61 protein-coding genes and 2 pseudogenes (1 of these 63 cut by a window edge) are annotated in these 53,697 nt (G+C 69.0%); 31 read left to right on the forward strand and 32 right to left on the reverse strand.

Annotated elements, in window-relative coordinates; all coding sequences use genetic code 11:
- Positions 1-232: 232 nt before the first annotated feature.
- Positions 233-961: a DUF4386 domain-containing protein gene (locus tag AC0NH5_RS10665; RefSeq protein WP_474402437.1), complete on the reverse strand. Its 729-nt coding sequence runs from the start codon at positions 959-961 to the stop codon at positions 233-235.
- A 116-nt stretch (positions 962-1,077) separates the two neighbouring features.
- Here AC0NH5_RS10665 and AC0NH5_RS10670 point away from each other — a divergent pair, with 116 nt between their 5' ends.
- Entirely contained in the window at positions 1,078-1,791 is a 714-nt protein-coding gene (locus AC0NH5_RS10670) for a TetR/AcrR family transcriptional regulator (protein ID WP_474402438.1), read from the forward strand.
- 205 nt (positions 1,792-1,996) lie between these two features.
- On the opposite strand, the gene AC0NH5_RS10675 is transcribed toward AC0NH5_RS10670, so the two are convergent.
- Both AC0NH5_RS10675 and AC0NH5_RS10680 read right to left on the reverse strand, forming a co-directional pair.
- Positions 1,997-2,734 (reverse strand): hypothetical protein, encoded by a 738-nt coding sequence (locus AC0NH5_RS10675; RefSeq protein WP_474402439.1) that lies wholly within the window; start codon positions 2,732-2,734, stop codon positions 1,997-1,999.
- Between the two features lie 319 nt (positions 2,735-3,053).
- Positions 3,054-3,179 (reverse strand): annotated as a pseudogene (locus AC0NH5_RS10680) (SDR family NAD(P)-dependent oxidoreductase); the annotation flags it as partial.
- A gap of 61 nt (positions 3,180-3,240) precedes the next feature.
- Here AC0NH5_RS10680 and AC0NH5_RS10685 point away from each other — a divergent pair.
- Complete coding sequence (locus tag AC0NH5_RS10685; protein ID WP_474402440.1) at positions 3,241-3,870, forward strand: DUF998 domain-containing protein; 630 nt, start codon at positions 3,241-3,243, stop codon at positions 3,868-3,870.
- A gap of 266 nt (positions 3,871-4,136) precedes the next feature.
- Here the strand turns inward: AC0NH5_RS10685 and AC0NH5_RS10690 are convergent, their stop codons facing one another.
- A complete protein-coding gene (locus tag AC0NH5_RS10690) occupies positions 4,137-4,331 on the reverse strand; it encodes a heavy-metal-associated domain-containing protein (RefSeq protein WP_474402441.1) in 195 nt (64 codons plus the stop codon).
- 19 nt (positions 4,332-4,350) lie between these two features.
- Positions 4,351-4,569: a metal-sensitive transcriptional regulator gene (locus AC0NH5_RS10695; protein WP_474402442.1), complete on the reverse strand. Its 219-nt coding sequence runs from the start codon at positions 4,567-4,569 to the stop codon at positions 4,351-4,353.
- A 176-nt stretch (positions 4,570-4,745) separates the two neighbouring features.
- On the opposite strand from AC0NH5_RS10695, the gene AC0NH5_RS10700 reads away from it, so the two are divergent.
- A complete protein-coding gene (locus AC0NH5_RS10700) occupies positions 4,746-6,164 on the forward strand; it encodes an MFS transporter (RefSeq protein WP_474402443.1) in 1,419 nt (472 codons plus the stop codon).
- A 124-nt stretch (positions 6,165-6,288) separates the two neighbouring features.
- The gene (locus tag AC0NH5_RS10705; RefSeq protein ID WP_474402444.1) at positions 6,289-6,981 is read left to right on the forward strand and encodes a hypothetical protein; all 693 of its coding nucleotides are present in this window, start codon (positions 6,289-6,291) and stop codon (positions 6,979-6,981) included.
- Between the two features lie 135 nt (positions 6,982-7,116).
- Here the strand turns inward: AC0NH5_RS10705 and AC0NH5_RS10710 are convergent, their stop codons facing one another.
- Positions 7,117-7,455: a hypothetical protein gene (locus AC0NH5_RS10710; protein ID WP_474402445.1), complete on the reverse strand. Its 339-nt coding sequence runs from the start codon at positions 7,453-7,455 to the stop codon at positions 7,117-7,119.
- On the opposite strand from AC0NH5_RS10710, the gene AC0NH5_RS10715 reads away from it, so the two are divergent.
- Both AC0NH5_RS10715 and AC0NH5_RS10720 read left to right on the forward strand, forming a co-directional pair.
- Positions 7,454-7,621: a hypothetical protein gene (locus AC0NH5_RS10715; RefSeq protein ID WP_474402446.1), complete on the forward strand. Its 168-nt coding sequence runs from the start codon at positions 7,454-7,456 to the stop codon at positions 7,619-7,621. The genes AC0NH5_RS10710 and AC0NH5_RS10715 overlap by 2 nt on opposite strands.
- Before the next feature lie 406 nt (positions 7,622-8,027).
- Complete coding sequence (locus AC0NH5_RS10720) at positions 8,028-8,381, forward strand: DUF4389 domain-containing protein (protein ID WP_474402447.1); 354 nt, start codon at positions 8,028-8,030, stop codon at positions 8,379-8,381.
- Here the strand turns inward: AC0NH5_RS10720 and AC0NH5_RS10725 are convergent.
- Entirely contained in the window at positions 8,353-9,642 is a 1,290-nt protein-coding gene (locus tag AC0NH5_RS10725) for a DUF1996 domain-containing protein (protein ID WP_474402448.1), read from the reverse strand. The two genes, AC0NH5_RS10720 and AC0NH5_RS10725, sit on opposite strands and share 29 nt — an antisense overlap.
- A gap of 676 nt (positions 9,643-10,318) precedes the next feature.
- Between AC0NH5_RS10725 and AC0NH5_RS10730 the strand changes: the two genes are divergently transcribed.
- The 3 genes from AC0NH5_RS10730 to AC0NH5_RS10740 all read left to right on the forward strand — a co-directional run bounded on the left by AC0NH5_RS10730 (position 10,319) and on the right by AC0NH5_RS10740 (position 12,816).
- Positions 10,319-10,660, forward strand: a complete 342-nt coding sequence (locus AC0NH5_RS10730; protein ID WP_474402449.1) for a peptidase inhibitor family I36 protein — start codon at positions 10,319-10,321, stop codon at positions 10,658-10,660.
- Positions 10,661-10,986: 326 nt separating this feature from the next.
- Positions 10,987-11,823 (forward strand): alpha/beta fold hydrolase, encoded by an 837-nt coding sequence (locus AC0NH5_RS10735; RefSeq protein WP_474402450.1) that lies wholly within the window; start codon positions 10,987-10,989, stop codon positions 11,821-11,823.
- Positions 11,824-11,889: 66 nt separating this feature from the next.
- Positions 11,890-12,816 carry an NADP-dependent oxidoreductase gene (locus AC0NH5_RS10740; RefSeq protein ID WP_474402452.1) on the forward strand — a complete coding sequence of 309 codons (927 nt, stop codon included), beginning with the start codon at positions 11,890-11,892 and terminating at the stop codon, positions 12,814-12,816.
- 56 nt (positions 12,817-12,872) lie between these two features.
- Here the strand turns inward: AC0NH5_RS10740 and AC0NH5_RS10745 are convergent, their stop codons facing one another.
- Positions 12,873-13,670: a GGDEF domain-containing protein gene (locus tag AC0NH5_RS10745; RefSeq protein WP_474402453.1), complete on the reverse strand. Its 798-nt coding sequence runs from the start codon at positions 13,668-13,670 to the stop codon at positions 12,873-12,875.
- A 21-nt stretch (positions 13,671-13,691) separates the two neighbouring features.
- On the opposite strand from AC0NH5_RS10745, the gene AC0NH5_RS10750 reads away from it, so the two are divergent.
- Together AC0NH5_RS10750 and AC0NH5_RS10755 are read left to right on the forward strand one after the other, a co-directional pair.
- Positions 13,692-13,865, forward strand: coding sequence for a hypothetical protein (locus tag AC0NH5_RS10750; protein WP_474402455.1), 174 nt, complete (start codon positions 13,692-13,694; stop codon positions 13,863-13,865).
- 280 nt (positions 13,866-14,145) lie between these two features.
- Entirely contained in the window at positions 14,146-14,352 is a 207-nt protein-coding gene (locus AC0NH5_RS10755) for a DUF397 domain-containing protein (protein WP_474402456.1), read from the forward strand.
- Positions 14,353-14,384: 32 nt separating this feature from the next.
- Here the strand turns inward: AC0NH5_RS10755 and AC0NH5_RS10760 are convergent, their stop codons facing one another.
- Positions 14,385-15,206, reverse strand: coding sequence for a helix-turn-helix domain-containing protein (locus AC0NH5_RS10760; protein WP_474402457.1), 822 nt, complete (start codon positions 15,204-15,206; stop codon positions 14,385-14,387).
- Between the two features lie 314 nt (positions 15,207-15,520).
- On the opposite strand from AC0NH5_RS10760, the gene AC0NH5_RS10765 reads away from it, so the two are divergent.
- From AC0NH5_RS10765 to AC0NH5_RS10800, 8 genes are all read left to right on the forward strand, one after another.
- The gene (locus tag AC0NH5_RS10765) at positions 15,521-16,765 is read left to right on the forward strand and encodes a hypothetical protein (protein WP_474402458.1); all 1,245 of its coding nucleotides are present in this window, start codon (positions 15,521-15,523) and stop codon (positions 16,763-16,765) included.
- Positions 16,746-17,048 (forward strand): hypothetical protein, encoded by a 303-nt coding sequence (locus tag AC0NH5_RS10770; RefSeq protein ID WP_474402459.1) that lies wholly within the window; start codon positions 16,746-16,748, stop codon positions 17,046-17,048. Before AC0NH5_RS10765 ends, AC0NH5_RS10770 begins: the two co-directional genes overlap by 20 nt.
- Complete coding sequence (locus AC0NH5_RS10775) at positions 17,045-17,329, forward strand: hypothetical protein (protein WP_474402460.1); 285 nt, start codon at positions 17,045-17,047, stop codon at positions 17,327-17,329. The genes AC0NH5_RS10770 and AC0NH5_RS10775 overlap by 4 nt, the downstream gene beginning before the upstream one ends.
- Before the next feature lie 114 nt (positions 17,330-17,443).
- The gene (locus AC0NH5_RS10780; protein ID WP_474402461.1) at positions 17,444-18,538 is read left to right on the forward strand and encodes a trypsin-like serine peptidase; all 1,095 of its coding nucleotides are present in this window, start codon (positions 17,444-17,446) and stop codon (positions 18,536-18,538) included.
- 195 nt (positions 18,539-18,733) lie between these two features.
- Positions 18,734-19,744 carry a hypothetical protein gene (locus tag AC0NH5_RS10785; RefSeq protein WP_474402462.1) on the forward strand — a complete coding sequence of 337 codons (1,011 nt, stop codon included), beginning with the start codon at positions 18,734-18,736 and terminating at the stop codon, positions 19,742-19,744.
- Positions 19,745-19,961: 217 nt separating this feature from the next.
- Positions 19,962-21,572 carry a methyl-accepting chemotaxis protein gene (locus AC0NH5_RS10790; protein WP_474402463.1) on the forward strand — a complete coding sequence of 537 codons (1,611 nt, stop codon included), beginning with the start codon at positions 19,962-19,964 and terminating at the stop codon, positions 21,570-21,572.
- 105 nt (positions 21,573-21,677) lie between these two features.
- Entirely contained in the window at positions 21,678-22,184 is a 507-nt protein-coding gene (locus tag AC0NH5_RS10795; protein WP_474402464.1) for a DUF2975 domain-containing protein, read from the forward strand.
- Positions 22,184-22,432 carry a helix-turn-helix domain-containing protein gene (locus AC0NH5_RS10800; RefSeq protein ID WP_474402465.1) on the forward strand — a complete coding sequence of 83 codons (249 nt, stop codon included), beginning with the start codon at positions 22,184-22,186 and terminating at the stop codon, positions 22,430-22,432. The genes AC0NH5_RS10795 and AC0NH5_RS10800 overlap by 1 nt, the downstream gene beginning before the upstream one ends.
- 77 nt (positions 22,433-22,509) lie before the next feature.
- Here the strand turns inward: AC0NH5_RS10800 and AC0NH5_RS10805 are convergent, their stop codons facing one another.
- From AC0NH5_RS10805 to AC0NH5_RS10825, 5 genes and pseudogenes are all read right to left on the reverse strand, one after another.
- Positions 22,510-23,268: a DUF72 domain-containing protein gene (locus AC0NH5_RS10805; protein WP_474402466.1), complete on the reverse strand. Its 759-nt coding sequence runs from the start codon at positions 23,266-23,268 to the stop codon at positions 22,510-22,512.
- A 76-nt stretch (positions 23,269-23,344) separates the two neighbouring features.
- On the reverse strand, positions 23,345-25,636 hold the full coding sequence (locus AC0NH5_RS10810) for a sensor histidine kinase (protein WP_474402467.1): 2,292 nt from the start codon (positions 25,634-25,636) through the stop codon (positions 23,345-23,347).
- 270 nt (positions 25,637-25,906) lie between these two features.
- The gene (locus tag AC0NH5_RS10815) at positions 25,907-26,095 is read right to left on the reverse strand and encodes an ATP-binding protein (protein ID WP_474402468.1); all 189 of its coding nucleotides are present in this window, start codon (positions 26,093-26,095) and stop codon (positions 25,907-25,909) included.
- A 131-nt stretch (positions 26,096-26,226) separates the two neighbouring features.
- A pseudogene (locus tag AC0NH5_RS10820) lies at positions 26,227-26,301 on the reverse strand (hypothetical protein); the annotation flags it as partial.
- A gap of 238 nt (positions 26,302-26,539) precedes the next feature.
- Entirely contained in the window at positions 26,540-26,851 is a 312-nt protein-coding gene (locus tag AC0NH5_RS10825) for a hypothetical protein (RefSeq protein ID WP_474402469.1), read from the reverse strand.
- Positions 26,852-27,040: 189 nt separating this feature from the next.
- Here AC0NH5_RS10825 and AC0NH5_RS10830 point away from each other — a divergent pair, with 189 nt between their 5' ends.
- The 3 genes from AC0NH5_RS10830 to AC0NH5_RS10840 all read left to right on the forward strand — a co-directional run bounded on the left by AC0NH5_RS10830 (position 27,041) and on the right by AC0NH5_RS10840 (position 29,620).
- Positions 27,041-28,459, forward strand: coding sequence for an alpha,alpha-trehalose-phosphate synthase (UDP-forming) (locus tag AC0NH5_RS10830; RefSeq protein WP_474402471.1), 1,419 nt, complete (start codon positions 27,041-27,043; stop codon positions 28,457-28,459).
- Positions 28,460-28,497: 38 nt separating this feature from the next.
- The gene (locus tag AC0NH5_RS10835) at positions 28,498-28,695 is read left to right on the forward strand and encodes a hypothetical protein (RefSeq protein ID WP_474402472.1); all 198 of its coding nucleotides are present in this window, start codon (positions 28,498-28,500) and stop codon (positions 28,693-28,695) included.
- A 181-nt stretch (positions 28,696-28,876) separates the two neighbouring features.
- Positions 28,877-29,620 (forward strand): SDR family NAD(P)-dependent oxidoreductase, encoded by a 744-nt coding sequence (locus tag AC0NH5_RS10840; protein WP_474402473.1) that lies wholly within the window; start codon positions 28,877-28,879, stop codon positions 29,618-29,620.
- Between the two features lie 163 nt (positions 29,621-29,783).
- Here AC0NH5_RS10840 and tkt read toward each other — a convergent pair whose 3' ends face one another.
- Both tkt and AC0NH5_RS10850 read right to left on the reverse strand, forming a co-directional pair.
- A complete protein-coding gene (tkt, locus tag AC0NH5_RS10845) occupies positions 29,784-31,976 on the reverse strand; it encodes a transketolase (protein ID WP_474402474.1) in 2,193 nt (730 codons plus the stop codon).
- Between the two features lie 10 nt (positions 31,977-31,986).
- Entirely contained in the window at positions 31,987-32,331 is a 345-nt protein-coding gene (locus tag AC0NH5_RS10850) for an STAS domain-containing protein (protein ID WP_474402476.1), read from the reverse strand.
- 332 nt (positions 32,332-32,663) lie between these two features.
- Between AC0NH5_RS10850 and AC0NH5_RS10855 the strand changes: the two genes are divergently transcribed.
- Complete coding sequence (locus AC0NH5_RS10855) at positions 32,664-33,071, forward strand: RidA family protein (RefSeq protein WP_474402477.1); 408 nt, start codon at positions 32,664-32,666, stop codon at positions 33,069-33,071.
- On the opposite strand, the gene AC0NH5_RS10860 is transcribed toward AC0NH5_RS10855, so the two are convergent.
- The 3 genes from AC0NH5_RS10860 to AC0NH5_RS10870 form a co-directional block, all read right to left on the reverse strand.
- Positions 33,068-33,460 (reverse strand): winged helix-turn-helix transcriptional regulator, encoded by a 393-nt coding sequence (locus tag AC0NH5_RS10860; RefSeq protein WP_474402478.1) that lies wholly within the window; start codon positions 33,458-33,460, stop codon positions 33,068-33,070. The two genes, AC0NH5_RS10855 and AC0NH5_RS10860, sit on opposite strands and share 4 nt — an antisense overlap.
- Positions 33,461-33,819: 359 nt before the next feature.
- Positions 33,820-34,389: a DUF6434 domain-containing protein gene (locus AC0NH5_RS10865; protein WP_474402479.1), complete on the reverse strand. Its 570-nt coding sequence runs from the start codon at positions 34,387-34,389 to the stop codon at positions 33,820-33,822.
- A 277-nt stretch (positions 34,390-34,666) separates the two neighbouring features.
- Positions 34,667-35,290, reverse strand: a complete 624-nt coding sequence (locus AC0NH5_RS10870) for an anthrone oxygenase family protein (RefSeq protein ID WP_474402480.1) — start codon at positions 35,288-35,290, stop codon at positions 34,667-34,669.
- 87 nt (positions 35,291-35,377) lie between these two features.
- Between AC0NH5_RS10870 and AC0NH5_RS10875 the strand changes: the two genes are divergently transcribed.
- Positions 35,378-36,010, forward strand: a complete 633-nt coding sequence (locus AC0NH5_RS10875; RefSeq protein ID WP_474402481.1) for a TetR/AcrR family transcriptional regulator — start codon at positions 35,378-35,380, stop codon at positions 36,008-36,010.
- A gap of 69 nt (positions 36,011-36,079) precedes the next feature.
- On the opposite strand, the gene AC0NH5_RS10880 is transcribed toward AC0NH5_RS10875, so the two are convergent.
- From AC0NH5_RS10880 to AC0NH5_RS10890, 3 genes are all read right to left on the reverse strand, one after another.
- Complete coding sequence (locus tag AC0NH5_RS10880) at positions 36,080-36,562, reverse strand: phosphatase domain-containing protein (RefSeq protein WP_474402482.1); 483 nt, start codon at positions 36,560-36,562, stop codon at positions 36,080-36,082.
- A 40-nt stretch (positions 36,563-36,602) separates the two neighbouring features.
- A complete protein-coding gene (locus AC0NH5_RS10885) occupies positions 36,603-37,844 on the reverse strand; it encodes a hypothetical protein (protein ID WP_474402483.1) in 1,242 nt (413 codons plus the stop codon).
- 226 nt (positions 37,845-38,070) lie between these two features.
- Positions 38,071-39,567, reverse strand: a complete 1,497-nt coding sequence (locus AC0NH5_RS10890) for a cellulase family glycosylhydrolase (RefSeq protein ID WP_474402484.1) — start codon at positions 39,565-39,567, stop codon at positions 38,071-38,073.
- Between the two features lie 178 nt (positions 39,568-39,745).
- Here AC0NH5_RS10890 and AC0NH5_RS10895 point away from each other — a divergent pair, with 178 nt between their 5' ends.
- Positions 39,746-40,987 (forward strand): ROK family transcriptional regulator, encoded by a 1,242-nt coding sequence (locus AC0NH5_RS10895; protein WP_474402486.1) that lies wholly within the window; start codon positions 39,746-39,748, stop codon positions 40,985-40,987.
- Between the two features lie 57 nt (positions 40,988-41,044).
- On the opposite strand, the gene AC0NH5_RS10900 is transcribed toward AC0NH5_RS10895, so the two are convergent.
- On the reverse strand, positions 41,045-42,712 hold the full coding sequence (locus AC0NH5_RS10900) for a glycoside hydrolase family 99 protein (RefSeq protein WP_474402487.1): 1,668 nt from the start codon (positions 42,710-42,712) through the stop codon (positions 41,045-41,047).
- 183 nt (positions 42,713-42,895) lie between these two features.
- Entirely contained in the window at positions 42,896-43,681 is a 786-nt protein-coding gene (locus AC0NH5_RS10905; RefSeq protein WP_474402488.1) for an alpha/beta fold hydrolase, read from the reverse strand.
- A gap of 106 nt (positions 43,682-43,787) precedes the next feature.
- Between AC0NH5_RS10905 and AC0NH5_RS10910 the strand changes: the two genes are divergently transcribed.
- Together AC0NH5_RS10910 and AC0NH5_RS10915 are read left to right on the forward strand one after the other, a co-directional pair.
- Entirely contained in the window at positions 43,788-44,654 is an 867-nt protein-coding gene (locus AC0NH5_RS10910; RefSeq protein ID WP_474402489.1) for an ATP-binding protein, read from the forward strand.
- Complete coding sequence (locus AC0NH5_RS10915) at positions 44,651-45,019, forward strand: STAS domain-containing protein (protein WP_474402490.1); 369 nt, start codon at positions 44,651-44,653, stop codon at positions 45,017-45,019. Before AC0NH5_RS10910 ends, AC0NH5_RS10915 begins: the two co-directional genes overlap by 4 nt.
- 77 nt (positions 45,020-45,096) lie before the next feature.
- Here AC0NH5_RS10915 and AC0NH5_RS10920 read toward each other — a convergent pair whose 3' ends face one another.
- A complete protein-coding gene (locus tag AC0NH5_RS10920; protein ID WP_474402491.1) occupies positions 45,097-45,417 on the reverse strand; it encodes a MerR family transcriptional regulator in 321 nt (106 codons plus the stop codon).
- An 814-nt stretch (positions 45,418-46,231) separates the two neighbouring features.
- Here AC0NH5_RS10920 and AC0NH5_RS10925 point away from each other — a divergent pair.
- Positions 46,232-46,561: a cupin domain-containing protein gene (locus tag AC0NH5_RS10925; protein WP_474402492.1), complete on the forward strand. Its 330-nt coding sequence runs from the start codon at positions 46,232-46,234 to the stop codon at positions 46,559-46,561.
- A 59-nt stretch (positions 46,562-46,620) separates the two neighbouring features.
- Positions 46,621-47,148 carry a hypothetical protein gene (locus AC0NH5_RS10930; RefSeq protein WP_474402493.1) on the forward strand — a complete coding sequence of 176 codons (528 nt, stop codon included), beginning with the start codon at positions 46,621-46,623 and terminating at the stop codon, positions 47,146-47,148.
- Positions 47,149-47,160: 12 nt separating this feature from the next.
- On the opposite strand, the gene AC0NH5_RS10935 is transcribed toward AC0NH5_RS10930, so the two are convergent.
- The 5 genes from AC0NH5_RS10935 to AC0NH5_RS10955 all read right to left on the reverse strand — a co-directional run bounded on the left by AC0NH5_RS10935 (position 47,161) and on the right by AC0NH5_RS10955 (position 49,685).
- Positions 47,161-47,751 (reverse strand): hypothetical protein, encoded by a 591-nt coding sequence (locus tag AC0NH5_RS10935; RefSeq protein ID WP_474402494.1) that lies wholly within the window; start codon positions 47,749-47,751, stop codon positions 47,161-47,163.
- Positions 47,752-47,794: 43 nt separating this feature from the next.
- Entirely contained in the window at positions 47,795-48,187 is a 393-nt protein-coding gene (locus AC0NH5_RS10940; RefSeq protein ID WP_474402495.1) for a hypothetical protein, read from the reverse strand.
- Complete coding sequence (locus tag AC0NH5_RS10945; protein WP_474402496.1) at positions 48,184-48,312, reverse strand: hypothetical protein; 129 nt, start codon at positions 48,310-48,312, stop codon at positions 48,184-48,186. The genes AC0NH5_RS10940 and AC0NH5_RS10945 overlap by 4 nt, the downstream gene beginning before the upstream one ends.
- A gap of 173 nt (positions 48,313-48,485) precedes the next feature.
- Positions 48,486-48,935, reverse strand: a complete 450-nt coding sequence (locus AC0NH5_RS10950; protein ID WP_474402497.1) for a universal stress protein — start codon at positions 48,933-48,935, stop codon at positions 48,486-48,488.
- Between the two features lie 150 nt (positions 48,936-49,085).
- On the reverse strand, positions 49,086-49,685 hold the full coding sequence (locus AC0NH5_RS10955; RefSeq protein WP_474402498.1) for a hypothetical protein: 600 nt from the start codon (positions 49,683-49,685) through the stop codon (positions 49,086-49,088).
- Between the two features lie 629 nt (positions 49,686-50,314).
- Here AC0NH5_RS10955 and AC0NH5_RS10960 point away from each other — a divergent pair.
- Positions 50,315-51,316 (forward strand): Acg family FMN-binding oxidoreductase, encoded by a 1,002-nt coding sequence (locus AC0NH5_RS10960; RefSeq protein WP_474402499.1) that lies wholly within the window; start codon positions 50,315-50,317, stop codon positions 51,314-51,316.
- Between the two features lie 233 nt (positions 51,317-51,549).
- On the opposite strand, the gene AC0NH5_RS10965 is transcribed toward AC0NH5_RS10960, so the two are convergent.
- Entirely contained in the window at positions 51,550-52,578 is a 1,029-nt protein-coding gene (locus AC0NH5_RS10965) for an ATP-binding protein (RefSeq protein WP_474402500.1), read from the reverse strand.
- Positions 52,579-52,900: 322 nt separating this feature from the next.
- Here AC0NH5_RS10965 and AC0NH5_RS10970 point away from each other — a divergent pair, with 322 nt between their 5' ends.
- Positions 52,901-53,290, forward strand: coding sequence for an STAS domain-containing protein (locus AC0NH5_RS10970; protein WP_474402501.1), 390 nt, complete (start codon positions 52,901-52,903; stop codon positions 53,288-53,290).
- Between the two features lie 14 nt (positions 53,291-53,304).
- On the opposite strand, the gene AC0NH5_RS10975 is transcribed toward AC0NH5_RS10970, so the two are convergent.
- A protein-coding gene (locus AC0NH5_RS10975; RefSeq protein WP_474402502.1) for a PP2C family protein-serine/threonine phosphatase crosses the window boundary here: on the reverse strand, positions 53,305-53,697 show its 3' portion. The gene runs 864 nt beyond the window's last position; the window shows 393 of its 1,257 coding nt (coding positions 865-1,257); its start codon lies beyond the right edge, outside the window — the gene reads right to left on this strand; it ends in the stop codon at positions 53,305-53,307.

Consider the following 53,697-nt stretch of genomic DNA (forward strand, 5'->3'; position numbering starts at 1 on the left):
TACGCACAATTCGCTGTCGTAGCGGCAGTCGCCCGGTCGGTTACCGTTCCTCCTGGCGGCAGGGTGAACAGGTGAACCCTGCGATAAGGCACGCACGCATCGCATAGCCGTACGTCGAAGCCTGGGTGTGAATGAGGCGGGACTTTCGCACATCCGGCGCGGGGGCGTGAGCATTTCCGGCGGGCCGGGGTGTGGCGGGCTCACTGGTCCGGTGGGCCGAGTATTCCGATCCTCACGCAGTGGCCAGCCCGGCCCTCCGTTCAGCCGGCGTGATGTCTCGCTCGACGGCGGGGGAGGGCTTGAACCCCTTGACGATCAGGTAGAGGGCAAGACTGACTTCCCAGGCGAACACGGGGAGGGCGGCGACCGAACCGACCGTGGAGACCTGCTCGTAGAGACCGAACATCACGGCGCCCGCCGACACGCAGATGAGAGGGCCTCCGATGAGCCCCAGTGCGGCGATGAAGCGCGGCACGAGCCGGGACCGGTACATCAGGTGGGCGAGCAGCAGGCTGTTGGCTCCCAGTAGGACGTTGGGCCCGATCAGGAACGTCCAGTCGTGGATGGCGACGAGTGACTTGCCGACGGTGACGAGCGCCGTGTCGTCGGTGCCGGGGGCGCCGGCGAGGTCCTGCCGTAGCGTCACGGCCGACAGGACGCTGACGATGCCGACGAGGATCACGGTGGCTTCCAGCAGTCGGGTGCAGAGGTAGCCGAGAGCGACGCTGTGGCTCTGGTTCCGGACGATCGGGTACAGGGTGACGCCGGTGCCGACGATGGCGGCGACGAGGACGAGTTCGAAGAGACCGCCCGCCAGCACGCGGGTGTCGGCGCCGTCCCCGATGACGTAGTTCGCGTCGCCCAGTACCGGCTGGGACAGCAACAGGCCGCCTATCGCGGCGACCTCGGTGATCAGGAAGAACACTCCCGCGGCCACTGCGGTCCTTCGGGCAGGACTCATGCCGACTCCTCTTCAACTTTGGTGTACGCCGTACACCTCTCGATCGGAACGTTACGTGTACGCTGTACACCTGTCAAGATCGGTCCGGTGGATCGGTGGCGAAGGGAGATACGAGGGTGGAGCAGGCGGAAGGCGCACGCCGTAACCCGTTGAGCCGGGACCGCATCCTGCGCGCCGCCGTCGCACTCGCCGACGAAGGCGGGATCGACTCCGTCAGCATGCGCAAGCTCGCACAGGAACTCGGCGTCGTCCCGATGGCGTTGTACAAGCACATCGCGAACAAGGACGAGCTTCTGGACGGCATGATCGACGTCGTCGTCAGCACTATCGATACACCCGACACAGGGCTCGACTGGAAGACCGCGGTCCGGCAAAGAATTCTCGTCGCACGCCGAGCGCTCCTGCGCCATCCCTGGGCCTCACGCGTGATCGAGTCGCGCACCAGCCCGACGCCGGCCGTACTGGCGTACATGGACTCGATGATCGGAATGCTTCTGGGCGGCGGTCTCTCCATCGACCTGACGCATCACGTGATGCACGCGCTGGGAAGCCGAATCCTCGGGTTCAGCCAGGAGCTGTTCACTCCTCCTGCGGCCGTGGACCCGCATGCTCAGGCAGCCTCGGTCCGCGCGATGTCCGGCACGTACCCCAGCCTCGCGAGAATCGCGACACGGGCCGACCACGACGAGCAGTCCGTCGTCGGCCCGGGCTGCGACGATCAGTTCGAGTTCGAGTTCACCCTCGACCTGCTCCTCGACGGAATCGAGGCGCTCCGGCTGCGCAGATGGAGCTCCACCAGCCATCCGCGGCAGACGCAAGCCGTCGGGTAGCGTCCGGCTCGTCGTCGCGCTCCGGGTCCCAACGCTCAGCACATCCCGCGATCACTGAGCGAACGGTTCCTCGCCGGATGTGTCCCGCCCGGCCCAGCGGCCACCGTTCAGCATGTCCATCAGAATGGTCGCAGCCTGGGCCTCGGCGGCTGGCCGCACTTCAACGCTCGTGCGGTAGCTCCAGCCCGCCACCGGACGCCGTGAGTTAGCCGCCCGGGCAGTTCTCACTGTCCGTGCGCCGGCAGCCGTGCTGCGGCACGGTGGGGGAGGGACCAGCAGCAGCATCGGGGTCGTGGTATCGCACGCTCGCGGTCACCGCGACAAGGTGCCGGTAGCGGGTGGCGGCTTGGCGGGTGGCTGCCTCGTCGATCGGTTCGTACCAGCGGTCCACCCTGACGTCAGGGTCGGGGTACGGGCGTGTGGCGGCAAGCTTTGCCAGGTCCGCCGGCGACTCGACCCACGTGACCGTCACCGTCACGCCATCGGTCCCGCGGTAGCTCCGGTGCGGCACCGGGACGGCGCTCGGAGCGTCGGGAGCGCTGACGTCTCGCCAACCGTCGGCGCGCAACGCCTTGTCCCACTCCTGGCGGCGGTCAAGGTCCGCATCCCCCGCGCCTAGCACCCGCCAGGTGGTCCGGCTGCAGATCACGGGGCCCCACCCGGAGCCGAGGAAGGGGCCATGCTCGGTGTGGCAGACGTCTTCCACCCCGCTGGACACGAGAGCCAGCCACGGCGCCGTGCGCAGCACCTGCGTGGTGCGGGCGTCCAGCTGACCGGCCGCTCGTTCGGCTGCCCGCCGTACCGGCGCCGATCCGGCAGCCGCCGCCACGTCGGGCGGCGTTGTGTGCCGCTCCCACTGATAGACCAATACCGCGACGCCGGCGACAGCCAACACCACCACGGCAGCCAGCCCACGTAACACCCAACGCATCACGTCGCCCATCGCCCCGACGCTAGCGGCGCGCACCAACGGTACGGCCACGACAAGGTCACCGTGAAGCATCGCCGCAGGCTCACCTCGGAGGCGCCGACGAGGCGCCCTCTCGGCAGGTGCATGCCGATTGGCTCTGAGGAGCTGGAGCATCGGCGGCTCGACTCACCAGCGGCGAGCAGATCGTGGTAGCGCCAGCAGCGGAGCTCGATGCGCTGCACCAGGGTGCGGGCGACGACGAGCCAGGCGTAGGCGGCCATGGACAAGGTGATGTGGGCATACCAGACCCGTCAGTCGTGGACCGGGCACTCGTCGAGACCGGCCTGGCCTCGGCGTCGGCCAGCCGTCGCGGGTCCCGGCCGAGCAGCACGACGTCATCGCCTGCCCGGGCGAATGCGACGGCCGCGGCCAATCCGATCCCCGAGCTAGCGCCCGTCACCACCACAGTTCGGCTCATATACCTATTGGATCACCGGCCCCCCAGGTGAACGCATGGCCGCACCGATCATGATGACGGTATGGCCTCGACCAGGCTCGCTGCGGTGGCCGCTTCCACGGTCACTGGAGGCGCCGGCATCATGCTGTTCGCGCTCGTCGCGGAGCCAGGGCGGTGGTGGCAGGGCTACGTCAGCGAGGTGGGAGCGGCCGGTCAGCCGTACGCCATGGTCTATCGCCTGGGCCTGATTCTGCTCGCGCTCGGCGTTGCGCTGCTCGGCCAGGCCTTACGGCGCGTCAGGCTGCTGTTGCTGGTCGCGGCCGCGCTCGCCGGCACGTCCAGCATCGTCGCGTGCAGCAATCAATGCCCTTTACCGCCGTACGAGTCGACGACACCCGCCGATGTCGTCCACACCGCCGCAAGCATCCTGGGCATGGCCGTCCTAACTGCTGCGATGGCCGTGGCCCGCTGGGAGGCGCGCCCGGCGGCCCGATGGCTGACGACAGCCGCTCTGACGCTGACCGTGCCGCTGGGCGCTGCCCTGGGCCTGACGATGCTGCTCGCCGGGCGCGGCACCACGAGCGCCGTCCTGGAGCGGATCCTGCTCGTCGTCGCCGTGAGCTGGCTGGTCGGTATCGCCCTGCTCACGACGGTCGACGACCGTGTTGACGGCCGAGCCAAGGCCCGCGGTCAGACGACGGATGGTCGGTAGCCGGGTACCCACGCCGAGCGTGTGGTGCTGGATCTGCCGGGCGAGCTGAGCACGCACGCCCAGCTGGGACGTCGCGCTTGTCGCCGTTTCAGCGGTGGCTGGCGCGGCCTTGCGCAGCAGATCGCCGAGCAGCAGGTTCAGCACCGTCAGCGGCGAGTGCGTGTCGCGTCAAGGACGGAACCGGCCCAGCTTGAGAACCCTGTGCGAGTCCGCACGTCGGGCCGGTGACATCGTGCCGCAGTGGCCCGTTGCTGCGGCGGTAACTGTCAGCCGAGGAGCTGATAGCCCGCCTGAGCCACCGACGCCCTGACGGTGTCGGTGTCCAGTGGCGCGGCACTGGTGACTGTGACCGTGCCGGTGGCCACGTCGACGCCGACACCGCCGACGCCGTCGATCTCGGCCAGCTGCTTACTGACCCGTGCCGCGCAGCCGCCGCACGTCATCCCCGCGACCTGATACACCTGCTGGACGCCGCCGGTTTCAGCGGCCGGGGCCGAGCTGGTGACCGTCGTGGTGGAGCAGCCGCAAGCGGCGTCGGTACCGCACATCGCAGTATCCCTTCGTCGGTGAGTTGAAGATCGGTGACGGCTGGCGTGGGTCAGGACCGCCGACCATGCGCTGCAGTCCGCGGATCTGGCCTTCCACCCGCCGCAGCCGCTTGAGGTAGTCGTCCTTGTCCTTGATGTAGCCGTGCGCCATGATCCGCTCCCATCACCGGTTCATACGTTACCCCCCTACGGTATATCGCGGAAGTGGCTGGTCCGCTGCTGTGACGCGAACAGCATTCCGGCACCAGCCTTGACCGAAAATACCCCCAGGGGGTAACAATGGCGCCGAATGTTGATACCCCCTGGGGGTAATGAGGAGGTTCGGTCATGTCCCGCAGTCCGCAACGGTGGTGGGCGCTCGCGCTCATCGCCCTCGCCCAGTTCATGGTCATCATGGACACCTCGATCATCGGCGTCGCACTCCCGCAGATCCGCGAAGACCTCGGCTTCACCCCGAGCAACCTGTCCTGGGTGTTCAACGCCTACGTCGTCGCGTTCGGCGGCCTGCTGCTGCTCGGCGGCCGCCTGTCCGACCTTTACGGGGCCCGCCGCATCTTCGCCACCGGCTGGGCCATCCTGCTAGCCGGCTCCGCCGCCGCCGGCCTGGCCGGCACCGTCGAAATCGAACTCGCCGCCCGCGCCGTGCAGGGCGCAGGATCCGCGCTGATCGCGCCGTCCGCGCTGACGCTGCTGATGATGCTGTTCGGCAACCGGCCCGCCGACCTCACCAAGGCCCTGGCCTTGTACGGGGCGGCCGCCCCGGCCGGTGGCACCGCCGGCGTCTTCCTCGGCGGCGTCATCACCGAATTCGCCAGCTGGCCGTGGGTGTTCTACCTCAACATCCCGGTCGCGGTCCTGGCTCTGATCGCCACCCCGGCACTCATGCCGGCCGGCGGCAACCGGCCCGGAAGCCTCGATGTCGCGGGCGCGCTCACCGTCACCGGAGGTCTGGCCGCCGCCGTCTACGCCGTCGTCCGCGCTCCCGAGGCCGGCTGGAACACGCCGCAGACGTGGCTGACCCTCGGCGGCGCCGCGATCCTGCTCGCCGCGTTCCTGGTCGTCCAGGCCCGCCGCCGCGAGCCGCTGATGCGGCTGAATATCTTCGCCAGCCGCAACCTGTCCGCCGCCAACGTCGCCCAGCTGCTGCTCGGAGCGGCGTGGATCCCGATGTGGTTCTACCTCAACCTCTACCTGCAGCAGGTTCGCGGCTTCAGCGCCTTCCCCAGCGGCGCCGCGCTGCTGCCGATGACCGTGCTCATCATGGCCGGCATGATCGTCCTCGCTCCGCGGATGATCGGCCGCTTCGGCACCAAGGTCACCCTGGTCGCCGGACTGGTGGTCCTCGCTGCCGGGCTCGGCTGGCTCGCCCTGATCCGCCCGACCGGTAGCTATCCGGTCGACGTGCTGCCCGCATCTCTGGTCGCTGCCCTCGGCATGGCCCTGGCCTTCATCCCCTCGCTGGGCACGGCCCTGTCCAGCGCCCGTCCGGAGGAGGGCGGCCTGGCATCCGGCATCGTCAACACCAGCTACCAGGTCGGTTCCGCCCTCGGCCTGGCCGCCATGACCGCCCTCGCCGCCGCCCACGGCGCCGACGCACTCGGTGATCCGGCCGCCCTCACCAACGGCTACTCGACAGCGCTGCTCGGCGCCGCCGGCATCGCCGCCGCAGCCGCCCTGCTCGCCGCGCTCACCCTCACCCGCGACGGCGCCCCCGCCGTCAACGAGCACACCCCGGTCACCCGATGACCGACGGGTGCTGTCCCAGCGCTGTGCCGGGGTCACCGACAGCTTGGCCCCGGCGCAGCACCGGACCCCGCCCACGACACCTCAATGCGCTTCACGCCGTTCCGCTGCACCACGACGAAAAGAGATGATCGAGATGTACGCCCTCCATGCCGACGCCACCTTGCCTCGCCCTACCACCGCCGACGGAGTACGACGTTCCGCCCGCGCCGGCCTATGGGCTCTACCCGCGTACGGCCTGCTACTGGGTCTGAGCACGTGGACCCACCAACCCCCGATCGACGACTTCAACGCCTACGCCCGCTACATCACCACCGACGTGTTCCTGATCAGCCACCTCGGCGCCAGCATCCTCGGCGCCGCCCTCGCCATCCTTGGCGCGATCGCCGTCACCACGTTGATCGCCCACGGCCGCGCAGCCCGCGCCGCCATCACCGGACTGGTGCTGACCACCGTCACCAACGTGTACCTGGCCGCCACGTTCGGCAGTGCCACCTTCGTGCAACCCGGCATCGGCCGCGCCCACCTCGCCGGCACCCCCGGCATGCCGGCGCTCAACGCCGACACCGCCTACGGACCCGCCTTCTTCGCCACCGCCCTGACTGCCACGTTCCTGCTCATCGTGTCCGCGATCGTTCTGGGTACCGCGATCGCCCGCACCGACCGGCGGCTGCGCTGGCACGGCATCGCCTACGCCACCCTGCTGCCGGCCTTCGCCATCACCGGCTTCGCCCTGCAACCGGCCCAGCCGTGGACCGGCTTCGCCCTCGCCGCAGCCACCACCGCCCTGGCCGTACGGCTGCCCCGGACCAACACGTGACCATCGGGCTTCGCCTTCGCCGAACCAGCCTGGGCCACCACCACCGTGGCGTGGTCCGGCCGTCACCGCCCAAGGCTCACCTCACCACACGGCGAGGTGAGCCCCCGGCATGCGTGCCTGTGGCGCCCTTGACCCTCACGCCACTCCGCCGAGCACGATCAGCCCTATGGCGACCAGCGCCAGCGTGATCCCCACGCCCAGCAGACTGCCTCCCCAGGCGTCGAGATCCGGCACTTGGAAGGCGCCACGGACGTTCGCGGCGACGCCGGGAGATCCGTCTGCGTTGGCGACGACCACGGCGTACTCACCGTTCATGACGTTCCATGTGAGTGTGGCGTCCGGTCCGGTGGCCGATGCGAGCCAGAAGGTCTGCGAAGCGGGATCGGTGACCGCGCGGACGTCACCGGTGGCCCGGTCGTAGCCGGGCGTGCCGTCGTTCAGGTCCGTCAGCACCACGACCACGCCGTTCGACATGACCGTGCGCAACAAGGCCTCGCGCTACCACCTGGTGATGGACGCGATCAACAACGCCAAGCGGCTCCCGCGCGGCGCCGCCGACCTGAAGGCCTGGTGCAAGAGCCAGCTCGTTCGCTTCCTGTACGAGGAAACCGAGTCCGGAGGACGCGGTCGCTCACCCTGACATCACCCTTGTCGCGGATCGCTGACATGCCAGTTCCGGCTACCTCGTCGTGGCCGTGGCAGCCGCGATCCTGGCGCCGCACATCGGTCCGGTCGGGCAGCAGTGCGCGCACGTGCGCCGGCGTGACGCTGATCTGGGTTCTGCTGCACGGCCCCTACGCCGGCGACGCCGAACGAACCACCGGCCTACAACGGCGGACCGGCCTATCCGATCCTGGACCTGCTCCTCGTGGCGTGGCCATGGCGGTGCGACTGCCGGTCGTCCAGCCGCGCTGCACCCGGCCGCAGCGGCGCAGCCCGCCCCTGCGGACACGATCCGCGGCGGCTGGCGTGCCGCCGTGATGCATGGCCTGCTGATCTCCACGCCGGCAAAGTCGCCTGGGTGACCATGCCCGCGCAGGCGAAGGGTGGAAGCGACAGGGCCGCCGGCACCACGGCAGGACCGCACCGCGGTCGCCGCGATCACGCTGGCCGTCACCGGCACCTACCCGCGGGGCCTCTACGGCTTCATCCTCGGCCTCAACCGATGGGTGCTACGTGTCGCCGCCTACACCGCACTGATGACCGACGTCTACCCGCCGTTCCGCCTGGACAGCGGCGGCACGGACCCGGCTACGCCCGGCATGGAACCGGCCGGATATCCGGACGACGGCGACCCCAGCCGGATCGCGGGGCCGTCATCGCCGTGCGCGTGGCCCCCGGCGGTTGCCGGGGGCCACGGTCGGTCGTCGGTCAGTTGTTGCCGGCGGCGTTGCACTTGACGGACTGGTTGATGCAGTTGCGCACCCGGGCGGCCTGCGCGGCGGGCTGCCAGGCGTTCATGAAGTCACCGTGCATCGACGACGCCATCCCGGAGGCCAGCGTGAACCCGGCGGTGGTGCCGTGGACGGGGTAGTCGATGACGAACGACAGCGACGGGATCGTCACCGGGAACTTCCCGCTGGCGCAGGTGCCGTCCGGGCCGGTCGGTCCGACGTGGTCCTTGTGGTTGGGGCTGTCCAGGTGCACGCCGTCCCAGCAGTCCGGGAAGACGAGCTGATAGGTCAGGTTCGCGGTCGGGGCGCAGATGGGCCAGTTCCCGTCGGCGCTGCGGCCGACCTCGCCGCCCGGTCCGGCGCACCAGAACTGGTTGCCGCTGCTGGGCGCCTGCAGTCTCGCGTCACCGGCGATCATCCGGAATCCCGGCGGGAACGGCTGGGTGCGGCTCGGGTCCCTCAGCCGGGAGCCGTAGTAGACGGTGACCCCGGCGGGGTCGATGACCGCGCCGTTCTGCAACAGCGAGGGGATCCAGTACGCGGACAGGTCCTCGGCCGGGGTGCAGGTGGTCGCGGAGTGCCCGAGCAGTGACTGGTTGGTCGAGTTGGCGTTCGTACTGGTGTTGCCGAAGAAGGTGTGGTTGTGCGAGGCGCCGGCCAGTCCGGGGAAGATGATCGGGTCGTCGTTGTTGTGGTGGCTGACCGTGCAGCCGGCGTTGAACTCCGGCACCCGCACCACATCGCCGGTGATCGGCCGTGGGGTGAGCGCGAAGAACGCCGCCGTGTCGGCCGCCTGCTGCGCCGCGTTCACCGTGGGCCACCCCGGGCCGGTCGTCCCGGTGGGGGTCGGCGTGGGTGGCGTGGTCGCGCCGGCCGCGGTGATGGAGAACCAGTTGAGGTTGACGAAGTTGCCGGCCTGAGGGCTGGTCAGGGTGAGGAAGACGCTCTGCGCGCCGGCCGGGTGCGTGTTCGCCACCGCGGATGTGGTGACCCAGGTCTGCCAGCCGCCGGTCCGGGCCACCGGGATGCTGGCAAGCACGGTTCCGGTCGCCGACCCGGTACGGAACTGGATGGTGCCGGTGGTGCCGCTGTCGGACGCCACCCGTGCGCCGATCGTGATCGCCCCGGCCGCGCCGAGGTCCACGTTGTCGTACCGCAGCCAGTCACCCTTGGCCAGGTAGCCGACGTTCTGCCCGCCACCGGTGTCGGCGGTCGGTTCGACCTGCGCTCCGGACTGGGCGGCATACGACTCGGCCTGGACAGTCACCGGGGACGCCGCCGAGGCGGAACTTGAGGCGGCGGCGATGCCACCGGCCACGAGGGCGGCGGTCAGCGCCGCACCGAGAGCGGCGCGACGCCTTCGGCGGCTCCGGCGGCGAGGGGACGGGCCTGGATCGGTGCGGGAGTCCGGATGCTGCGCTCGGGAGGTCGTGGCGGCGGGGACCGTGCTCAGCCGGGTCGCTCTGCCTCGGAAGACGGGGGTATTCATGAAGCTGCTCCTCGGGGATGGGGGATGTTCCGGAGCCGGTACAGAGTTCAGCGCTGAGCGTGAAAGCGCTCTCTCGGACGTCACTGTGAACGGCGCGTCAACGACTGTCAATGGCTGGTGATGACACGGGAAGCGCTTCCTCGGACCGGCGCCACGGACGTCCGCGCACGTCGCGGCCTTGAACATCACTCTGGCGGCGCCAACCGGGCAGGTGCGGGCTCCACGGTTCCGGAACTCCGGGGCCGGTCGCACCCGGCCACCGACACCCTCCGGCAGGCGCGCCCGAGCAGGACGCCGACCCGACCCAAAGGCACCGTCAAGGCCTCCCGCAGGCGATGTCCGCCCCGATCGACGGTCGGGGCCCGTCGCGGTCTGCACATCGATGTGTAGGAGTTTGTGGAGGTCCGCGACCTACGGTGCGGCCATGAGAATGCTGAGGAGAGCAGGAATCGCTGTGACAACGGCCGCCCTGATCGTGGGGACGGCGGCGGCTCCGGCGCAGGCGGCGGCCGGGTGGGACAGGTGCGTGCACGGCACCTACTGCCTGTTCGAGGACGCTGACGGCAACGGCCGCATGTACGTGCTGGGCAACCCGGTCTCCGGCCAGCGCCACAACATCGCCACCTGGTTCAACGACCGGGCCACCTCGCTGTGGAACCGCAGCGCGAAACGGGTCAGCCTGTTCCATAACGCCGGCTGCGGGACGTTGCTGACGAGCTCGGCCGCTTACGGTGGCCCGCAGAACCTGCCGTGGGACCTCAACGACCGCGCCACCTCGACCTGCGTGATCAATTGACGGACGACCTCTGGTGCCGGTGGGCACGCTACCGTGTTGCGAGGCGGCGCCCACCCGGCCAGGACTTTCAGCAGCTGTCCGCGGGTCCGATGTCGGCAGTCATCGACCGCAAACTCACGTCAGCCCCTGCCCGGCCTGTTGCACAGCGCTGAGACGCCCCTCGCCGGTTGCTGCCGCGCGGAAGTATGCCGCGGCTGTGAAACCCCATATGGTCGTACGGTCTGTCGTCCTCGACGGCTCGGAGGGACCAATCGATGGGCACGAGACTCGGACGGTTCCGAGACGACGCCGGCCGGGCGATCTACGTCGACGCATACCGGGCGGCTATGGCCGAGCTGGCCGAGCCGACGTCGACGGAAGACGTGGCCACCGCGTTCGGGACGGTGCGCGCGTACCGATGGGTGGCCGTCGGTGACAGGCGTCCGCCTGTCGTTCTGCTGCCGGGGCGCAGCTCGGGTACGCCGATGTGGGGCACCAACCTGCCGAGCCTCTTGGAGTCCGGCCGCACGGTAGTCGCCATGGATGCCCTGGGCGACGCGGGCCTGTCCGTGCAGACCGCCGCTCTGCGTGACTTCACCGATCAGGCGACCTGGGTCGAGCAGACACTCGAGGGGATGGGCCTGCGACGTGTCCATACGGTGGGGCACTCGTTCGGCGGGGCCACCGCGTTGGCGCACGCCCGGTACCACCCCGGCCGCGTGGCGTCGCTCGCTTTGATCGAACCCGTCTTCAGCTTCCGGTGGCCACCGCCGGCCACCCTGTTCTGGGCTTTCGTCGCAACCCTGCCCGGACCTCGACGGTGGCGCGACCACGCCCTCGCTGCGATCGGCGGGGTCACGATCGCCGACATCCGTACAGCCACTCCGATCGGGTCGATGATCTCCGCTGGGACCGAGCACTTCCGCGCTGCGCTTCCCAACCCGCGTCCGTTGAGTTCCGATGACCTTGCCCGCCTCGCGGTGCCGACCTACGTGGCGATAGCCGAGCGGTCACAGGCCGGCGGTAAGGCGGCGGTCGAGCGGGCAACGCTCATCCCGGGTTCACAAGTGCAGCTCTGGCCGAACACCACGCACTCATTGCCCATGCAGGTGTCCGGCCCGCTGGCCGAGCGGCTCATCGCGTTCTGGGCGATGGCCGACAAGGACGGTGGCGAACGGAAGTAGCCCGCCGACTCAGGCCGAAAGGTTGGTGGGGCTATCTATCGAGAGCCGTGGGTCTAGAGTGGACGCGTGCTGGGAGTCGTCGCGGCCGCGCTTGGCGGTCCAGAGGTGTTGCAGGTGGCTGAACTGCCCGAGCCCGAGGCCGGGCCGGGGCAGGTTGTGGTCCGGATCCGTGCGGTCTGTGTGCACCCAGCCGACGTCGCCGCCACCACAGGGGAGATTCCTCGCGGGCCGGATACGCCGCCGTTCTCGCCCGGGTGGGACATCGCCGGCGAGGTGGCCTCGGTCGGCCCCGACACGCCTGATTTCGGGGTGGGTGATCGTGTCGTCGGGATGATCCCGTGGTACACGACCCGGGGTGTGCCGGGTGGCTACGCCGAGTTCGTGGCAGCCGACACGGACTGGTTGGTGCGGTTGCCGGACGAGCTCGACTTCGTGTCCGCAGCCACGGTGCCGCTCAACGCCCAGACCGCACACCAGGGTCTGTCACTGGTGTCGTTGGCCATGCTGCCGGCCGGCAGCACCATTCTGGTCACCGGTGCCAGCGGCGGTGTCGGCGGCTTCGCCACCCAGCTTGCCGTGCAGAGCGGCTTCCGTGTCCTGGCGCAGGCCAGCCACGAGGATGAGCAATGGGTGTACGGCCTCGGCGCTCACGAGGTGGTTTCCCGTTCCGCCGATCTGGCCACGGTAGGGCCGGTGGCTGCGGTGTTCGACGCGGTCCCTCTCGGCGAGGCGGCGGCCGCTGCCGTCGAGGACAGGGGAGTTGTGGTCGTGACCCGGCCCACGCCGGCCATCGTTCCGCCACGTGGTGTGCGCCAGGAGCTGCAACTCATCCGGCACGACCGAGTGCTGTTGGCGGACTTGGTGGGGCAGGTGGCGGCGGGACGGCTGCGCACGCGCGTGGCGGTCACGATGCCGTTGACCGAAGCGGCCGACGCCCACCGGCGGGTGCTGGCCGGTGGCCTGCACGGAAAAGTCGTGCTGACGGTGGGCTGACGGGGGAGCGTGGTGGCGACCGCGCCTGCCGTGGTGGCGGCCGTCAGCTCGTGCGATCACCGGTGGGTGGAGGGCTTGCGGTCCAGGTACGGATCGGCTTCGGTTCGGACCGTGAGACAGTCCATGGGGATCGTGTCGACCATCGTGCCGGCGCCGTTCAGGCATCGGTAACGGACCAGGGCTGCCCATTCGCAGGCGCCCTCGACCACTCCCGCACGGCGGACGCCATTGCGGTGCACCCATACCGGGTCGCCCGGCCGGCATGCCACCGCAGGTCCCGAGACGGTCAGGCTCGGCAGTGACCCGGGAGTCGCGGCCGGCTCGTACGTCTCGGTGTGGTTGCCGCTCTCCGTGGCCACGACCCAGGTGATACCGGCCTTGTCGGTGGTGTTCGCGTGCCGCTTGGCGCTGAACATCGCCTGGTCCGCGCGGCGCAGCAGGTCGGGAAGGTCGGCGGAGCGCCCAGCCGGCACGACGCCGATCGAGGCGGTGACGGACAGGGTGTGGCCTTTCACGTCCATCGGGGGTGCGATCGCGGCGCTCAGCGAGCGGGCCACCTCCTGCCACCACGCCTCGGGGACGTCGGAGCGCGGGGCACGCGGCAGCGCGGCGAACTCGTCACCGCCGAACCGGGCCACGAGATGGTCGCTGAGGCAGGCGGCCATGCGCCGGGCGACCACGCAGAGGACCTCGTCGCCGGCATCATGCCCGTACGTATCGTTGATCGGCTTGAAACCGTTGAGGTCGAGGATCAGGACGGCCGACGAACAGTCGTCGCCGCGCAGCAGCTCCGGGGCGAGCGCGTGGAAGAGGCGGCGGTTGGCGAGTCCGGTCAGCTCGTCGTGGTCGGCCATCCATCGCAGCGAGGCGCGCTCTTGCTCCAGCTGCTGGACGTGCGCAGCGAGCTGATCGATGCGGGCTTGGAGGCGGGCGGTTTCGGGCTCGGTCCGCTGCTGAGAGTCATCTGGCAGTACACCGCCCGTGTCGGCGGCGGCCGGATCGAGGATCCGCATCGGCCGTCCTCTCAAAACTGCGGCGGACCAGCGTGAGCTGTCGAGTCGGCGGCGAGGCATTGCCAGGCCACAGTGGAATCATGGCAGTCGGCGGAAGCGCGTGCAAGATTTCACGCCGACGACTGTCGCGGTGACGTGATGCGTCCGAAGCGGGTTTCGGCTACTCTAGGTTCGTGCAATTTCGTGGTGAAAGAGCCGTCCTTGGACCTGAAGCGTTGATTTTGCACTTCAGACAGGCTCTAGGAGACACATCGGACCACTGGGGCGGTGGCCAGATGATTACCAGCAGTAAGCAACTCCATGTGGAGGTGCACTGATGACTAACGAAACCGGCTGGATCATTTCCAGCAGATCGACGGGCAACGGAGGCAGTTGCGTCGAGGCCCGCCGCCAGGACGGCCTCATCGAGGTCCGCAACAGCAAGGCACGCGAGGCCGGCACCGTGGTGTTCACGGTCGAGGAGTGGGATTCGTTTCTGTTCGGCGCCAAGCGCGGCGAGTTCGACCAGCTCTTGACCGACTGATCGCGGCGGACCGCCACACCGCAATCAGTTCGTCAGCTGAACTCTCCAACCGGTACGGAGTCTTTGCTGATCAGGTCAAAGATCCGCCGGTATTCGTCAACCTCGACCTGCTCCTCCAGATAGAGCGCACCGACGTGGGATTCGAGGTAGACCACGTCCGGGTCGTCCGGGTCGTCGAACTCCAGGATCCGGAAGGCACCGGCCATCGCCGCGTGCGCCCCGACCGAGAACGGCAACACCCGGATGTCGACCGTGTCCTCCCGGGACAGCCGCCGTAGATGTTCGATCTGCCCCTTCATCACCTGCTCGCCGCCGACCGACCGGGTCAATGTTCCCTCGCCGAGCACCGTCACGAGGCGGACCGCTGGGTGGCGAGCGAAGAGCGTCTTCTGCCGCTGCATGCGGAGATTGATGTGGCGCTCGGCGATCTCCGAGTCGACCGGCTGCTCGGCGCCGAAGACGGCTCGCGCGTACTCGGGGGTCTGCAGCTCGCCGGGAACGACCTCGCCGTCGTACCCGAACATTCGGGACGCGGACGCCTCGAGCCCGACGTACAGCTTGAACCACTCAGGGATCACCGGGCTGGCGTCCCACCACTCCTGCTGTGACGTACCCAGCGCGAGGTCGGCAAGCGCGTCAGTGATGCTCTGGTCCGCACCGTAGAGCCAGCAGAGCGCGCGCACGTTGGCCCCGGTGACCGGCACCTTGCCCGTCTCGATGCGGTGCAGCGTCGGCTCAGAGATGCCCAGCCGCGCTTCCACCACATCACGCCGGCTCATCCCGGACGCCGTGCGTAGCCGCGTCAATCGCCGCCCCAACGCCCGTCGCACGACGCGTTGGCCTGTGACCGGCACTCCTACCTCCGCCTTGCCAACCCGTGTGGACTGTGACGTCGACTACCGTACCTGCGACGCCGCGTCGTCAACAGGCAACCCGGCGTTGCTCACCGAACGTGCCAGGGCGACCAGCCCGTGTTCGCGGTGATATGCGCCGGCTTGCTCCGCCCGTGGGCTCGGCCCAGCCATGGCGGCGCGCGGTGATATCCCGGCATTGTCGGCGCGGTAGCGCTCCATCGTGGCGTCGCAGTTCTCGATCGTCCGGCGGAGGTTGTCGGGCCCGTCGTTGGCGCTGTGCGCCGCGCCTTCGCGTCGGGCAATACAAGATCGCGATGAACCGCGACGGGAGGACTCGGGTATTCACCTACGTTCACCCTGGTGGGCGCACCGACAAAGGCAATTTGGGGTTGATGGTCCGGCGGCGATCGCACGGGGAGATCATGTCTGGCGAAATGTATTTGGATGTCAGCGGCGTCAACAGCCTGTACAACCAACTGCGACGAGCCGGTGATACCGCTGCAGAGGCGCAGATCTATCTCAAGAAGCACTGCGACCTGGCGACCCTGGAACAGGGTCTGCTTCTCTGGGTGCTCGATGTCCACCCGCGGGCCCTGGGCGAGATGACGGCAGCACTGACACGGCTGCAAGACTTGACACAAGGAGCGGCGACCCAGGTCAACAGAGCTCAGACCGCCTACACCAAAGTCGACCACAGTGCCGCCGCAGCGCTCGACAGCACCTATCCCGGCGCCGAGAACCCGGCCAACCTTTGGGCCGCGATGACTATGCGGCAACCCGAGGCCGGCGGTACGCGGGCACCCTTCACCGACAAGGAGGATGCCACCAGAGGGCTTACCAACCCGAACTATGCGGTTGAGATCGAGATGTGGTCCATCAATCCGCTGGCGGATCTGATCAGTCCCATGGCATGGCTGCGGCAAGCCGCCATTTCAGTGTTCGGACATGACCCGTTCGAAGGCTGGGCACGCCAGTTCAGCGGAGACTGGCGCGGCTGGGTTCATGCCGGAGCCGCGATGAGCAGGGCGGGCGGTGCAGCCGGCCGGATCGGCGCCAATCTCGTTGCCGGCACCGCAGACGTCCCATCGGTGTGGCGCGGAAATGCCGCCGAGGCGTTCCAAGAGTTCAACCTGGCGCTCGCCGGAGCTGCTCGCTCCGTACAGCAGGCAGGAAGCCAATACCATGACCTTTATATGAAGGCGGCGGAGGCGGTGAAGAAATTTTATGACGTCATCGCGGGCCTCACCACGGACCTTCTTGACGCACTTCTTATCGTCAGTAGCGGTCTGACCGCCGGCACTGCCACCATTGCCACCGGAATTGGCCCGGTCATCGGATACGGTGTCGCGACCTACTACACCATTCAAGCGATCGATCTGTACAACGAGATCGCCCAGGTCTACGGGCTGGCCGAAGACATGCTCAAGGCGCTGGCCGGCTCGATCGCGGCGGTGGAGGCCACGGCCGGCATCAAGGACATCCCCGGCGTTCAGCCCTACGAGCACCCCGGCAGCTGGACCCCACCCGAACGGAGCGATGATGAGCGGCCGCCTCTTTGACGACCCCATCGCCCAGGCCCTGTTACAGCACCTCGCCAAGGAGCGCGGATCGAAAGACCCCGTGGGCTCCTGGGCTCGAACGGTGCTGAACGGCGAAGCCACGCCCGTTGATGCGGCGCAGATGTCTTGGCACAGTGAGGGACTGGCCGATGCCACCCAGCAAGCAGACGAAGAGTTGCGACAGATGACACCAGAGCAACGGTCCGCGTTCGCGCGAGAAGCCGAACGCCTACAGGGCCTGCAGGCCCGGCATGACGAGCGGAACGAGGACGACCAGCGGTGAGCCCTTTCGTGCGCTGGCGGATAGCCGCCCCGTTCGCGGTGATCTCCGGACTCTTCCTGCTCATGGCGGCGCTCAACGTCTGGCTCTACTGGGCAGCGTCCACCCCGACGTACCGGGCCCTGACACTGTTCCTCTGCGCCATGTACACCATCTGCCTCGGTGTCAGCATCTCGATCGGCATAGATCGCCGCATCCAGAAAATGCCGTGGTACCGGATGGGCACGGTGGCACTCTTCATCGTCCTGTCGATCGGCGTCACCTGGGTCCGCGGCATGGTCTGAACGAGCTGCACACACCCGCGCTCAGTGCTGGCTCGGTCAGTTACCTGACGCTCGCCGGACTCGATCGTCAACCGGTGCTCCAATCGACGATGTCAGTCGACATGGGAGGTCGTCATGGCATTACGTCGAGTGCTGTCCGTCGAGTTGCAGGATGCTGTGGACATCCCCGCCGCTCGCCACATCGACCGCGAGGTCCTGGCTGAGCTTCGCCAATCATTCGCCCGTACCAACGACCCCGTCCACGGGCCACCATCGGTGGAGGAAATCGTGGAACTGGGCGCCGCCGATGCCTCAGCAGAAGTCGTCACCATCGACGATGAGTACGTGGACGCTTATCGGCCCGAATGGCTGTCTGCGCGGTTTCGTCCTGCGGCTGCGCCCCTGACGGAGCCGCGGTATCACCGTCGTCGAGACGGCCGACGGATCGAGTTCCTCGACAGCAGCGCCAACATTTACGGCACCGACGACCGGATAGTCGTCCGACCGATCACATACCCGGAGTCGTGCGTCTGCCACCTCCTCGTCGAAGTTCGGAAAACAGCCGCGGACATGTGGCAGCCGGTCTGGATGGGAACCGGCTCCACTGCGGGACCGCGGCACATCATCACGGCCAGTCACATCGTGCCGATCCTCCACATCGAGCAAGGCTTCGAGTGGCGCATCACCGTCACCCCGGGTTACTACGACGGAGTCAGCGTGTTCGGCGGCCTGAGCACCTCGGTCAGCAGGGCGATCTACTTCCGCACCGGCGGCGTCGACCCGATAGTGCCGGCTCATGACATGGCGATTCTGCAGGTACGCGAACCGGTCGGCAGTCTGGTCGGATGGCTCGGCGCGCTCGTCACTCAACCGTCGCTCGGGGACTGGTGGTGGACGATTGGATACGGGTATGACAAGGCCCCGTTCCGCCCGAAACTGCAAACCAACGTGAGTCTGCTCTCGTACGACTCGGCAAGTAGCGGCCGGCTGCCCAACGACGAGATCTGGACCAGCTACGAGGCCGAGACGCACGCCGACGGAGGCAGCGGTAATAGCGGCAGCCCGCTGTTTCAGTGGTACGAGACCACCGCCAGCCAGTGGAGCCCACTGGTCACCGGCGTCTGGTCGGCGCACCAAATTGAATGTGGGTCAACGATCGGTGACTGGCATGTCTTCGCGGCCGGGCCGCTCCTCGGCGGACTGGTCCGTTGGGGACGCCAAAATCTCTGACGTCCGGTTTCTCTCCGTCCGCTCGGGTGAGGCCCTGACCAGCGGTAAGAGGAGGTTCCTCACCGGCTTGACGACGCGGACCTGGTCGGGGACGGCACAGCAGATGACTCTGTTTCCGCGAGCGCGCTGCCGGTTTGTCGCCCTCTGTCATCGTGAAATCCAGGACTACGACGCCGTGGCCACTAGGGAGCGCCGGTGCTTACTTCTCTGGACCCGGCCCGCCAAGCCAGGCCGGCCGGCCGTCTGTGGCTGACGGAGGTGGTGCTGCTCGGGTTGGTCGCGTCCGTCTGCGGATATTTCGCTTTGGTCTGGTTCAACGATGCGACGCCGAGCCCCACGAGCGATCCCTTCTCCGGGACCGTCGCTTTCGCCACTGACGACGGCGCAGCCCCGGTCGACATCACGGTTCAGATCCCCGGCTCCCCGGAGGTCGAGGACGGTAGCGGCTGGGGAACTGTCGACATCAGCCATCTGGCCCGCACCAGGACAATCATTTACGACTTCCACCCCCGTGACGAGGAGTCGACGGAGCCCTTCACCATGGAAGTGGGGCTTTACGGCGACGCCAGGATGGTCAGTGACCTGGGAATCCACGTCTACGGCGGTAGCTACACCCTTGAGGACAACGGGGAGTCACAGATCGTCCACCTCACTATGAGGCCGCACGACAACGGCTGGGGGGTGACGATTGTGGGACAGCCCGCGGGGCGGCCGTTGATGGTGTCCGGCTCCACGATCTTCGGTGACATGCCGCGCATCCGCACGCCTGAGTTCAATCGGGAGGGCGGAATTCCCGAAGACTCGAACAGTGGGTTCCTCTTCGGCCTGCTGCCGACGTCTGCAGCCCTGCAGTGGTCGTCTCTGCCTCCCACCAACACCGACATGCTCAGGTGGCGGCTGGTGAGCACCGAGTACGACGAGCCGCTGCGCTTCAGAATTCACGACGAGACGCGGGAGCAGGCCATCAACCGGCAGTTGTTCGCCGCGGCGGCGCTCGTCGGTGTGGCGGGCGGAGCCGGCATTGAGTTGATCGCCAGGATTCCCGCGCCCGTCGCTGCGCTGAGCAGTCGGCGGCGTCGTCCCGGCCCGGACGCGTTTACCCATGCCGCAGGTCGTACCCGGCGGCGCCTGACCCTACGCGCCGACGCGGTGCGGCTTGTCCGCCGTTGCCCGCTCTCCGGCAGGCGGGGGCGACCGCACAGGTGACAGGTTCGGCGACGTGCCGGGTGGCTGAGAACTCGAGCACGGGACGACAGCACCCAGGCATTGATCCAGGCGGTCGCGCCGCCCGGCCCGGTGCAGCCCGCACCGCGGGCCGGCCCCCGGTTGCTGTGGCCGAGGGTTGGTCGAAGCCGCCCAGAACCTCGTCCGGGTGGGCTTAGGGTGATTTGTCGGCAGTGTCGGCGTCCAGCGGAGGTCTCTGATGCGCGCACTCGGCAATCTGAAGATCGGTAGCCGGCTCGCGGCGGCGTTCACCATTGTCTGCCTCTGTCTGCTCGTGGCCATCGGGATCGGCCTGTGGGGGCAGAGCGCCGCCCGGGACGCCACCGAACAGCTGGCCGTGGCCGCGGAGGAACGCCGCGACGCGCTGGTGGCGAAGTTCCGTACCGCCGATTTCGCCGGCTGGCAGACCGGGTACGCCTTCGACACCTTGCGTGGTGTCGAGAACGCCACTGAAGACGCCGTCGGGCAGCGCAAGGAGTTCCTGGCCTCGACCGCAGCGTTCCGGGATGACCTTGCCCGACTAAAGTCGCGTGGGCTCAGTGGTGCCGAGACCGGTGCGCTGACCAGCGCGAAGGAGTCGTTCGAGCAGTTCATGGCCGTGGACGAGCGGATCATCGCCGGCTATCGGGCGAATAACCGGGCCGGTGTCGCGGAGGCGAACGGTCTGGTGTCGGGGGAGTCGCTGGAGTGGATGGGGAAGATCATCCAGGCGATTGACGAGCTCGTCGAGCTCACCACCGCGCAGGCACAGGCGGCGAGCCTTGCGGCGGACGAAGCCGCGGCGACGGCTCGTACGTCGATGCTCGTCGCCGGGTTGGTCTGCGTCCTGGCGGCGGCGCTGGTCGCGGTGATGGTCACCCGCAGTATCACCGGTCCGCTGGCGGTCACTGTCGCCACGCTGAAGGCGGTCGCCGGCAAGGACCTTACCGTCAGCGCACCGGACAACAGCCGTGACGAGTTGGGCTCGATGGGCCGTGCGGTCAACGGCACCTTGCAGGTGGTACGCAGCGCCTTCATCACGGTCAGCGAGAACAGTCGTACCCTCGCCGGGGCCGCGCAGCAGATGGCGGAGACCGCGACCCGGATCGATGCCGCCGCCGGGTCCGCCTCGAACCAGTCGGACGTGGTCGCCGCGGCGGCCGAAGAGGTGTCGCGCAGTGTGCAGACCGTGGCTGCCGGCACCGAGGAGATGAACGCCGCGATCCGGGAGATCTCCAGCGGTGCGAGCCGGGCTGCCGCAGTTGCGGCCGGGGGTGTGGACAGTGCCCGGTCGGCGACCGAGACCATCGGCCGGCTCGGCCGTTCCAGTGCCGAGATCGGCCAAGTCGTCCAGCTGATCACGTCGATCGCCGAACAGACCAACCTGCTGGCGCTCAACGCCACGATCGAGGCCGCCCGGGCCGGGGAACTGGGCAAGGGTTTCGCCGTGGTCGCCGGGGAAGTCAAAGACCTGGCTCAGGCCACTGCTCAGGCCACCGATGAAATCGGTGGCAAGGTGCAGGCGATCCAGCAGGACACCACCGCGGCGATCACCGCGATCGACCAGATCACCGGGATCATCGGCGAGGTCAACGAGCACTCCACCACGATCGCCGCCGCGGTGGAGGAGCAGACGGCCACCACCGCCGAGATGAGCCGCAACGTCGTTGAAGCAGCTACCGGCTCGGGTGAGATCGCCGCCAACATCACCGGTGTGGCCACCGCTGCCCAGGAAACCGCGCACGAAGTCGCTCAATCCCGGCAGACCGCTGAGCAACTCGCGCACCTGGCCCACGACCTCCAGGATCTGGCCGGACAGTTCCGTGTCTGAATGCCCGCGTAGCTAGCTCATCGGCGTCCAAGTTGGGCCCGGGCGTTGCGCTGACTATCGAAAAACGATAGCCTTCTGCCGAGAAACGGTAGAAAGGCATCGACAATGAGCAGTTGGGTCATCCGCACCCTGCGTGCGTTGATCGCGATCGCACTGATCGGATCGGTGGTCGTCCAGGCGGTGATCGTGGCGCTGCCCTGGTGGGGTCCCGACAACGAGCCGACCGGAATCGGGGTGTCGTTGGCGGTCATCGGTGCTCTCGGCGTAGCGACCTTGCAGATCATCGCCGTGTGCATCTGGCGGTTACTCACGATGGTGCGCCGCGGGACGGTGTTCTCCCATGCGGCGTTCCGCTTCGTCGACCTGATCATCGGAGCGATCGGCGCCGCCGCGGTGCTGACGTTCTCCGTTGCCGTGGTCGCCCGGTTCGCCAACCATGCCGTGCCCGAGGACGAGGTCGCGCCCGGCCTGGTGGGGCTGATCTGCGGGGTGGCATTGGTGATCGCCGGGGTCGCGCTCGTCGTCTATGTGATGCGGACGTTGCTCGCCCAGGCGGTGGCGCTGGACTCCCGGGCGAAACACCTGCAGTCCGAGCTCAACGAGGTGATCTGATGCCGATCATCGTCGACATCGACGTGATGCTCGCCAGAAGGAAGATGTCGGTCGGTGCACTCGCGGATCAGGTGGGCATCACCCCGGCCAACCTGGCCGTCCTCAAGAACGGGCGGGCCAAGGCTGTCCGATTCACGACCCTGGCCGCCCTGTGCGAGGCGCTGGACTGCCAGCCCGGTGATCTCCTGCGGTGGGAGCCCGAGAACGCCGGCGCCCGGACGCCGATACATAAGGAATCCTCGCCATGATCAACACCGGTCTGAGCTGGACATCCCGGACGCCGCCGCGCAATTGCACGGCGCCGGCTGCACGGGAAGGGTGCCGGTCAGTCGGGACGCTCGTCGACCAGCGCGGGCCGGGCGGCGCCCGGGTCCTGGCGGACCAGTTGGCTGAACCGCCAGGCGTCGGCGGCCCGGGGCAGGTTGTTGAACATCACGTACGCCGGGCCGTCGTCGATGATGTCGGCGAGGTGTGCCAGCTCAGCATCCGTGTACACGTGGCGGGCGCCGGTGATGCCGTGCAGCCGGTAGTAGGCCATCGGCGTCAGGCTGCGGCGCAGGAACGGGTCGGCGGCGTGGGTCAGATCCAGTTCCTCGCACAAGCCGCGAACAACCTCATCCGGCCACGGGCCGCGCGGCTCCCACAACAGCCGGACACCGGCCGGCCGGCGCGCTCTGGTGCAGAACTCACGCAGTCGCGCGATGGCGGGTTCAGTCGGCCGGAAGCTCGCCGGGCACTGCAGCAGGATCGCCGTTGCTTCCAGGATCGCCGCGCAGCCGAGCGTGGTCTCCCAGGCGCGTGCGACGACGGGCGTCCACCGGAATCCGCCGACCTCGGTGCGTTCCTCGGCGCTCAGAGGGGTACGCAGCCGCCGGTACGTGGAGCTTCTCGCCTCGTGCGTGATCAACTGCCACGCCTTGATGGTGAACTCGAACGCCGGTGGAAGACTGGCCCGCCACCGCCGCAGCGTCGCCTCGCGGGATGGTTCGTAGAACGTTTGCTGCACCTCCAGTACTCCGAAGCGTTGCGCGTAGGACGTCAGCGCCATGCCGGCTCCGCACAGGCCCACCTTCGCCCGAGTCATGCGCCACGGATACCCCCGGATCCCGAAGGAATGCGCCGGGGGATGAACGGTCCCTGAATCAGTCGCCGGTGTCCGGTCACGCAACGGGGCGGGCGTACCCGTGGCCGGGGGCTCTGCCGGGCAGCGGATCCGGACCATCCTGGATGGCTGTTGCACCGGCCGTTGGCGCTGATGCGGCGGCGGGTACGGGTAGCCGCACGACGATGCGGGTGCCCGGTTGGTGGTCGGGGTCGATGGTGATGGAGCCGCCATGGGCTTCGACCAGAACCTTCACCAGGGTAAGACCGAGCCCCGCGCCTTTGAGGGTGCTGTGACGGGCGGTTCCCCGTTCGAACCGGCCGAACAGTTGCTCGCGTTCGTGTGCGGGGATACCAAGGCCGGGATCGGTGACGGTGAGCTCCGCGACGCCCCCGTGCGGCTCGTGCACGCGAAGGTGGATGTCGCCGCCGTCGGGACTGTACTTGATGGCGTTGGCCAGCAGTTCGTCGATGATCTGCCGTAGCCGGTGCGGGTCGGCGTCCAGAGTGAGCGTCGCGGGCACCTCGGTGTGCAGCCGGATACCGGGCGGCGGGTCCGCCGCTGCCGCGGCGGCGATGGCCACGGCGCTCAGGTCGGTGATCTGCGGGTGCATCGTGTGGTGGCCGGTTTCCAAGCCGGTCAGTTCCAGCAGCTGGTCGATGATGGTCTGCAGGACGTCGGTGTTGCGGTTGATCACCGACAGCATGTGGCGGATGTCGTCGGACAGGCCGGGCTCGTCGGCCAGCAGACTGCTGTAGCTCGTGATGCTCATCAGCGGGGTACGCATCTCATGTCCGGCCAGGGTCAGAAAGTCGTCCTTGGCGCGGACCAGTTGGGCCTGCAGAGCGACACTGCGCTGACGGGCCAGGAAATGCCCGATCTGCTCGGCGATCCCGGTGAGCATGCCGATGATCAGGAACCGGTCGTGTTCGACGCTGTCGGACAACGCCGTCAAAACGCCGACGACGTGGTCGCCGTCGCGAACCGGCACGGCGGCACTGGTGTGCAGGCCTCGTGCAGCAGCGGCGTCGACGAACGCGCGTACCGCCGGAGCGGCGGCGTACGGCGAACTGGTCAGCTCCGGGATCCACACCGGCTCACCGGTGGCCCACACGTGCCCGGGCACCCCGCCCTCGGCGCGGCCCCGGGGAGTATGTTGCGGGAGCAGGTCGGGCACCTGCAGTCCGGGCGCGTTCCACTGCGCGACGGGGCGCAGCACGCCGGCGACGGGGTCGACCAACATCAGCGACACGTACGGCCAGCGCAGTGCCTGACCGACAGCCTCGGCCAAGGGGGTGGCGGCGTGCCCGATGGTGTCGGCGGTGACCAGTAGGCGGGTGATCTGCAGCTCGCAGTCGCGCAGCCGCTCACTGCGCTGGCGTTCCGTGACGTCCAGCACGGTGGACACCGCTCCGAGTTGCTCACCTCCGGCATCCAGGATCGGCTGGCCGTTGATGATCAGGTAGCGGTCCGGCAGGCCGGCGGTGTGCAGCAGCGCCTCGGCGTCACGAACCGTCTCGCCCTGCAGCGCCCGGGCGACGACCAGCTCGTCGGCGGCCATCAGGGCGCCGTCGGGGTGGCGCAGAGTCCCGTACACGTTGGTCATGGCCTCAGCCGCGGAGACGGCGCCGCCCAGCCCGTACAGGTGACGCAGCATCCGGTTGAACAGCACCGGCCGCGCGTCGTTGCCCAACGCGACCACACCGACCTGCAAGCTGTCCAACAGAGCGGTGATGAACCCGCGTTGCACCTGCGCATCGGCCACCGTATCGATCTGCGCGTCGACGTCGGTGTGAGCCAGCACCTCGGCGTGGGTGCTGCCGAGCGCGGCCATCGCCGCGCCCGAGCCGCTGCCGTCGTCGGACAGCGGACCCAGCATCGCGGTCATCTTCGCCAGAGTCGCCAGATGCGCCGGCGGCCAGGCCCGCGCCCGGGTATCGAACACGGCCACCGCTCCGACAACCCGCCCAGCCGTGTCCCGCAGCGGCGCCCCCGCGAACGCCAGCACACCCCACAGTGCCACAGCCGGATGGGCGCACAGGTCAGCGTCGGCGAGTAGATCATCCACCGTGACGACGGCGTCGGCGCTCACCACATAGGCGCACAGAGACTGCTGCGTCGAGGCCCGCCGAACGGTCCCGAACGGCTCCGGCAGATCGAACATACCCAGGAATTCGTCCTGATCAGCACCCACCAAGGCGACCACCGCCATCGGGGCGTCCAGCAACTGCGCCGCCATCCACGCCACCGTGTCCAACGACAACGGCCTGCCCGGCAATGCCCGGCGCGCCCGCGCGACCGCCTGTAACCGGTCGTCGGACTCCAGCACCGCGGCGCGAAGGTGTGGCATGAGCTACCCGTTTCAGGAAGATTTCTCCAAGCACGTTAACGGCTGCAAGGTGCAGGACCCGCGATACGCACCGCGCACCGTCGTTCGGGTTGATCACCGGCCGCGACCGCCTCCGGCACGTGGATGGGGCAGCCGCCGGCTTGGTGCAGCCGGCCGAATGGGTCAGCCCCGCCTCGCCGCGCTCGGGCACCGAGCTGCTCATCGCGCCGGCCGACGATTTGGTGCACCCCGATAGGCCGGCTGAGTCGCCGGCTCCGTCCCCGCCTCCCGTTACGGGGCTGTGCGGGGTGGTGCGGGCTGGTGGGAGGGCAGCCGGATGGTGAAGGTGGTAGCAGCTTCGTCGGACTCGCTGACGGTGATGGTGCCGCCGTGGTGTTCGACGATGGTGCGGGCGATGGTGAGGCCGAGCCCGGTGCCGGGGATGCCGCCGTGTCGGGCGGTGTCGCTGCGGAAGAACATGTCGAACAGCCGGTCACGTTCGTCGGCGGGGATGGTTGTGGGTGCAGGTCGATGTGTCCGGCGCGCATACCGGCGACGTAGAGAAGCTTTTCCACGATGCGGTGCAGGGTGGTGGTGTTGCGTTGCATGACCTGGACCAGAAACTGCTGGTCGTCGGGGAGGCCGGGTTCGTCGAGGAGCATGTCGGCGCAGGATTGCAGGCTCATCAGCGGGGTGCGCAGCTCGTGGTTTGTTGGCACTCTGGGGTCCTGAAGCGAGTCGGCTATGCCGGTTGCGCCAGGACGCCGACCTCATCCACGGCGACAACGGCCCGCACCGGGCTCACCCCACGACGACGTCCGCTACAGCAGTACGGGCAGCGAGGTGCGATCGAATCAGCGGGCCGGCGGGATGGCCCGGCGGACGGCGCGCCACAGGCGAGATAGCGCAGGGTGTGGTCGACCGTCAGCGGCGATCGGCCGGCCGAAGAACTACGGCATACAGGTCACGAGAGCCGGGCTCGTGGACATTGCCGTCGGAGTCCCGCCCGATCGGAGCGGAGTCGCCGGTAGTCGGGAAATACCAAGCTTCCTCCACGTCGGCCAGCGGAGAACAGTCGTCTCCACCGGCTCCGTCCCTCGCGACGACAACGACAGCTTCGTCGGGCATGTCGGCCAGGATGTCGCGCAGGCCGGCGACGGTGATTGTCCCGAGGGTGAGCATCGGGTCCACTCGGGCGTTCATATCCCGTACGTATGTGTTCTCTTCGGGGCTCACGTTGCCATAATGGGCTGCTCGTGACGAAAAGGCGGGACTTCCCGACCGCGGGGACATCGCCTCGCATCAGGACGCCGCACTCACCTGCCGCTGTCCGGGCTCGGCCGGCCGCATCGGCCGTACCTCCCTCGGGGTTGGTAAAGAGGGCTGACGACGTTTCATCCCCCGGTCCGGAGGTACTCCGCAGCCATGGGTGAAGACGCAGGTGGCGGGCATGAGTTCGTCGTAGTCGCCAACCGGCTGCCGGTCGACGAGGTGACTGACGGCGATGGGCAGCGCCGATGGGAGCGCAGTCCGGGAGGGCTGGTCAGCGCTTTGCACCCGGTGGTACGTCAGATGGGCGGTGCCTGGGTCGGGTGGCCGGGCAGCGCTGGAGAGGCGCCCGATCCCTTCGACGTCGACGGTATGCGGTTGTGGCCCGTGCCCCTGAGCGCCGAGGACGTCGATCGGTACTACGAAGGTCAGTCCAACGCCACCATCTGGCCGCTGTTCCACGACCTGGTCGAGCAGCCGACCCATCGCCGTGACTGGCGACAGGCCTACGAGGCGGTGAACCGGCGCTTCGCCCGAGCCGCGGCGGAAGCGGCCGCGCCGGACGCGACGGTCTGGGTGCATGACTATCAGCTGCTGCTGGTACCGGCGATGCTGCGCGAGTTGCGACCGGACGTACGTATCGGGTTCTTTCTGCACATCCCCTTCCCGCCGGTCGAGCTGTTCATGCAGCTACCGCGCCGCCGGGAGCTGCTGAAGGGATTGCTCGGCGCCGACCTGGTCGGCTTCCAGGGCGCCCTGGCAGCGCAGAACTTCCTCCGCCTGACGCGGCTGCTGCTGGGACTGGAACCGAAGGACGACCGGGTCGAGGTCGACGGACGTACCGTGGTGGCGCGAGCCTTCCCGATCTCCATCGACGTCGCCGAGGTGGATCAGCTCGCCGCCGATCCCGCGGTGCAGCAGCGTGCCCGGCAGCTACGGACCGAACTCGGCGGAGACCGGCGCCTGCTGTTGGGCGTCGACCGCCTCGATTACACCAAAGGCATCGAGCAGCGCCTCGAGGCCTACCATGACCTGCTCACCGACGGAGAGATCTCCAACGACGACGTCGTGCTGGTGCAGGTGGCCACCCCGAGCCGGCAACGGATCGCGCAATACCAGCAGCTCCGCGAGCGCGTCGAACGCGCGGTCGGCCGTACCACCGGCGAATTCGGCGATGTCGGCCGCGCCCCGGTGCACTACCTGTTCCAGTCCTTCGGCCGCGCCGAACTCGTCGCCCTGTATCTCGCCGCCGACGTCATGCTGGTCACCCCACTGCGCGACGGCATGAACCTTGTTGCCAAGGAATTCGTCGCGGCACGCCGCGACGAGCAAGGCGCACTGGTGCTCAGCGAGTTCACCGGCGCCGCCGCCGAACTCGATGACGCTTTCCTGATCAACGCCCATGACACCGACGACATCAAACGCGGGATCCTCGAAGCCCTCAACGCCGACTCGCGGGACCTCGCCGCGCGGATGCGCCACATGCGGCAGCAGGTCCGTGCCTATGACATCGACTACTGGGCCCGCGACTTCCTCGACGTCCTCGGTGTTCCCGGAGCACCCCACGAGGCCTGAACGGCAACGTCCTGATCACTCATCCGAAAGGCTTTCTGATGTCCGAGCAGTCGCACGAGCTCAAGAACAACGATGATTCCTCTCAGCAGAAGTCGTCTGCCGAGCCCGGGAGCAAAGGCAGCCTCACCGTGGAAGACGACCCTGGCGGTACCACCGATCCCGCCGACCTTGCCGGTTCGGCCACTAGTGACGACGCCCAGGTGGGCCCGTCGGCCAACGAAGCGAACGATCTCTGAGAACCAGGCGGCAGCCGGGAGTGCGCCGCGCCGCCTCGACGGCGCTGCCACACCCCCCGGCGCCCGGTTACACCTGATGGGCGGATCGTGATGGGAAGCGGATGCCGCGCCGACCAGGCGGTGCAACGCGCCGTCCGATCACCGCCAGACAGCCGAGATGGCATCGGCGAGGCTTCCCGTCATGAACAACGCACTCAAGGACAAGGTCGCGCTGGTTACCGGCGGCGGCCGTGGCATCGGCGCTGCCGTGGCGCTGCGCCTGGCCGAGGAAGGCGCCGATGTGGCGCTCACGTTCCAGCGGAACCAGCAACGCGCTGACGACGTGGTGGACCGGATCAAGGCAGCGGGACGGCGGGCGTTCGCCATCCAGGCAGACAGTGCCGATCCTGCCGCGGTGGCCTCCGCGGTCGACCGGACTCACGGTGAGCTGGGCCGGTTGGACATTCTGGTGAACAACGCCGGCGCCTTCCTGCTCGGACCGATCGAGGAACTGAGCCTGAGAGAGTTCGAGCAAACCGTCGCGGTCAACATCCGGGCGCCGTTCGTCGCCTCGCAGGCCGCAGCGCGCCACATGTCGGCCGGCGGGCGGATCATCACCATCGGCAGCAACGTGGCCGAGCGAGCAGTCTTTCCCGGCTTCTCGCTGTACGCGATGAGCAAGACCGCGTTGACCGGCCTGACCAAGGCACTTGGACGCGAACTCGGTGGGAGAGCCATCACGGTGAACCTGGTGAATCCGGGGCCCACGGACACCGAGCTGAACCCGGCCGACGGTCCGAACGCCGACGCCATCATCGGATTCACCGCCCTCGGTCACTACGCAGCACCAGCCGACGTGGCGGCTGCCGTGGCATTTCTGGCCGGCCCGGACGGCCGTTACATCACCGGAGCCACGGTCAACGTCGACGGTGGCTTCACCATCTGATCGTCCGTCATTGCGGCGCTGTCCATCCCGCGCACACAGCTACGGCCCGTCCCGGCAGTCGCGCCGGGACGGGCCGCACCTCTGCTGATGTGCTTGAACCGACGTCCACCATGCTGAGCGCGGCGATTCCTGCCCCGGGCGAACCTCGCCAACAGGACGGATGTCACTGGGGCTGGTCGCCGGTGCCACCCGTCGTCGGGGAGGCGGTGCGCTGGTCTCCGCCGGGACGAATCGGGCCGGAGATGGCGTGGATGCTGTCGCGGGCTGCCTGAGCGACGGCTTCGGCGGTGATGCCGAATTCCTGGTAGAGCCGCTGGTGGTCGGCGGAGGCACCGAAGTGCTCGAGGCTGATGATGCGCCCGGCGTCGCCGACGATGTCGCGCCAGCCCTGGCCGATGCCGGCCTCGACGCTGACCCGCGCGCGCACTGAGGGCGGCAGCACCTCGTCGCGGTACGACAAGGGCTGCTGGGCGAACCATTCCCGGCACGGCATCGACACCACACGGGCGGTGATGCCCTCGCCGGCGAGCAGGCCGCGGGCGTCGAGGGCGATCTGCACCTCCGAGCCGGTGGCGATCAGCAGCACGTCGGCGTCCGCGCCGGCCAGCACGTAGCCGCCGCGGGCCGCGCCGTCCGCTGCCGCGTAACCGTCGGGGCCACGGTCCAGCACGGGCAGGTTCTGCCGGGTGAGGATGATGCCGGCGGGCCGGTCGGTGTGCTCCAGGATCGTCCGCCAGCAGACAGTGGTCTCGTTGGCGTCGCCGGGACGCACGACGTCCAGGCCGGGGATGGCGCGCAGCGCGGCAAGATGTTCGACGGGCTGGTGGGTGGGGCCGTCCTCCCCGAGGCCGATGGAGTCGTGGGTCCAGACGTAGGTGGCGGGCAGTTGCATGAGCGCGGCCAGCCGGACGGCGGGGCGCATGTAGTCGCTGAACACCAGGAACGTGCCGCCGTACGGGCGGGTGAGGCTCTGCAGGGCGATGCCGTTGAGGATGGAGCCCATGGCGTGCTCGCGGATGCCGAAGTGCAAGGTGCGGCCGTACGGGCTGCCGGACCAGTTGCGGGTCTGCCGGTCGACGGGGATGAACGACGGCTGGCCGGTCATGGTGGTGTTGTTGCTCTCGGCGAGGTCCGCCGAGCCGCCCCACAGCTCCGGCAGCACCGGCGCGAGCGCGGTCAGGATCTCTCCGGAGGCCTTGCGGGTGGCCATGCCCTTGGCGTCCGGCGCGAAGGTGGGCAGGGCCGCCTCCCAGCCGTCCGGCAGCCGGCGCTTGAGCAGCCGGTCGAGCAGCGCGGCCCGGTCCGGACGGGCGGTGCGCCAGGCCTCGAAACCGGGCAACCACTCTTGATGTACGCGTGACCCGCGCGCGACGCTCGCACGAGCGTGGGTCAGTACCTCGTCCTCGACGGTGAACGAGGCGTCCGGGTCGAAGCCGAGCAGTCGTTTCGTCGCGGCGATCTCGTCGGTGCCGAGGGCGGACCCGTGCGCCTTGCCGCTGTTCTGCAGGGTGGGGGCGGGCCAGCCGATGATGGTACGGAGCTTGATCAGCGATGGCCGCCCGGTCTCTGCCTTGGCGGCCTCGATAGCGGCGTGTAGGGCGTCGATGTCCTCGACGTACTCGCCGGTGCTGGTCCAGTCGACGGTCTGGACGTGCCAGCCGTACGCGGCATAGCGGCCGGGGACGTCCTCGCTGAACGAGATGTCGGTGTCGTCCTCGATGGAGATGTGGTTCGCGTCGTAGAACACCACCAGGTTGCCCAGCTGCTGGTGTCCGGCCAAGGAGCTGGCCTCGGCGGTGACGCCTTCCATGAGATCGCCGTCGGAGGCGATCACATAGATGTGGTGGTCGAACGGGCTCTCACCCGGCGCGGCCTCCGGATCGAGCAGGCCCCGCTCCCGGCGGCCGGCCATCGCCATGCCGACGGCGCCGGCCAGGCCCTGCCCGAGCGGTCCAGTAGTGATCTCCACGCCTCGGGTGTGCCGGAACTCGGGGTGTCCCGGTGTGGCAGAGCCCCAGGTGCGCAGCGCCCGCAGGTCGTCCAGATCCAGGCCGTAACCGTTGAGGTAGAGCTGGGTGTAAAGGGTGAGGCTGGTGTGCCCGGCCGACAAGACGAACCGGTCCCGGCCCAGCCACTGATCGTCGTTCGGGTCATGCCGCATGACGTCGTGGAACAGCAGGTAGGCCAGCGGCGCCAGGCTCATCGCCGTGCCGGGGTGACCGTTGCCGACCTTCTGCACGGCGTCGGCGGCAAGGAGCCGGGCGGTGTCGACGGCACGGACATCGAGCGCGTCCCAACCCACGACTTTCGCGACCGGAGCCGATACCTGCCGGTGGAGCTGATGGCTTCGGGTCATGGTGTTGTCCTCACTTCTGAGTGGATACGCATGCCGACGCGCGTCGCCTGCTCCGCGTAGCCGGCGGCGAGTGTTCGGGATTCGGCAGATCCGCGCTCAGCGTGGCGATCTGGTCCATCCGGGTCATCAGCAGGACTTGCCGGGTGCCGGGTGTGGGACGGCACAACAGGATGGTTGAGGCTGCCGGCAGACGGTGGTGCAGGTGTGCCAGGAAGTTGGGCAGGACCGCGCAGGCGAAGGTGACTTCGGCCAGGTCGATCACGACGCTGGCCGGCGCTGCGGTGGCCAGCCGCTCAGCGACTGCGGACAGCGCTGCGGATGCTGCCATGTCGATGTCGCCGTCGACGCGGATCAACGCCGAAGCTTCGGCCGGGGCGGCTGACACAGAGACTGCGAAGCCACCGGCGGATTGCGGGTCCACAACGTCACCTCAGCACGATTCGACGTATGCCGGGGGCTGGGGCAACAGCCCACGAGGACCGCACCCCAGACGCTACCCCGTAGCGGCATGCGCTGCACGGCCCACCACACGATCGCGAATCTGCCGTGCACAGGCGAACCTGGCAGTCACCTCCCTTGGCGGTCACCTTCTGGTTACCGAGTCACTAAAAAGTGCGTTCTTCCGCTGCTCACCGAAGGTTTCCTATGGTTTCCCGGTAACCGAAAGAAAGCACGGAGGTACGCGTCATGGCGGTAACCCTGGTGAACCCGAGCGGGCTGCCGGAAATCCCGATCTACCGGCAGGTGTCGGTGGCGACCGGTTCGAAGTTGATCCACGTCGCCGGTCAGGTCGCCTGGGATGCGGCGGGCAAGACAGTCGGCGAGGGTGACCTCGCCGCCCAGGTCGAGCAGTGCTACCTCAACGTCGGCGCCGCCCTGGCCGGCGTCGGCGCGACCTTCGCCGACGTGGTGAAGCTGACCGTGCACGTCGTCGACTGGCAGCCCGAGCAGATGCCGTTGCTGCTGGACGGGATCGCGCGCGCGGCGGCGAAGCTGGGCGTCACGCCGGCCGCGCCGGCGTCGCTGTTCGGCATCGTGGCGCTGGACGTGCCGGAGCACCTCGTGGAGGTGGAAGCGGTCGCTGTTCTCGACTAACCGGCCGGGGCGCGGAAACGGCTGCGGGACGTCTCGATGTGGCCCAGGTATTGCTGGGTCCAGCCACACATGCCGTCGACCACCGCCCGTAGGCCCTCGCCGGCGTCGGTGAGGGTGTACTCGACGCGCGGCGGGATGGTGGGGTGGACTGTTCGCTCCACCAACCCGTTGCGTTCCAGCATGCGCAGGTTCTGGGTGAGCATCTTGTGGCTGATGCCGCCGATCTCGTTGCGCAGCTCGCTGAAGCGCAGGGTGCCCTGCCCCAGAAACTCGATGATCAGGAAAGCCCACTTGTTGGCCACGTCGGAGAAGATCTCCCGCGCCAGCGAGTCCGCCCGGGCCAGATCGGCTTCCGGAGGCAGAGCGCTGATCTCCTGTCGCGTGCCCATCCGCCACTCTCCTTCAGATCCTGGGTAACCAGCAGAGAGTATCGCCACGATCAGGGGAGACGGGAGCGACAACTCCGGGGTCCTCGACTGCCATGGTGGTCCAGCACGCCGATGCGCACCCGGATGGGTGCCGACGACGCATTACGTCGGTGGACCAGAGTTTCCCGCAGGGAACACCGAGGAGATTCGACATCGGGTCACAGCGCAACGTGGTGGCCGCGAGACCGGAGACCGGATCAGTTACGCGGCACAAGAGTTCGATCTGCGCGGGTTCAGGGACGGCGAGCCAGTTGCTCATGTCGTGTTCACACTTCAGGGTGACGGGGAGCCCGTGGGAGAGGTGGGCTATCCGTGCATCGCTACCGACCCTTGACGGCGGCAGTTGTGCGCGCCTCCAGTGGTAGTGCGCGATGGTGACGCCATGCGGCCAATGCCTCGTCGCGGCTGCCATCGGGATGGTCGTGCCGCCAGGTGCGGAGATAGGCGTTGAGTTCGAACTGTGCGCCGATCGGCTGGGGCCGACCGGCCGCGCCACGGGTGGCGTGCCAGTGTGCCACTGCTTCGCCGAGGGTCCGGCCGTCGCCGTCGGCGATGAACGTGCGCATGAAGGCGTCGAACGTGAAGGCAGGGCCGATCTCTCGGCGGAAGTGCTGGCGGAGCACTTGGCCACAGCGTTGCCCGGCCGGGATGACGGTTTGGTTCGTGACCGGGGCGCTCAGTTGCCGGCCGGCGACGCGTGAACCTGGGGCTGAGGGAGTCGGCGCCCCGTCGAGGGCGGCAGCGAGACGATCGGTCAGAGCTTGCTTGCCACCACCGCGCGCAACGGCGAGTTCGCGAGCGAGGGCCGTCAGTTCCTGCAGGGTCCAATACCACCGGCGCAATTCAGCGCCGGTCAGCGTCGCCGACAACGGGGGCCTGATCTCCGACATGCTCTCGAGGATGCCAGGACGGTACGACACAAAGCAGGCCTCACGGAGGCGGACCGAGGTCGCCGGCGTGCGCTCGCCAGCATGATCGTGTGCTCCCTCGTCGACGAAGTCGATAATGGGGCGCCTGGGCGGTTCCACTGCGGTGTGCGACGTGCTCGTCAACGGCTGGCGCACACGGACGGCGGCATGTGAGTACGACGCGGACGCACGTCGTCAGCCGGATGTGCGTCAACGCCGCCGACCATCTGCCACGTCCTGCCGAGGTGGTGGACTGTCCCTACCGGGACTGCGGTCCGGGCTGCGACGGCGACGCCGGATCTGATCCGGGACCCGACGCCGACGCAGGTGCCGGCGTGCCGCGTTTGACGAGCTCGGCGACACCGGCAGCGTGGGCGACCGGCCGAGCGTGCACGATCAGCGCCTGGACCAGGCAGACCAGAGCGGCGGTCGAGGCGAGCGTGCGAACCAGGTTCCAGCGCACCCAGACGTCCTCGTACGCCGCCCGCACCGCGCCGGGATCGCTGATGGCGCCGGGGCTGCCGGCCGTCGCGAGCTCCTCGTTGAGCGGCACGCTGATGCCCATCGTGATCGCGAAGGCGGCCGCGTAGAGCAGGAAGGCTGCCGCGGCCCAGGGCAGCACCCGCCTGCCGTCGCGGCGCAGGTGCAGGATCGCGGCTGCGGCGGTCAGCGGCAGTGCGCCGAAGAAGCTCGCGGCGAACCATCCGTTGCGGACGGTGGCGTTGATCCATTGCATGGCGCTGATGAAGGTGTGGTCGTCGACCCGGGCCAGCCCGAGCATCACGGAGCAGGCGTAAGCGTAGAAGAAGCCGGCGATCAGGCCGGTCGCCACGGTGGCTGACCCCAGGGTCCAGGCGCGGGCGGTGCGGTGGGCGGCGTCCATGGTGCCTCCAGCTATAATCGAACCGGCGAGTACGGATTAAACCGTACTTGACAGTTCGATTAAGCGCCAGTGGCATCGGAGGTCTCTGTGACCGGACAGACCCGACGAGGTCGGCCCCGCGCCGGCGAGCAGGAGGTTCGCCGCCACGCCGCCCTCGATGCGGCACTCGCCGAGCTTGTCCTCCACGGCCTCGACGGCACCACCATGCAGGCCGTCGCCGCCCGCGCCGGCTGTTCGAAGGAGAGCCTCTACACGTGGTTCAGCAACCGTGACGGGCTGCTCGCGGCCCTGATCGAACGGCAGTCCGGCCAGGTCGCCGGGGCCGTGGCGGCCGCCCTGGACAGCGCCGCCGAGCCGCGCGCGACTCTGACCGTCATCGCCGAGAGCCTCCTGCGGCTGCTCACCAGCGGCACCTCGGTGGCGCTGAACCGGGCCGCCATGACCTCCCCCGACCTCGCCGCTCTGTTGCTGCGGCACGGCCGGTACACCACCGGGCCGCTGATCGAGGGATACCTGACCCGGCTCACCGATCAGGGCCGACTGCGCGCCGGCGATCCCGCCGAGGCTTTCCAGCTGTTGTACGGGCTGACCGTCCGCGACGTGCAGATCCGGTCACTGCTCGGCGAGCCGGCACCCCCACCCGAGCGGCTCCGCGCCGAGGCCGAACTGGCGGTCGACCGTTTCCTCACCCTCACCGGCAGCACCCCACCGACCGGTTGAGCCGGCGCCGGACCGGGCGAACCGGGCGGGTCCGTACCCACGGGTGGTCCTGCTCGATCCTGAACCGGATCAGGTACGGCCGTCGCTCTCCTGCGCCTGCCGCAACGACTTCGCGTACGGCACCCAGTCGGCGAGCCGGACCGGGAAACCCTCGGCCTTGAGCAGCTTGACCACCGCCGGGTCGTCGTCGACGACCACGGCGATGGTTCCCTCGCGGGACAGCTTGCGCAGCCGGCCGTGCTTGTAGTCGCGGGCCGGCCGACGGTCGTCGTCCGGCCGCATCAGCAGTGTGCCGGCCGGCAGCCCGTGCCTGGCGAACCAGCGCTCGGTCACCGGCCGTAGCCGCTCCGGGCGGCCGGTCAGCCACACCACACGGTGGTCGGCCGCGTACGAACGGATCAGGTCGACGCCGGTCTCGAGGGGCGTGTCCCGGTCGGCCGCGGCGAAGAACGCCGCCCAGTTCTTCGGCCGGTGCGCGACGTGGCGCAGGCGGTGACGGACATCCGCCACCACCCCGTCCACGTCGAACACGGCGATCGGCGCGTCAGACATGTGATCATTCTGCCCGGCCAAGAGGCAGCGGCTCAGAACGTCAGGCGACCGGGACCAAGCCGACGTCGACGACGGCCTCGCCGGCGTCGGTCACCTCCACCACGGCGCTCCAGCCCTGCTTGTAGTAGTCGCCGGTGCTGCCGACGACGTCAGAATCCGTGGCGTCGTCGCCCACGTCCGGCACCGTGAAGTCGTACGGCGATTCGACCATCAGGTAGACGTTCGCCACGTAGCGGCCCGGCTTCAGCCGCGTGGAGTAGGTGCCTTGTTCGCCGAGGTGTGCGCGGGGGACGTCCCAGTCCGGTTCGGTGCCTTCCAGCACGAACTCGATCTTGCCCACCTTGCCGTACGCGCCCGGCTCGTCCGCGTCCCGCCGGCCGTCCCGGTCGTTGTCCAGCCAGGCGTGGCCGCTCATCACGCCCTCGGCGAAGTAGACCGTGCCGCCACTGGCGGTGTTGTTCTCGGTGCTCTCCTCCGGGCTCGTCGTGGCGGCGGTGGCGGTGAAGGTCAGCGGCCCGTCCGGGGTGCCCGGCCCGGCGACCAGCCGCAGCCGCAGCCGGTTGTACAGCTGGGTCACGTCGTACGCGCCGTCGCGGGCGCACTCGACGGCCGCACCGACCAGGGCACAGGTCCACCCGGGGTACTCGGGGTCGAGCGACGCGGCCCGCACGGTGGCGGGCAGCGGAATCCGCACCGTGACGTCGTGGGCGGGGCTCCCTCCGACGTTGTCCATCTCGACATGCACGTCGAACTGCTCGTTCGCCTTGACCTGGTGGGCAGGAACGACGGAGACGCTGTTGACCGCGATGTCGGCGGGGCGCGGCACGACGTACCGGAACGTCGTCTCACCGCTGTTGTTCCTCAGCGACCGCTCGGGCGTGGTGGTGGACACCGAGCCCTTCATCGTGACCGTGTCACCCACCGTCCCGGCGGGGAGCAGGACCGTCAGGTTCAGGGCCTCGAACTCGCCGGCCCCGAGGGTGCGCCCGTTGGTGCAGGCCCACGTCGCGGCCGAGGTGTCACAGGCCCAGCCGAACTGGTCGTTCTCGGCGGGGTCCATCGTGCTGCCCGGCGGCGGGGTGAAGTGGAACGTCACCCGGGACGCGGCTCTCGTGCCGATGTTGGTGGCGAACGCCTGCACGAACGCCCGTGCCCCCATGCCACCCAGGTACGACACGTCGGTGGACTCCGGGCGCCATTCGAACTCCAGGTCCGCCCGGGCGGGTGCCGTCGCTGCCGCTGCGGGAGCTGCGGGAGCTGCGGGAGCTGCGGAGAGCGTCACCGCCAGGACCGGTAACGACGCCAGGAGCGTTCGGGCAGGTGCCGATAGTTTGATCATGTTTCCCCCGTCAGGCCGCGGTCGCGCGATCAGAGCATCGTAGGACTTCGATGCGTGGTGGTGGGGGCGGCTGCCGGACCGTGGGTGACGCGGAGCATGGTCGCGGTGCGGAGGATTCCGGGTCGCCCGGGCCGGCCGGCCCGCAAGAGCGAGCCGGCCGGAGGGAGCGCTAGACGTACGGGCTCTGGGTCAGCAGGTGGGCCTTGAAGCCCTCGCCGACGCCGGGCTCCGGTGTCCCGGACCAGTCCTTGATGAGGACGGCGCCGCTGGTGCAGCCCCACGGGTTCCAGGTCCAGGCCAGGTATCCCATGTCATGGGCGTCGGCCCAGGTGACCAGCCGTTGCATGTAGTCGAAGGCGCAGTCGTCCTGGCCGAACTCGCCCAGAACCACCGGCACCTGCTCTGCCAGCGGAGCGATCTGGCTGTCCCAGCAGGACTCGTTCGCGCAGGCGTTGAAGCTGTACGCGTGCCACGACGCGGCGATGTTGTTCAGCGGGTCGGCCGGTCGGTGTGCCAGCCACTCCCGCATGTCGTTGGTCCATTCCAGCCCACCGATCATCAGCATGTTCGTGGCGCCGGTGGCGCGGACCGCGTCGACCAGGTCCTGCATGCCGGCCACCTCGTAGGGGATGCCGGCGCAGGTGCCGCCGTCGCGCAGGCACTGCCAGCCCAGGGTCTTGTTCCAGTCCGCGGCGATCTCCGGGTAGGGCTCGTTGAACAGGTCGAAGACGACGGCGTCGTTGCCCTTGAACGCATTCGCCACGCCGGTCCAGAACTGGGGTGCGTAGCGTGCGTCGGGCGCCGGCTTCTGGCAGGTTGCGTGCTCGTCCGTGCAGTGCCAGTCCGGCCCGGTGGTGTAGGCGCCCCACGTCCAGTGCAGATCCAGGATCACGTTGATGCCGTTGGCGACCAGGAGGTCCACATATTCCTTGACGCCCTGCTGGTACGGGGCGCCGCTGGGCGAGCCGTTGACGCCGAGCCAGCACTCCTCGTTCAGCGGGATGCGTACGGCGCGGATGTTCCAGGTCTTCATCGCGTCGACCGACGCCTGGTCGACCGGGCCGGAATCCCAGAGTCCCTTGCCCTGCACGCAGGCGAACTCGCCGCTGGAGCGGCTCACGCCGAGCAGCCGGTACGCCCGGCCGTCCGCGGTGACGATCTGGTTGCCCGCGACCTTGAGCTGCGGAGCCGGTCCGCTGACCGGCGGCGTGCTCGGCGGCGCGGAGGTGGGATCCGACGTCGGCGGGACGACCGAGCCCGTACACACGACGCCGTTGAGGGAGAAGGCGGCCGGGACCGGATTGGTGCTGTTCCACGCGCCGGTGAAACCGATCGACGTGGACGCCCCCGTGCCGAGCTGCCCGTTCCAGTTCAGGCTTGCGGCCGTGACGCGGGTGCCCGACTGCGCCCAGGTGGCACTCCAGCCCTGATTGAGCTTCTGGGCGGTGCTCGGGAAGTCGAAGGCCAACGTCCAGCTGGTGACGGCCGTCCCGAGGTTGGTGATGGCGACGTTCGCGGCGAACCCGCCGGACCACTGGCTCTGCACCGTGTAGGTGACCGAACATCCGGTGGTCGCCGCGGCCGCGGGCAGCGTGGCCGCGGCCACGGCACCGGCGATGACTGCCGCGGCGGAGCCGGCGGCGAGAAAAGCACGACGAATTCTCATTCTCTGACCTCCTCAGCGTGGGAGCGCTCCCAGCAGCTTATTTAGGCCATTTACCAAAGTCAATGTACGCATCGGAGGCGGCACGGCCGGCTCGGCGCCGCCCACGTAACGGCCGTTGCCGCAGACGCCAAGTAGGCTGACTCGCGGAAGTCCGTGCGGCACCTGCCGAGGGGGTGGCATGCCGACCAGCCCGGTCTGGGGCAGCAGGCTGAAGACACGCGGAATGGTGCTCGACCTGATCAGGGCGGCCCGCACGATCAGCCGCATCGAACTCGCGACATCCTCCGGCCTGACCCCACCGACCATCTCCGAGGTCGTGCGGGACCTGATGACCGACGGTCTGGTGGTCGAGGCCGGGCGCGGCGCGTCGACCGGCGGCAAACCGCCCACCCTGCTGCAGCTCAACCCGCCCGCCCGCTACAGCGTCGGTGTCCAGCTCGAACGCAACGCCTGCGTCATCGTGGTCGTCGACCTGGCCGGGCGGCAGGTGGCCAGGACCTCGTTCGCCGGCACGGTCCGGATGCCACCGGAACAGGCGCTGCCGTTCCTGGCCACTCAGGTGAACGCGCTCCTTGACGCGACGGCCATCGACCGCGACAAGGTCCTCGGGGCCGGACTGGTCAGCTACGGCCCGCAGGACCGGCACGCCGGCCTGCTGTTGACCCCCCAGCCGACCGGCGAGTGGTACGACTACCCGGTCGCACCCCGTCTCGCCGACATCCTGGGCATGCCCGTCCTGCTCGACAACGACGCCGCCGCGGCCGCGATCGGCGAGTACTGGATCGGCACGATCGACCCGCGCAGCACCTACGGCTGCATCTACATGGCAACCGGGATCGGCGGCGGCGTCGTCGTGGCCGGCGAGGTGTACCGCGGCAGTTCCTCCAACAGCGTGGAGATCGGCCACATCTCCATCGATGTCAACGGCGACGAGTGTCCGTGCGGCAACCGCGGCTGCCTGGAGAATTACGCCGGTCCGGCCGCCGTGGTCCGCCAGGCACTGGCGACGCCCGGGCTCGCCGGCCGGCTGAGGCTCGACCCGGCGGAAACAGACTTCCTCACCGGGTTCGCGCGCATCGCCACCGCCGCGAACACCGGCAACGCGCAGGCACGCCACCTCATCGAGCAGTCAGCGCGGTACCTGGGCTGCGCCGCCGTCACCATCACCAGCCTCTTCGACCTCGACCTCATCGTGCTCGCCGGGCCCAGCTTCACCGTGGCCGGCCCGACCTACCAGGCGTTGATCGAGCACGAGGTGAACCGGCGCACCTTCGCCCGCCGCGCGCATCCGGTGCGGGTCGTGCAGTCGGTCAGCGGATCCGACGCGGCAGCGATCGGCGGAGCGGTCCTCGTCCTGCAGAGTGAACTGACGGCCGGCCGTGCTCGCGCGGAGGGCGGCGCAGCATTGCCGACGGCGTAGCTCGCAGCGGCCGAGCTCGTCCAGCGCAGCCTCTCCGCACGGGCGCGCCCGGTCCGATCAGCTCGCGTACGCCTCGAGCGCCGACAGTTGCCCGGCCGGCCAACCGGAGTTCGCGGTCACGGTGACCCGCAGGTATCGGACGGAGGCGGCCGGGAAGCTGACCGGCACCGTGTTGCCGGACGCGGGGTCGAACACCCGTCCGGCGGCTCCGGCGAGCGTGGTGAAGGCGGAGCCGTCGGTGCTCCCGGAGATCGCGAGCGTCTGGGTCCGCGCACCCCACGACGGCGGCAGTTTCAGGACCGCCCGCCCGACCGTGACGGCCGAGCCGAGGTCGACCTGGATCCACTGCGGGAAGACGTGGTTCGCGCTCTCCCAGTAGCTGCCCGCGTTGCCGTCGACCGCGTTGCCCGGCCCGTACACCTGCGTCTGGCTGCTGGCGTTCACCGCCTTGCCGGCGGCGAGATCCCCGGTGGGTTGCGGCGGCGGTGTGCTTCCGGTGGTCGGCTGCGTCGGGCGTACGGCAGTGAGGGGGATCTGCTTCTTGAGCATTTTTCCGGCGTCCGTGGTGATCCGCAGGTAGTAGTCGGCGGAGCAGAAGGTGCCGTCCTCGTCGAGCGCGCGGATCCCGGTGCCGGCCGGCACGGACGCGGCCGTCTCGGCGGTCTTGGCGATCTGGTTCCCCTCGTTGAACTCGTCGAACATGGACACGTAGAGGCCCTGTGCGCCCAGCCGGACCATGTTGTAGACGCTGCGCCAGTAGAAGTCGCCGTGCCGGCGGTGCCCGGCGGAGAGGTCGCCGGGCAGCACACACGGCTGGTAGTCGATGCCGTGCGCGTTGCAGTCGGCCTGGTCGGCGGCGTTGACGTTGGTGGCGAACCAGTCGAGCCCGGCGAGGTCGCCGGTGCGGCCGACCATCCACGGCGACAGCATGTTGAAAGCGTGGTAGACGTCGAGGAACCCGGCCCGGCTGTCGTTCCTGCCCTCGCGCCAGTAGGTGGGCACGCCACCGATCACGTAGCAGCCCTGCGCCTTGAACCAGTTGACCACGTCGAGGCACTGGGCCGGGGTGAACGGGCGGCCGTCGTCGTTGAAGCCGAAGCCCCAGACGCAGACGACGGGCTTGCCGTTCTGCCGGGCGTACGCGCTGGACGCGGTGTGCGCCGACATCTTGGTCGTCCAGTCGGTCTTCAGCTCGGACTGCATGTTCGCCCAGCCGGTGACGTCGTACATGATGTAGAACTTGCGGCCGGTCCGCTCCGCCGCGGCCCGCACCTTCCGGGTCATCGCGTCGCGGGTCGGGCCCTCGTCGCCGAACGGGTTGAATCGCTGCAGCGCGGCGGTGTCGATGCTGTAGGCCCGCATCCAGTCGAAGTGCGTGTCCACCGTCTGCTGGTCGTAGGACGAGAAGAGCGTGGCGGCCCGGCCGTCGCCGAGATTCGGGTACGCCGTCGGGTACGTGTGGGTGAAATCGCGCAGGTCGGGCCAGGACACGATGGTGGTGTTGGCGGGTGACGGCGGTTGGAAACGGTCGCGGCTCCAGTGCCACCAGCCGCCGATCGGCGCGCCGTCGCCGGGGCAGGCGAACCAGCCCTGGTAACCGACGCTGACCTTGCCGACCACGTCACCGGCGGGCGATGCGGCACGGGCCGGCGCGCCACCGGCGAGGGCGACGGCCGGCGGGCCGAGGGCGGCTGAGGACAGCAGGGTACGGCGGGTGACTGCCATGGGGACTCCAGTCGATCCGGGGTGGCGGGGGAGGGATCGACGGTCATCGTGACAGTGGCGGTCACAGTGCCGCAATAGTTGAACGGTTCTTTGTAAAATTTTGGACGTCTGCCGGAAATGCGGGTGGATCAACCCGCCAGTGCATGGACGAGCGCCGCTCGGGTGGCGGGCCCGGACGGTGAGCTATGGGTTGGCAATGCCGTTGACGGAGGCCAGGAACCGCCGGACGCAATCGGCGAAGGCGTCCGGCTGGTCGTGGTGAACGACGTGTCCGGCCGGCAGTTCGACGAGACGGATCGATCGTCGCGCTGCCATGTCGCGGGCGTGCTCGGCCGACAGTTCGTCGCTGCGGGTGCCCCGGACCAGCAGGGTCGGGCATCGCACGCTCAGCCAGTCGTGCCAATGGTCACCGGACAGTGCCTGCTGGGACCGAACGGTGTCGGCCGCGTCGAACGAGAAACCCCAGCCGTCCGCCCGCTCCCGGAAAGTCCGCTCCAGGTACGGCGCGGCGCGGCCCAGCGCCTCGACCAGCCCCTCCCGGGTCGCAACGCGGTCGGGCAGCTTCGCAGCGAAGGTCAGGTCGATGTCACAGACCGCTCCGATGTCCTCGACGACCAGCGCGGTGACGCGGCCGGGATGCCGGGCGGCGAACTGATAGGCGTTCACACCACCCAGGGAATGACCGAGCAGGGCGATCTCCGGCAGCCCGAGATGGTCGAGGGTGGCAGAGACGTCGCCGACGTAGCCGCCGCGCTCGTAATCGGCGGCCCGGTCGGATTCGCCGTGCCCCCGCTGGTCGAGCGCGATCACCCGCCATGCGGGGCCCAGCCACGCGGCCAGCGGAGCGAAGTCCGCACCCTCGCCGAAATGCCCGTGCAGAGCCAGCAGAACCGGGCCCGGCCCGCCGAAATCGAGATAGGAGAGCCGGCGCCCGTTCACCTCGAAACTGTCCCGCACGCGGTTATCCATGGCCCGCGAGTCTACGGGCGTAGTGGGATGACCATGTCGCGGCCGGTGCGGACGGTTCCAGCGACCCTATTGATCGTTATGCCATCATCTGCGAATCCGCCGGTGAATGCATCAGATCGAGGGAACGCCGACGGCGGTGCGGAGGTTCAGCGGCGTAACTTGGTCCGGTATGAGCTCCCCGTACGCGTTAGATCATTCCAGCTCGAACGGGCACAGCGGCGTGGTGGTCGACGCAGACATCGACACCGCGATCATCACCATGTCGGTGCGCGGGAAATGGCAGGGACAACTGCCTCGCGATGCATTTCTGGCAGCGAAGAAATGCTTGAGTGAGCATCCGGCGGCACTGGTCATCGACCTGCGCGACATGGCCGACCCCGCTGCCGCCAGTGCGAACGCGTGGCGGGCCGTGCACAGCACGGGCAACCGCCTGGATCCGGCTGTGCAGGTGCTCTTCTGCATACCGCAAGGCGCCACGCTGGCCGACCGGCTCCACCGCCTCGATTCTCATTGCCGATTGCAGGTGTTCCCCACACCCGCCCAAGCCTGCACGGTCGCCCTCAGCCAGTCACCGGCGACGGAGCGGCGAGTCCTGAGTCTGGCGCCGACCCTTGAAGCGTCCGCGCTGGCCCGGAACCTGGTCACCGACTCCTGCGCCGCCTGGCACCTGCCCGCACTGCTGCACCCTGCCCGGATCGTGATCTCGGAGCTGGTGACCAACGCCGCCCAGCATGCCCGAACCCTGATCACCGTGCTGGTGGCGCGTCGCGCCGGAGGTCTGCACATCATCGTGGGTGACGCCGATCGCCGGCTTCCACGCCTGCTCGAAATACGGCCCGGCCCGGTGGGATCACTGTTCCCGGACAGCGGTCAAGGGCTGCGCGTGGTCGATGCTGCCGCGAGTGCCTGGGGCGCCCTGCCCAGCGGCAACGGCAAGATCGTGTGGGCCACCCTCTACAGCCGGGACGGGTGACCGTGGCACAGACCGAAGACATGGGCGATGACAACAACCGGCGGCCGCAAGCAACGTTCGCCACCGAGCGACGCGGCGCACAGTTGATCATCAGGCTGGCGGGAGAATTCGACCGCGCCTCCACGGCAAAGGTGTCCCAGTCCCTGGAGATGATCGTCTTCGCGCACCCGGGCCGGGACGTCGTCATCGACATGACCAACGTCGAATTCTGCGACCTGGCCGGGGTGCGGATGCTGGCCCGCCTGCAATATCTGGCCGCCATGACAGAGGGAACCTGCCGTTTGCGTAATCCTCACGAGCACATTCGATGGCTCGTACGAATGCTCAATCTCACGGATTTTCTTGAACCCGTGGCGTCGGAGTAGAGGGGCGAGAAAAAACGCCGCAGCGGGTACGACAAACGGTCCCTCTCGTGGTGGAGAAGGACCGTCGGGCGATGGGGTCAGGCAGCGTCCGCGTGCCGTCGGCGCTGGTGGCTCTGATGGTGCCGGAGGGCGTCATCGAGCTGGTCCTCGAGGACGATGATCCGGCAGGCGGCTTCCAGGGCGGTGCCACGGTCGACCATCTCCCGAGCTCGTGCGGCCAGACGCAGCTGGTAGCGGGAGTAACGACGGTGTCCACCGGCGGACCGGAACGGGGTGATCAGTTTCGCCTCGTCGAGTCGGCGCAGGAAGGTCGGCGAGGCGCCGGTGATCTCCGCGGCGCGACCCATCGTGTAGGCGGGGTAATCCTCATCGTCGAGCATGTCATCCGGTTGGGCCATACAGGTACCTCCATGACGAGGGCCCCGGCGCGGAAGCGCCGGGGCCCAGGGTTACGGGCTTACTACACCATCTACCGGCAGGTTCGCCGGCTTGTCGTGTCCACACCGGCCGCGAACTTCCGCGGCTTGCGGTGCGAGGATCGCATAAGCGTGACCGGAGACCACCTCACGTTCGATGGAGACTGCGGTGTCCACCCCAGAACCACGACTGCGTCCTGACGGCGGGCGATCCAACGGTGCTCAACCCTCCCTTTCCTCTGCTTCCAACATCTGAACTTCTGTCGTGCCGTCTGCCGGTGTCGGAGCCCCACGCAAACTTCATGGCCCCGCGCACGTGCGGCAGATCCCTCTTGCATCAGGCTCTTTCTTGCGTCAGGCAGAGCCCCGAACCTGCATCGGCCCTGCCTGCGTGCCCTGACCTGGAATTACGTCAAGGACTTGTCTTGCCACTGCGTCGTGCTGCTGGATGCAGTCATGCACCCATCGCAGTGCCGAGCGGGCCACGAACGGTCCGGGCCCTGCTTGACGCTCAGCCTGCTACGTCTGCGTCTTTCGCGATCTCTGCTGTCAACGCCAGAAACATTAGCCATCACCGCTGAGAAAGTCTAGTAGCCTCGGCACAGATTTTCTGAGCAGCCGCTCCGATGATCGGCAGGCATCAGAGCCGGTGTCCCACAGCCCGCGCAGACCACAGCACGAGGCCACGGTTGATGCGCGTACGGTGAGAGTTGTCGCCCGGGACCCCGGTGGCTGTCTGCCCGCCGCCGTCGATCTCGTCCCGCCACCGGGGCGAAAGTTACCGGAAGGCCTCCCCATGGACCGCACGTCGTTGACAGGGCTGGCCCTGGAACACCTCTCACTGGCCCGCGATGCTTCCAGCGGTCGCAGCGCCCACACCGTCTACGGCGGACATGCTCGCACGCTGCGGCAGACCCTCATCGCGCTCACCGGCGGCCGGCGACTCGACGACCATGAGAACCCGGGTGAGGCGACGCTGCACGTACTGCACGGCCGGGTTCGCCTCACCGCGGGCGACAGCTCGGCGGAAGCCGGGACCGGCGACCTTCTGATCATCCCGGACGCCCGGCACGCGCTCGAGGCGCTCGAGGACAGTGCTGTCCTGCTCACGGTCGCCAAACGGTGACCGGCCATGAACCATGATCCGATGTACGCGCCGGACGCCGGATGCCGCCAGGCGGCGGCATGCTGACCGAGGCGGTTCGTGATGTCCCCGCGACAGCCGCCATCTTCGGGTTCTTCGCCTCGGTGTGGCTCGGCTGGGCGCAGGAACACCCGCCGGCGACCTGGCGGCCCTGGCTGCTCACGGGCTCCGTCACGGCCCTGCTGACCATGGTCGCCGGAGCCGTGCTGACCTGGATGAACTGGGATGCCACGACGGCGTTCGACGAGGACACCAGCAGGTGGTTCGGCATCGTCGTCGGGATCGAGGTGGTCCTGGCCGGAGCCGGCGCGGTCGTCCTGCACGTTCGGGGCCGTCGAGACATGGTCCCGGTGTGGATCGCGCTCGTGGTCGGCCTCCACCTGTTCCCCGTCGCGGCGTTGCTCGCGTTCCCGCTGATCTACCTGGTCGGCGCTCTTGTCACGATCGCCGCGCTTCTGGCCGTGCCGGTGGCGAGGTCCCGAGCGTTGCTCGTGAGCGCGGTGAACGGGCTCGCCGTGGGTGGCGTCCTGCTCACCGCAGCGCTGGTCTGCCTGCTGGCTGCGCTGTGAGGCGAGTGCCGGTCACCCGGAACAGGCCGGGGAGTGCTGGCGGGCAGCGTTGCGCCGGGCGGCTACCGCCAGGCCGGCGTGCCATCCGGGTGCGCGGCCGTGGGCGGGCGGGCCGACGGCCTCCATCCGGTGACCACTGCCGGCGAGGAGCCAGGCGGTCAGTGAGTTGGAGTTCCACATCTCGCCGGTACGGCCTTCGTCGCGGCCCCAGACGAGCGCGGGAACGAGCGGGGCCAGGCGCAACACCTCCCGTGCCCGGACGGCATCGGCGCTGACGATGTGCGGGCCGGTGACGGCCTCGGCCAGGTCGGGGATGGTGCCGTCGCGCCAGCGCCTGACCTCGTACCGGAACAGCGATGAACGTCCGAGAAGCCGGGAACCGACCGGGCCTTCGCGGACGACTCCGTGATCCGTGGCGGGGCCGCCCAGCGCCGGGGTCATCTCGATGACGAAGCGTTGCGTGCCCAGCCGTACCCGGAGTGCGGAGTGGTAGAGGTCGCGTACGGGTCGATGCTGGTGACGTGCTTGCAGGGCTTCGAAGATGCGCCCGTTGAGGCGGATGCAGTGGCCACCGGCGCCGAGCGGTAGCCAGTACAGCGTCACGTCGGCGGGTAGGGCGTGGGTGCGCGTGTCGGCGGCGACATCGTCAGCGCTCGGCGACGAGGCGGCGCGCCCGAAGCACCCGCGCCCACCACGGACGAGCCGACGCGGTGGCGCTGCGCATCGGCGGCACCGGCATCCCCTTGAGGCTGATCCGGCCGCCGGGGCCCATCGTGACCGACCGGATCGCGGGTGGCCGTCGTACCGCGACAGCCATGGCGATGGTGACCGCGGTGAGCGCCGCCGCGGTCAGGGCGGTCACCACGATGCGGGTGACATCGACGGCCGGCTCGAAGCGAATTCCTTGCGGCGTGATCACGTACGCGCCGACGGTTCTCCGCCCATGGATCATCGGCACGACGGCGAGGTGGCCGAGCGCTCCGGGTTCGGCGCGACGGGCATGGTCGTGAGTGGTCGCGGTGTCCGTCAGGTGCGTCATGCGGTGTTCGTCTCCAAGTGGGCGGGCGGGGTCGTGTCCAGATCCGGCGCACCGGAGCGTGCCGGGCGCCGCCGGAACAGCGGCCGGTAGAGGTAGCAGGTGAACGCGGTCAGCAGCGCCGTCATCAGCGCCGCTCCGATGAGGGTGGCGGCGTTCGAAGCCGGCAAGCGGTGCCCGCCGGCCGACGACCATGTGCGGCCGGGCCCCGGGAGCGACAGCGAGACGCGCGGCGCCAGAAGCCCACTGCGGAACTGGAGGGCGGAGATGCGGTTGAGCACGCGGGCCGGCCGAGGGCCGGCTATTTCGGGATGACGACGGTGGGGCAGGCGGCGTGCTGGACGCAGTGCTGGCTGACCGAGCCGAGCAGCATCCCGGAGAAGGCGCCGTGGCCGCGGCTGCCGAGGACCATCAGTTCCGCGCCCTTGCCGGCATCGAGCAACACCTGTGCTGCGGGCCCTTCCATGACCCGGGTGGTGACGGTCACGGAGTGGCCCTCCTCGCTCTGGGCCTGCGCCACTGTCTCGGCGAGGGCCTTCTCGGCGTACCGGATGATGCCGGCGTCGTCGATGCCGGCGGGTGTCCATCCGTAGGCGTACATGGGCGGCACCTGCCACGCGGTGACGGCCTCGACGGTCCCGCCGGTCAGCCGGGCATGCGCCAGCGCCCAGCGCAGCGCTTCCGCCGAGCCGGCGGAATTGTCGACGCCCACGACGATGCGGTGATCGTGCGCCGGTTCTTGATGAGTCATGGTGAATCTCCTGATGTGAAGAGCTCGCTCGACAGGGGCAGGCGACCGCGGACGCCGGTTCGGGTCGGACCGGATGCAGCTGTGCGATGGTGGAATTCGCCGGCCACACGTGCGCCTCCGGGGAGCCCGGAAGCACACGCGGGCGCGGGCCTACGTGAGCCAGGTGTTGCGTCGCACGAGCGGGGTCGCCGCCCATCGGCGGCCGAGGCCCCATGTGTTCCCCGCGCCGAGCAGCGCGAGCAGGACGAGGACGGCGGCGTAGACGAGGTGGTCGTCCATGAACGGGTTGGTGGCCGGCGGCAGCACCGCGGTCCACATCAGGACGGTCAGCAGTGCGCCGGAGGCGGCGGCGATGCGCATGCCGATGCCGAGCAGCAAAGCCACGCCGATGCCGAGCAGGGCCGTCATGAACAGCACGTCGACGACGACGTTGCCGGCGATGGAGTGGTAGAACCCGGAGAACGGGCCGGTGGCAGCCTTGCCGAGGAACCCGGCGGTGGGGCTGCCACCGTCCAGCCATGCGTTCGCGGCGGGAGTGCCGCGGCCGAGGCCGAACAGTTTGTCGAGGAACGCCCACAGGAACACCCAGCCCAGAGCGATCCGGATGCCGGCCGCCAGGTACCGGGTCACGGTGGCCGTCCGGCCGGTGTCCGCAACGGCGGCGGTGCGGGGGTAATGCCGTGCGCCCTGGTCTCGCCCCTCCGTGATGGCAACGGGGGAGGCGTCGTGATCGTTAGCGATGTTGACCATCGCACTCACGTTCCTTCAAGTGGTTCATGACGCATGTTCCATGGCGCGTCGAGCGCGCTCACGGATCGTTCGGAGTGCGGTACCACCGACTCAGGGCGGCAGCCGTGCTCCTGTCCGGACACCGACCGATCGCCGGACGCGTCATCGACAGCAGGATCCACGATCGGTGGGAGATGTCGGCGGCGACGGCGGGCTGGGCGGCCACCGGGGTCCCGGGCGACACCTCGACCGTACGCGCATTTCGCCGGGCCCGCTGACGGACTCTCCGCCGGGTGCCGTGCCGTGAGCCGGCGTAGGGTTGAGGTGTCGCCCTGGACCCCGGTGGCCTGGTAGTTGGCCGTTGTGCGTGTCTCGGCGTTTCTTCGCCCGCCACAGCGACCAGGTGCGTATCGCACGCAAGCTGTTCTCGGGCACGAATATCCGGCTGCGGCCGAAGTCAGGATCTCCTCATGTGGTCCCTGTGGATCGCTCTCACCCTTTTCGTGCTTCTCGCTCTGGTGAACTCGGCACATTCCTCGCCCGCGAGAACGCCGCGGCTGCCACCACCACGCCGCCCATCAACGGCACACCGCTGACACCGATCACTCGATGACTGGCCCCACGTTCAGCACACCGGGAAGGAATCCGCTATGAGCACCGAAGCGTCGATCCGGGCCGCGGACACCCGCGCCGAGGCCCGGGCGCTGTCCGCCGCCGCCACCATGGCCGGGCACGCCCCGTCGATCCACAACACCCAACCCTGGCGCTGGCGTCTCAGCAGCAACGAACTGAGCCTTTATCTGGATCACAGCCGCCAGGTCGAGGTCACCGACCCCGACTCCCGGCTCGCCGTCCTGAGCTGCGGCACCGCACTGCACCACGCCCTGGTCAGCCTCGCCGCCGACGGCTGGCACACCATCCTGGAGCGCATGCCGGACGCTGCACACCCCGACCACCTCGCGCGGTTGCGCCTCGACCACCGGATCCCCGTCCGTCTCGAAGCGCGACGCCACCGGCAGACCATCGGGCTCCGGCACACCGACCGCCGGCCCACCGCGAGCACCCCGGCAGACGCCGACCAACTGAAGATGATCGTCGAAGCCGCCGAATCCGCCGGCGCGGGCCTGCACCTCCTGCGTCCCGACCAGGTCCTTGAGCTGGCCGGCGCCGCCGACCAGGCGCAACGCGCCGAGAACGCGGACGGCGCCTGGCAGGCGGAAGTCAACTACTGGACCGGTGGCACCCGGCCACTGGGCAGCGGCATCCCGGATGCCGCCATCGGTGACCGGGCCACGCAGACGACCGTGCCGGGCCGCGACTTCGGCCACCACGGCGACCTACCCGTCTCCGCAGCGCACGACGACGCCGCAACGTTCGCCATCCTCTACGGACCTCAGGACGACGAGGCCGGCTGGCTCCGCGCCGGTGAGGCACTGTCGGCCGCCTGGCTCACCGCCACCGAACTCGGCCTGTCGGTCCTGCCGCTGAGCGCCACCATCGAAGTCGCCGTCACCCGCGAACGCATCCGGCACCTGCTCGCCGACCTCGGCCACCCGCACCTCGTGCTGCGGCTCACCACCGGCGATCCGGCCGCCTCCGCCGCACCGCACACACCACGGCTTCCCGCCGACCAGGTCATCGAACGCTTCTGAGACGGCCCAGACCGACGAGCGACCTTCAACTGGCTCTGCTTCCCTGGAGCATCCGAACTGGACCGGCCTCGCATCGTGGCCCCGCCGGGCCAGGCCACCGCAGCCCTTGCATGGCGAGTCCCCGACCGAGCCGTCCGGGACCAGCTCCGGGAGCCCGTCCGGACCCCTTCGGCGCCGGGTGAGCCGGAGGCGGGGTATCACCGCGGTGGGTCTTCGCCTGCCCGCAGGCTCGTTCATGGTCGAGGGCGCCGGTCGAGTCGGTGGCTCAGCAGCAGGCGGGTGCCGCTGGAGTCGGTGGTGACGTCCATGCTGGTGCAGGCCCGCCGCATGATCTGCAACCCGGAACAGCCGGCGTCGGTGGCCCGGGTACCGGACAGATCCGGCGGCGTGGCGAGGCCGGGGCCGTGGTCGCTGATCTCGCACCACAGGCGGTCGTCGCGGCGCCACAGCAGCAGTTGACCGTGGCCGCCGCCGTGACGCACGACATTGGCCGCCGCCTCGTGCACCGCCGGCACGAACCGGTGCGGTTGGGCACCGCTCAGTCCGTGGTCGGTGGCGAGGGCCTGGATCTGCTCGCGTACCGAACCCAGCGTCGCCGGGCCGAACCAGCAAGCCAGGAGCACGCCGCCCCGGTCCTGGGGCACGGAGCCTGTTCCCTCGGTCGCGTTCCCGGTTGTGCTGCCGCGCCAGCCCTGGGTGAAGGTGGTGCTCAGGTCCAGGTCGTGGCGTTCGAGGGTGAGCAGCTCGGAGATCGCGGCGGTGAACGTCGTGGCCGCCAGGTGATCGGCGCTGTTGAGCGGGCCGGGGGTGTGGCGGTACAGGTCGACGGCACCGTCGTGACGTACCCCACCGGCGTGCAGGGGCAGCGCGAACACCGCTCGCACCCCGGCCGCCAGTGCGGCCGGGGTGAACCAGGGCCACCGCTGTCGCCACGACCCGGCCGCCAGATCCGCTACCAGTACCGGCCGCCGGGTCGCGGTCGCGTCCCGGCATGGACCCTCGGCCAGGGTGAGCTGCGCGGACTCCAGCCGTGAACTCGCCGTGTCACTGAAGAAGCGGATGCTGGGAACCGTCCCGGGCGGACCGGCCGACAGACCCATACCGGCGACCTGCGACATCAGCGCCCCGCTCGCGCGGCACAGGCCGGTGACGTCCGGCCCGTACGCGCTGACAAGATCCCACACCCGGTCGCGGTGGTCGTTGCCGCGCTCATCGTTTCCGCTGTTCGCAGTTGTTCGGGCGGATTTGTGTGCACCGGTCATGGATGGACCTCGCGTCTGTCTCGGCACCGCCGTGACGAGTTCAGACCCGGCAGCACAGACACCGGCATCCCACCGAGACAGGGGATCCTCCGTCTCCCGACGGATTCATCGTTCACGCTACCCGGACACACGGCTCCAAACCGTGTCTGAATATAACAACCTGCCCAGCCGACCCGAACGAGGGACAAGGCCACAGCCGGGGGTACGCACATTGCGCTCCATGCAGGCCGTCGAGTGGGCACAGGGCCGCGGTGCATAAGCCGCACTGTGGTGGGAGAGTGGCCGTAATCTTGGTCCGCAGCTGCTGCCGTTGATCATAGGTGTGGCGCAGCATGCGGGCTTGTCGATGTCGGAGGTGGTTGTGGAGCTGCAGTTGTCCGCTCGGGCCGATAGGGCCTGCACTGTGGTGAAGGTCGGCGGTCAGATCGACATGGACACCGCCGCCGAGCTGGACGGCTTCCTTCAGCACGTCGCTGACGATGGTGCGCTGCGAGTCGTGCTGGACTTCGCCGACGTGTCGTTCCTGGATTCCAGTGGCCTCGGCGTGCTGATGGTGTGGTTCAAGGAGCTGCAAGCCAAAGACGGCCGGTTGTGCGTCGCCGCGGTACAGAAGATCGTCGCGTACGTGCTGCAGGTGTCGGCGGTGGACCAGGTGCTGCGCGTGTACGAGTCGGTGGAGGCGGCCGAGGCGGACATGCCGCCGAGCACCTGACTGCCGCGGTGGGGTCAGCGGCCGTCGGTAGAGGTGGCGGCGGAGACGTCGGCGCCCGCGTTGGCGCGGCGGGGCCGGTCGTGGAAGCCGTGCCAGTCGAGGATCAGGAGCGTGGCGTCGTCCTGCAGAGCGGGGCCGGCCACCGCGAGGACCTCGTCGGCCAGGGCGCGGGCGGCCTCGCGGGGGTGCAGGGCGGTCAGTGACCGGAGCTGGGCCGGGAGGTCGAGGGCGGCGGCTCGGCGCTCACGCATGCCGTCGGTGAGGATCACCAGGCGGTCCCGGGGCCGCAGCGTGACCTGACCGGCGGTGAACGGCGTCTCGGGGAACATTCCCAGCGCGAAGTTGCGAGGCAGCTTCAGTTCCTGCGGGTCGCCGTCACGGATCAGGATCGGCGGCACATGCCCGGC

The sequence above is a fragment of the Actinoplanes sp. 13 genome, from assembly GCF_056134165.1.

What these genes read in the sequence shown, in the direction of transcription:
- tkt (WP_474402474.1), bottom strand. Translation starts at nt 31,976, where the DNA reads ATGACCCGAAGCCATCAGCTCCACCGGCAGGTATCGGCTCCGGTCGCG.
- AC0NH5_RS10700 (WP_474402443.1), top strand. Translation starts at nt 4,746, where the DNA reads ATGTCCCGCAGTCCGCAACGGTGGTGGGCGCTCGCGCTCATCGCCCTC.
- AC0NH5_RS10695 (WP_474402442.1), bottom strand. Translation starts at nt 4,569, where the DNA reads ATGGCGCACGGCTACATCAAGGACAAGGACGACTACCTCAAGCGGCTG.
- AC0NH5_RS10965 (WP_474402500.1), bottom strand. Translation starts at nt 52,578, where the DNA reads ATGACCGGTGCACACAAATCCGCCCGAACAACTGCGAACAGCGGAAAC.
- AC0NH5_RS10675 (WP_474402439.1), bottom strand. Translation starts at nt 2,734, where the DNA reads ATGGGCGACGTGATGCGTTGGGTGTTACGTGGGCTGGCTGCCGTGGTG.
- AC0NH5_RS10770 (WP_474402459.1), top strand. Translation starts at nt 16,746, where the DNA reads ATGAGCGGCCGCCTCTTTGACGACCCCATCGCCCAGGCCCTGTTACAG.
- AC0NH5_RS10830 (WP_474402471.1), top strand. Translation starts at nt 27,041, where the DNA reads ATGGGTGAAGACGCAGGTGGCGGGCATGAGTTCGTCGTAGTCGCCAAC.
- AC0NH5_RS10665 (WP_474402437.1), bottom strand. Translation starts at nt 961, where the DNA reads ATGAGTCCTGCCCGAAGGACCGCAGTGGCCGCGGGAGTGTTCTTCCTG.
- AC0NH5_RS10835 (WP_474402472.1), top strand. Translation starts at nt 28,498, where the DNA reads ATGTCCGAGCAGTCGCACGAGCTCAAGAACAACGATGATTCCTCTCAG.
- AC0NH5_RS10910 (WP_474402489.1), top strand. Translation starts at nt 43,788, where the DNA reads ATGCATCAGATCGAGGGAACGCCGACGGCGGTGCGGAGGTTCAGCGGC.
- AC0NH5_RS10810 (WP_474402467.1), bottom strand. Translation starts at nt 25,636, where the DNA reads ATGCCACACCTTCGCGCCGCGGTGCTGGAGTCCGACGACCGGTTACAG.
- AC0NH5_RS10925 (WP_474402492.1), top strand. Translation starts at nt 46,232, where the DNA reads ATGGACCGCACGTCGTTGACAGGGCTGGCCCTGGAACACCTCTCACTG.
- AC0NH5_RS10860 (WP_474402478.1), bottom strand. Translation starts at nt 33,460, where the DNA reads ATGGGCACGCGACAGGAGATCAGCGCTCTGCCTCCGGAAGCCGATCTG.
- AC0NH5_RS10795 (WP_474402464.1), top strand. Translation starts at nt 21,678, where the DNA reads ATGAGCAGTTGGGTCATCCGCACCCTGCGTGCGTTGATCGCGATCGCA.
- AC0NH5_RS10955 (WP_474402498.1), bottom strand. Translation starts at nt 49,685, where the DNA reads ATGGTCAACATCGCTAACGATCACGACGCCTCCCCCGTTGCCATCACG.
- AC0NH5_RS10880 (WP_474402482.1), bottom strand. Translation starts at nt 36,562, where the DNA reads ATGTCTGACGCGCCGATCGCCGTGTTCGACGTGGACGGGGTGGTGGCG.
- AC0NH5_RS10745 (WP_474402453.1), bottom strand. Translation starts at nt 13,670, where the DNA reads ATGGCCGACCACGACGAGCTGACCGGACTCGCCAACCGCCGCCTCTTC.
- AC0NH5_RS10855 (WP_474402477.1), top strand. Translation starts at nt 32,664, where the DNA reads ATGGCGGTAACCCTGGTGAACCCGAGCGGGCTGCCGGAAATCCCGATC.
- AC0NH5_RS10685 (WP_474402440.1), top strand. Translation starts at nt 3,241, where the DNA reads ATGGCCTCGACCAGGCTCGCTGCGGTGGCCGCTTCCACGGTCACTGGA.
- AC0NH5_RS10765 (WP_474402458.1), top strand. Translation starts at nt 15,521, where the DNA reads ATGAACCGCGACGGGAGGACTCGGGTATTCACCTACGTTCACCCTGGT.
- AC0NH5_RS10930 (WP_474402493.1), top strand. Translation starts at nt 46,621, where the DNA reads ATGCTGACCGAGGCGGTTCGTGATGTCCCCGCGACAGCCGCCATCTTC.
- AC0NH5_RS10800 (WP_474402465.1), top strand. Translation starts at nt 22,184, where the DNA reads ATGCCGATCATCGTCGACATCGACGTGATGCTCGCCAGAAGGAAGATG.
- AC0NH5_RS10895 (WP_474402486.1), top strand. Translation starts at nt 39,746, where the DNA reads ATGCCGACCAGCCCGGTCTGGGGCAGCAGGCTGAAGACACGCGGAATG.
- AC0NH5_RS10790 (WP_474402463.1), top strand. Translation starts at nt 19,962, where the DNA reads ATGCGCGCACTCGGCAATCTGAAGATCGGTAGCCGGCTCGCGGCGGCG.
- AC0NH5_RS10840 (WP_474402473.1), top strand. Translation starts at nt 28,877, where the DNA reads ATGAACAACGCACTCAAGGACAAGGTCGCGCTGGTTACCGGCGGCGGC.
- AC0NH5_RS10950 (WP_474402497.1), bottom strand. Translation starts at nt 48,935, where the DNA reads ATGACTCATCAAGAACCGGCGCACGATCACCGCATCGTCGTGGGCGTC.
- AC0NH5_RS10890 (WP_474402484.1), bottom strand. Translation starts at nt 39,567, where the DNA reads ATGAGAATTCGTCGTGCTTTTCTCGCCGCCGGCTCCGCCGCGGCAGTC.
- AC0NH5_RS10920 (WP_474402491.1), bottom strand. Translation starts at nt 45,417, where the DNA reads ATGGCCCAACCGGATGACATGCTCGACGATGAGGATTACCCCGCCTAC.
- AC0NH5_RS10735 (WP_474402450.1), top strand. Translation starts at nt 10,987, where the DNA reads ATGGCCGAGCTGGCCGAGCCGACGTCGACGGAAGACGTGGCCACCGCG.
- AC0NH5_RS10755 (WP_474402456.1), top strand. Translation starts at nt 14,146, where the DNA reads ATGACTAACGAAACCGGCTGGATCATTTCCAGCAGATCGACGGGCAAC.
- AC0NH5_RS10900 (WP_474402487.1), bottom strand. Translation starts at nt 42,712, where the DNA reads ATGGCAGTCACCCGCCGTACCCTGCTGTCCTCAGCCGCCCTCGGCCCG.
- AC0NH5_RS10705 (WP_474402444.1), top strand. Translation starts at nt 6,289, where the DNA reads ATGATCGAGATGTACGCCCTCCATGCCGACGCCACCTTGCCTCGCCCT.
- AC0NH5_RS10710 (WP_474402445.1), bottom strand. Translation starts at nt 7,455, where the DNA reads ATGTCGAACGGCGTGGTCGTGGTGCTGACGGACCTGAACGACGGCACG.
- AC0NH5_RS10715 (WP_474402446.1), top strand. Translation starts at nt 7,454, where the DNA reads ATGACCGTGCGCAACAAGGCCTCGCGCTACCACCTGGTGATGGACGCG.
- AC0NH5_RS10780 (WP_474402461.1), top strand. Translation starts at nt 17,444, where the DNA reads ATGGCATTACGTCGAGTGCTGTCCGTCGAGTTGCAGGATGCTGTGGAC.
- AC0NH5_RS10870 (WP_474402480.1), bottom strand. Translation starts at nt 35,290, where the DNA reads ATGGACGCCGCCCACCGCACCGCCCGCGCCTGGACCCTGGGGTCAGCC.
- AC0NH5_RS10805 (WP_474402466.1), bottom strand. Translation starts at nt 23,268, where the DNA reads ATGACTCGGGCGAAGGTGGGCCTGTGCGGAGCCGGCATGGCGCTGACG.
- AC0NH5_RS10940 (WP_474402495.1), bottom strand. Translation starts at nt 48,187, where the DNA reads ATGACGCACCTGACGGACACCGCGACCACTCACGACCATGCCCGTCGC.
- AC0NH5_RS10815 (WP_474402468.1), bottom strand. Translation starts at nt 26,095, where the DNA reads ATGTTCTTCCGCAGCGACACCGCCCGACACGGCGGCATCCCCGGCACC.
- AC0NH5_RS10905 (WP_474402488.1), bottom strand. Translation starts at nt 43,681, where the DNA reads ATGGATAACCGCGTGCGGGACAGTTTCGAGGTGAACGGGCGCCGGCTC.
- AC0NH5_RS10865 (WP_474402479.1), bottom strand. Translation starts at nt 34,389, where the DNA reads ATGTCGGAGATCAGGCCCCCGTTGTCGGCGACGCTGACCGGCGCTGAA.
- AC0NH5_RS10960 (WP_474402499.1), top strand. Translation starts at nt 50,315, where the DNA reads ATGAGCACCGAAGCGTCGATCCGGGCCGCGGACACCCGCGCCGAGGCC.
- AC0NH5_RS10945 (WP_474402496.1), bottom strand. Translation starts at nt 48,312, where the DNA reads ATGACGGCGCTGCTGACCGCGTTCACCTGCTACCTCTACCGGCCGCTG.